Raw genomic sequence first — 57,671 nt, 5'->3', positions numbered from 1 at the left:
AGCGCCGCGGCGCGCACGAACGCATCGACACCGGCATTGACGACGCTCACCGCCGCGCTGCCCGGCATCGGATGCTGCGCGAGCACGCCGCTCGTCAGCGTGACGGAGCCGCCGGGTTTCACGGCCTCGCGCGCGCAGCGCACCACGTTGATCTGCCCCATCAACTTGTTGGCCAGGCTGAAGGCGAAGTCTTCGTCCGCCAGCGCGTCGAACGGTGCGAATTTTGCTGCGCCGGCCACGCAGATCACCGCATCGAGTGCGCCGGCCTGGCGGTACATCGCGGCGATCGAGGCCTTATCGGAAATGTCCACCGTGAGCGCAGGCCCCTTCCGGCTCGCGCCGATGACCTCGTGGTGCGCGGACAAGCACTTCACGATTTCCGCGCCGAGGAGCCCTGTGGCCCCGATTACCAGTATGCGCATCGCCGCCTCCTATACTCGAACGTACCCAGACGTGGATGATGAGTGATTCTGGCCCACTGCCCCGCACCGAGCAATGCTCGCGCCTGCCTGCGTGCACGGGGGCCGCCTTCGAACAAACCCGGCCGTACCGCGAACAGGAGGAAGCGTGCAATGGCGGAATTTCGTTTGGCCACATTGTGGTGCATCGAGGCGCCCTTACAGGCGGTGTGGGACGCGATCCACGATGCGACGACCTGGCCCACCTGGTGGAAGAATGTCGAAGCGGTGCGCGAGTTGCAGGCGGGCGCGACCGACGGTCTGGGCGCGGTGCATCGCTACACGTGGAAGGGTGCGCTGCCTTATCGTGTGATCATAGACGTGCGTGTCACGCGCGTTGCACCGCTCGTGGCGCTGGAAGGAGAGGCCAGCGGCGCGCTGCAGGGCGTGGGACGCTGGCGTTTCACTGCCGACGGCAGCCGCACGTTGGTGCACTACGACTGGCACGTCAGGACTGCCAGCACCTGGATGAACGCGGCTGCGCTCGCGCCGCCCGTGCGGCGCGCATTCCGCTGGAATCACGATGCCATCATGCGCGAAGGTGGCGTCGCGCTCGCGCGCCTGCTCGAAGCCCGTCTTGTCGATTGCGAATAGCGGGCCGGTCGGGCGTGTCCTCTCCGATGGCTCGCGTCGCGCAGGAAAGTCCGCGTCGGGCGACGATCGCGGCTGTCACGGCGGCAAACCGCGATCGGTGCAACAATCGAACTCGCAACCGGAACGGCGATTGAGGAATGGTCGACCCATGATGCTGACGTTCGCCAATGTATCGAAGCACTACGACGGCACCGCGCCGCGCAACGTGCTGCGCGGCGTGAATCTCGAACTGGGCCCGAGCGAATGCGTCGCCATCATGGGCGAATCGGGCGTCGGCAAATCGACGCTGCTCAACCTCGCGGCCGGACTCGACCGGCCGGATGCGGGGCAAATCGTCTTCGACGGACATGATCTCGCCACCCTCGACGACGACGCGGCCACCCTGCAGCGCCGCCGGAAAATGGGTTTCGTGTTCCAGGCGTTCCATGTGCTGCCGAACCTCTCGGCGGCGCAGAACGTCGCGCTGCCGTTGCTCCTGAACGGCATGCTGATGAAAGACGTGCCGGTGCGCGTCTCGCTGGTGCTGCGCGCGGTCGGCCTCGGCGGGCGCGAGCACGCCCTGCCGCGCGAATTGTCGGGCGGCGAGTTGCAGCGCGTGGCGATCGCGCGCGCGCTCGTGCACGAGCCGCACCTCGTGCTGGCCGACGAGCCCACCGGCAATCTCGATCACGACACGGCGATGCGCATCCTGGCGTTGCTGCGCGAGCTGGCGCAAAAGAACGGCGCGGGCGTGCTGCTCGCGACGCACTCGACGGCCGTGGCCGCTGCCGCCGACCGCGTGCTGCGGCTCACGCCCGAAGGGCTCGAGCCGTACGCGCCGGGCGCAGGCGGCGCGTAGGCGATGCGCTGGCTCGGCGCCGTGCGTCCGTCGCGCGAGAGAGCTTCATCGTGCCCATCGTGCTCATGGCGGGGCACGCGCGATCAGATGCCCGCTGGCGGAATCGGCGCAATGCTCATCGGCGGCGAAATACGCGGGCATCCGCTGCGCACGTTGATTGGCATTCTCGCCATCGCCGCCGGTGTCGCGATGGGCTACGCCGTGCAATTGATCAATCGCGCGGCGCTGGGCGAGCTTTCGGCCACCGTCAACTCGCTGATGGGCAACGCCGACCTCGAGCTGCGCGGACCGCGCGCGGGCTTCGATGAAGCGCTGTATCCGCGCATTGCCCGCTTGCCCGAGGTCGCGGCGGCTAGCCCCGTGGTCGAGGTCGATGCGCGCGTGGCGGGCCGCGACGAATCGTTGAAGCTGCTCGGCGTCGATGTGTTTCGCGCGGGCTACGTCACGCCGAATCTCGTGGGACGCGTCGAGCGAGCGGATCACACGAATGGCACCGATGGCACGGATAGCACGGATAGCACGAAGGGCACTACCCTCGATCTGCTCGACCCCGACACCGTGTTCCTCTCGCCCGCCGCGTTGACCTGGCTCGCGCTCAAGCCCGGCGATACGCTCACGGTACAGGTCGGGCTGGCGCCGGTCGCGCTGCGCGTCGCGGGCGTGCTGGGCGCGTCGGGCGATGCGGTGCGTGTCGGCGTGATGGACATCGGCGCCGCCCAATGGCGTTTGCAGCGGCTCGGCACACTTGCGCGCATCGACATCAAGCTCAAGCCGGGCATCGACGCCCAAGCGTTCGCGCAGTCGATCGCGCCACGCCTGCCTGCCGGCGTCGCCGCCGTCACGCCGGGCGACAACGCGCACCGCACGTCGATGCTCTCGCGTGCGTATCGAGCGAATCTCAACGTGCTCGCGCTCGTCGCGCTGTTCACGGGGGCGTTCCTCGTGTTCACGATGCAGGCGCTCGCCGTGCTGCGGCGCCGCGCGCAGTTCGCGCTGTTGCGTGCGATCGGCGTGACCCGGCGTGGCGTGTTGCGGATCGTCGTCTCGGAGGGCGCCATCCTCGGCGTGGTCGGCGCCGCCGCGGGTCTCGTCATTGGGTTTGCGCTCGCGGCCGCCGTGCTCCGCTATGCGGGCGGCGATCTGGGCGGCGGCTATTTCGAAGGGGTGCGGCCGCGCGTCCATTTCGATGCGCTGCCCGCGGCGATATTTTTTGCGCTGGGGGTGTCCGCGTCCGTGCTCGGCAGTCTCGCGCCGGCCCTCGAAGCGGCGAGGGCGCAGCCCGCGCGGGCGCTGAAGGCGGGCGACGAGGAAGCGCCCTCCGCGCGGCTGCGCACGAGGCGCACCGTGACGGCGGCGCTGCTCGCGATCGGCGCCGGAGCGGCAGCGGCGCTCCTGCCGCCCGTGGCCGGCTTGCCGGTGTTCGGCTATCTCGCGATTGCGCTGCTGCTGCTGGGCGGCGTGCTCGCGATGCCGGCCGTCGCGCGCGCCGTATTCGCCGTGCTGCCCCGCTCGGGCCATGCGTTGCCGCAGCTCGTGCTGGCGCAGCTCGCCAATGCCCCCGGGCGCGCCACGATCGGACTGGCGGGCATCGTCACGAGCTTCAGCCTCATGACGGCGATGGCGATCATGGTGTCGAGCTTTCGCGTCGCGGTCGACGACTGGCTGCAGGTGCTATTGCCCGCGCCGCTCTACTTGCGTGCTTCGCCCGGCGGCGACAGCGCATTTCTCTCGCCCGGCGATCAGGCGGCCATCGCGGCCGCGCCCGGCGTCGCGCGCGCCGAGTTTCTCCGCGCGACGCAAATCTCGCTCGACGCGCGCCTGCCGCCCGTCAGCGTGCTCGCGCGGCCCATCGATGCGCGCCATCCCGGCGCTCGCCTGCCGCTGACGACGGCGCCGCTAGTGCCGCAAGCTGGCGATCCGCCGCCCGTGTGGATCAGCGAGGCGGCCGCCGACCTGTATGGGATGCACCCTGGCCAGCGCATCACGCTGGCGCTGGCGGGGCAGCGCCTCCCATTCATCGTGGCCGGCATCTGGCGCGACTATGCACGCCAGTTCGGCGCGATCGTCATCGATGCGAGCGACTATCGCCGGCTCACGCGCGACACGCGCGTGACCGATGCCGCCATATGGCTCGCCTCGGGCATCGCGCCCGCGCAGGCGATCGCAAGCTTGCGCGCGAGCGTTTCCGGCGGCCAGCGTCTCGAGTTCGCACAGCCTGGCGAGATCCGCGCCGCGAGCCTGCGGATCTTCGACCGCAGCTTCGCCGTGACCTATCTGCTGGAAGCGGTGGCGGTGATCATCGGACTGTTCGGCGTCGGCGCGAGCTTTGGCTCGCAAGCGCTCGCACGCACGCGCGAGTTCGGCATGCTGCGGCACATCGGCGTGACGCGTCGCCAGATCGCGACCATGCTCGCGATGGAAGGCGCGCTGGTCGCGCTGCTCGGTGTGCTCGCCGGTCTGACGCTGGGCCTGAGTCTCGCGATGGTGCTCGTGCATGTCGTCAACCCGCAGTCGTTTCATTGGACGATGAGCCTGCACATGCCGTGGGGGTTGCTGGCCGCGCTGGCCTCGGCGGTCGTCGTTGCCGCCGCGCTCACGGCGCTCCTCAGTTCGCGCGCGGCGATGTCGGTCGATGCGGTGCGCGCCGTGCGCGACGACTGGTGACCGTGATGAGACGGCGAACGTTTCTCCTTGGGCCGCTAGTCGCCCTGTCGCAAAGGGCCGCGTGGGCGCGCACGCCGGACTATCCGGCGGTGACGAGCGGACACCCGCTGGTGTTCCCGCGCGACTACGGCGCGCATTCGAGCTATCGCACCGAATGGTGGTACGTGACCGGCTGGCTGCAAACGGAGGCCGACGCCGCTGCCGATGCCGCGCCGGGCGCCGCCACGCCGGGCGCCGCCGCGCACGCATCGCTGGGCTTCGAAGCGACGTTCTTCCGCACGCGCCCCGCACTCGACGAAGCGAACCCGAGCCGCTTCGCGCCGAATCAATTGCTGTTCGCCAATATCGCGCTGAGCGATCCGCGCGCGGGCAGCCTGCAGCACGACCAGCGCGCCGCGCGCCGCGGCTTCGGACTCGCCGACGCCAGCGAGACGGACACGGCAGTCCATATCGACGACTGGTCGCTCGAGCGCGAGTTGCAAGGCCGCTACCGCTTGAACGTCGCCGCGCCGGACTTTTCGTTCTCCTTCATGTTGACGCCGACGCAGCCCGTGCTCCTCAACGGCGCAGGCGGATATAGCGGCAAGGGACCGCTTCCCGGCGAGGCCAGCTATTACTACAGCGAGCCGTGGCTGCGAGTCGACGGCGTGCTCAGGCGCAGCGGGCGGAGTGGTCATGCGCGCGACGACGGCGAGCACGTGCGCGGGCGGGCATGGCTCGATCACGAATGGTCGTCGGCGCCGCTGGCCGACGAGGCGGTCGGCTGGGACTGGATCGGCATCAATTTCGACGACGGCGGCGCGCTGATGGCCTTGCAGATCCGCGACAAGGCAGGCCGCAAGTTCTGGGCGGGGGGCACGCTGCGTGCCGCCGATGGAAGCACGCGTGCGCTGTCGGGCGACAGTGTGAGTTTCACGCCGCTGCGCCGGTGGCGCTCGCCGCATACAGGCGCGCTTTATCCGGTGGCGATGCGCGTCGATGCGCAGGATCTGCATCTGACGCTCGTGCCGCTCATGGACGATCAGGAATTCGACAGCCGCGCGACCACCGGCGCGGTGTATTGGGAGGGCGCGGTGACGGCGTTTCAGGCCGATGCCGCAGCCGGCAACCCGGTTGCGGCGAGCGCGAGCGCGAGCACGGCAAAACCCGCTGCGAAGCCGATTGGACGTGGCTATCTCGAACTCACGGGATATGTTCAGCGGCTCGAACTCTAGAAGCATCCACCCAGGCGCCAATGATGTCACGCCGAACACGCGGTCGATGAGCGATGGTTGCTCCTGCCGCCATGCCGGGGCGCTGAAGCGCTGTCGTTCGGCATACCGAACGCTGTCTGCGCCATCGTGTTCCACGTCCGTTTCCGCCTGCGCTAACGCTGCTGTCCAGCCGCCGCATGGAGAATGCGGTTGCGCACGACGTCAATTGCCTGCTTCAACGCATAGACATCCTTAAGATAGCGTTGCGGAACGCGCATCCGGCTTGTACGCGTGTCGATGCTTTCGATTGCATCGCGCCAATGCACGATTTTCTCGCGGGTAGGGTTCGGGTCGCTCCACAGCTCGTCCTCCAGAGACTTCAGTTCGCGATACGTCGCCATGAGCGGGCGCTTCGCCCGCGCTTCGACGAGACGAGGCAAGGCCTGCACCAACGCCGCCAGCGCGGCCGCGAAAGGGAGCAGGATGAGCAGCCGTCGTTCTATGAAACTGACGAGCCAGAAAGGAAGATAGCGGTGCAGGAAGGGACGGCCGGACTGGAAGTATCGCGTGCTCTCGCTGGAAATCGGAAATTCTTCCGTGTTCAGATTCGGAAAGGTGGCGATTGGCGCGAAATAGTCTTCTCTGCTGTGGACCTCCCTGGCGGCTTCGAGCAGCAGATAGACGATCGCAGGATGCACGGTGTCTTTCGCCACGAGCAGTGCCGTGGCAGCCAGCAAGGTGACATCGGTTTTCGGAAGATCGTCGACGATGCTGGTCGAGGCGCGGGGGAACGTGACCTTGGATAGCGACGGAAATTTTTGCACTAGCGCGTCGGCCTGGGCGAAGCTCATCAGCTTCAGATCGCTGTTCAGAAGCGTTCGCTGCATAGGGGCATCTGGCCGGCCTATGAAGAAAGCAGCGTCCAGCTCTCCCTTTTCCAGGCCCCGATATGCCGAAGCCGCATCCATTTCGAGCAGGGTGGCGTTGTCCCTGGTAATGCCGCTGTAGTCAAGCAGAAGCTGGGAGACGTTTATGAGGCCGCTGCCGGGCACGCCAATCGAGACCCGCTTGCCGCGCAGTTGCGACAACTGATCGACCACTGTGTCCGCGCGATAGAACACCCAGATCGGCTCGTAGGAGACGGCGGCAATCGTCTGCAGGTTATCGGTTTCTTTGGGGCGGACGGTGCCTGACTGAATGAAGCCGACATCGTACTCGCTGTTGGGATTCGCCAACCGCTGATAATTCTCGATTGATCCGGATGAACTGCGGATATCGAGCGTGACTCCGTCGCGCCTCAAGATCGGCGCGTAGCGGTCAGCAAAGCCGCGATAGATACCCTTGTCGGCGCCCGTTGTAATGACGACCCGCGTGTGGAATACAGGCTCGAGCACTTGCATCGTCGCCCAGGCGAGCACGGCGAGCAGCAGTATCGCGCCAATGCCCGCGAGCAGACGTTGGGTGCCGCGTTGGTTGCCATGAAGTACCGGGTTGCGCTTGCGCATCGTCAGACTCCTCCCATCAAGCCAGGTCCGCCGCGGCGGCCTGCACGGGCCTGGCGGCACGACCTGTTAGCGGACAGCGAACAGCCACGGCTGCAACTGACAGCCTGGACAAAGCTTGCGCGGGACGGCCCGAGCGGTCAAAGCTGGAAGGCACGCACCGCGGAACGCAGCGTTTCTGCCTGTGTCCTCAGCGCGCTGGCCGCCTGAACGCCATCTTGCACGAAGGCGGCATTTTGCTGGGTCACGCGATCCATCACCGTGACGGCAGCGTTGACTGATCGATGCCGGCGCTCTGTTCCTGCGAGGCATCCGCGATCGAGTCGACGAACTGGGCAACCCCTCTTACCGGGCCGAGGAGATCAACGATGGTTGCAGCGGCGGCTTCGACGGCGTGATTGCTTTGATCCCGCCCAGTAAGGTGAGCGGGCATGAATCGGGGGATGAAAGTACAGCCGCGACGGCGGCGCGTCCTTTTACGGCCGATTCACTGAAACGTTAAATGAATTTTTTGTGCAATGCCACGCCAGCGAGCCGCTGTGCCGATCCCGTTGCGCGAGCCGCCGCGAGGTGTTACCGCTAGAATTGCCATGGCCGGTGCCACGTTGCGCACCGGCGTTGCGACTCCCTTGCCATTTTCCCATTCGATCCACGCGTGAAGACCGCTACTCTCGAACAACTGCGCGACGGGCGACTTGCCGGTGCGCGACAACTCAAGCTCGCCTGCGGGTTGACTGAATTTCCGCGCGAGATCTTCGACCTCGCCGACACCCTGGAGGTGCTCGACCTGTCGGGCAATGCGCTCACCTCGCTGCCGGACGACCTGGCGAGGCTGCATCGCCTGCGCATTCTGTTCGCCTCGAATAATGCGTTCACCGAGATGCCGGACGTGCTCGGCGAATGCGAATCGCTGAGCATGGTCGGCTTCAAGGCGAACCGCATCCGGCACGTTTCGGGACGCGCGCTGCCGCCGCGATTGCGCTGGCTGATCCTGACCGACAACGCCATCGACGCGCTGCCGCCGGAAATCGGCGAGCGTCCGAATCTGCAGAAGCTGATGCTGGCCGGCAACCGGCTGCGGGCATTGCCCGAGACGATGGCCGCCTGCAGCCGCCTCGAACTGCTGCGCGTTTCGGCGAACCGGCTCGACGCCTTGCCCGACTGGCTGTTGCGCCTGCCGCGGCTTGCGTGGCTCGCCTACGCCGGCAATCCTCTGAACGTCGCGCGCGAGCATTGGGCGCTAGCGGACGCGCCGGTGCCCGATATCGACTGGCATACGCTCGCGCTGGGGCAAACGCTCGGCGAAGGCGCCTCTGGCGTGACGCATCGCGCGACCCGTTTGCTGCGCGACGGGCATCCGGTCGAGGCGGTCGCCGTGAAGCTGTTCAAGGGCGCGGTGACGAGCGACGGTTTGCCCGAACTCGAAATGGCCGCGTGTCTGCAAGCCGGCCAGCACCCGAATCTCATCCCGGTGCTCGGCAAGATCGGGGGGCACCCGCTCGGCGAGCACGGCCTCGTGATGGAACTGATTCATCCGGCGTTCGGCAATCTCGCCGGGCCTCCCAGCCTCGAGTCGTGCACACGCGATGTCTATGCGCCCGATGTACGGTTCGACAGGCCGGTCGCGTTGCAGATCGCACGAGGCATCGCGTCGGCGGCGCGGCATCTGCACGGGCGCGGGATCATGCATGGCGATCTCTATGCGCACAACATCCTGCATGACGGTGGCGGGCGCGCATTGCTCGGCGACTTCGGCGCGGCGTCCTTTCACGACATCGACGATCGCGCGCTGGCGCTCGCGCTCGAACGGATCGAGGTGCGGGCGTTCGGCTGCCTGCTCGAAGAACTCGCGCAACGTCTGACCGGCGAGGCCGATGATCGCGCCGCGGGGTTCGACGCACTCATCGCAGCGTGTCTTTGCGAGCCGGTCGAGTTGCGGCCTTCATTCGATGAGATCGTCGAACGGCTGAGCGCGTTGAGCGGTTGAGCGTATGAGGGTATGTGCGGATCGGTCGGTGGCGGATTTTCCAGACATTGCGTCCTCTTTCACACACTCATTCCTGCGCGGAACAACTACAGTTAAGTTGTTGGGCTGAATCCGCACGTTAGACCCGCCATCGTCTGACCGACGTCCCAAGGTGTGAACGAGATGAAAGACTTCCTCTGCGCGCTACTGTTTGCCTTCGCGCCGTTCGTCGCGTGGGCCGATACGCCATTCCTCTACTCACGTAGCGCAATCGTGTACGACGTCGGGCGCGGCGAGGTCCTGCTGGAAAAGAACGCCGACGCGGCTCAACCGATCGCATCGATCACCAAGCTCATGACGGCGATGGTCGTGCTCGACAGCGCGCAGGCGCTGGGTGAAACGGTGACCGTCGACAACGAAGACATCGACCGCCTCAAGCACTCGGGATCCCGCATTCCGATCGGCGCGTCGCTCGAACGGGGCGAGATGCTGCGCCTCGCGCTCATGTCGTCGGAGAACCGCGCGGCGTCTGCGCTATCGCGGGCGTTTCCCGGCGGCCAGCCGGCGTTCGTCGAGAAGATGAACGAAAAGGCGCGCGCGCTGCATATGGCCAGCACGCACTTCGACGATCCGACCGGGCTTTCGCCAGACAATCTCTCGACGGCGCGCGACCTCGTCAAGCTGGCGGGCGCCGCGGCGCGCTATCCGTTGATCAGCGAGTACACGACGCTGCCCCGTTACGAAGAGGCGATCGGCACGAGGACGAGGTTCTATCACAACACCGACCCGATAATCAGCTCAGACGATTGGGACGTGCGGGTCGCGAAGACGGGCTATATCCGCGAGGCTGGACGCTGCATCGTGGTGGAGGCCAACATGCCGAATGGCCCGGTGATGATCGCGCTGCTCGGCTCGCAAACGGGGTGGGGGCGGGCCGCCGATCTCGTCACGATACGCCGCTGGCTGAACGGCGACGAAACGCCGGTCGTCGAGCCGCGCTATTACGCAAGCGCGGGTCAGCATCATCACCGTGCGATGCTCGCGCATTCGCGGCGGGTCAACGTGAGATTCGCATCGTACCGGACCGCTTCGGCGTCCGGCGCACACCGGCAGACCTTCAAGCACCAAGCCGGCAAGCGGGAACATCATACGGTTGTCGCTTCCGTGGGCTGAACGCGCATCCGCACACTGGATCCCGCAGTATTCCCTTCGCCAAACTTCTGAAGCTTTCAACGCTAACGCAATGATTGCGGTCAAGCGACGTGGCCCTTTCAAATAATAACGGGCGAATAGGACCAAAGGCCGATAGGCTTGCGACTGAAATACGACTTCAATTGTCACATCACGAAAGTGAGGCCACGGGCCCGTGCCAGGGCGCATGCAGAAGGGCAATCCAGATATCGATATGCAATCATTTACGCGGGCGGTTCGCGTTGGTGATTATCTCTGCGTAATCTGAGGCATGCGGACGAAAGAATGAACGGCCAGAGTCCGTGTGCGAGTGTCGAGCGCTGACTGTTTCTTTTTCTTCTGCGGTAAGTGACCGCATTACAAACCCCGCGCGGGCGTGCAAACTGGAGGGCGAGGCGATGTCAAGAAAAAGCATATCTTCTCTGCTGGCGGTGATGTCATTGGTCGCCTGCGGCAATGTCACAACCCAGCAACCGGTTGCCGATGTCCAGAAGACAGCGCGATCAGGATTTCTCACCGATCCTTCCCTGCTGCAACCGGGCAAGGAAGGGGAAGCGGCGCTTCGCTACATCAGGCCAAATGTAGACTGGAATTCCTACACAGGAATCTTCCTCGAGCCGGTGGTGTTCATCAGCGATCCCAGTTCAAAGATCGACGCGACGGAGCAGCAGGTGTTGACGAGCTATTACTACAACGTCTTGAAGACGCACCTCGCAACAGTGCTCCCGATCGTCGACCACCAGGGCCCGCACACTCTGGTAGTCCGTGCCGCCCTGACTGACGTCAAGGGCGATACGCCGGGATTGCGCACCATCTCGGTGGTCGTCCCGCAGGCCCGTTTGCTGAATGCGGCGCAGAGCCTCGCGACGGACACCTATGCCTTCGTCGGTTCGGCGAAGAGCGAAGGCGAGATCACGGATGGCGGAACCGGGCAGATTCTCGCCGAAGGGGTGGACGGCCGCTCGGGTGGAATGAGCATGCAGAATGCAGGTGAAGGGAAATGGGGGGACGCAGAGCACGCGATGGATTATTGGGCGGAGCTGACGGCCAAACGCCTGAGGCAAGTTAAGTCGGGCGGCCCAGCCTCCTGACCCGCCATTATTCTTACCGAGTGGCGCTCGCCGATCAGACGTCGTCGAGTGCCACGCTGAAACGCGATCAGGACTACGAGTCAAGTTACAACGGCATCGACAAAGCGAATATGCACATTTTCAGCATGCCGTTTCGACGACTTTCGCTGGCTCCTCGCGATTACTGCCCGAGCACCGTGAGCGCCTCTCGCATCGGGTCGAGTGAGACCCGCATCAGCCCGTCGAGCGGCGTGTTCATTTCGAGGATCAGGTAAATCGCAATCGACGTCGAGAGCGCACCGAGGAACAACGCGATAGTCACCGTCATATTGGGCGCCGTGAACACACCAAAGGCGCCGAAAATGATGCACAGCCACAGCACGAGGCTTACGAGAAGCGGAATCGGTGTGCTGCCGCTCGCCTGAAGCAAGCCCAGTTCGCGTACCGCAAAGATGCTGTCGGCCATTTCGATTGCGTGCGCTTGCAACCGGCGTTGCGTCTCGTTCTGCGGGGTGAGATCCTGCAGCTTTCGCTGGAAAAATTCGCCGCGCTTGTAGGCGTCGGGGGTGTGCAGGCTGGCGAGCTGGGCAGGATCGTTCGACGACATGATCTGTACGCCCCGCGCGACGCTTTGCTTCAACAGCGCGCGTACGTCGTTCGCCTGCGTTCCATATTGGGCCAGCACGCGATCGAGCAGGATGATGTCGGCGGCGTCGCGTGTGACCTCGCTGCTGACCGTGTCGAACGAACTCTTCGCCGAGGAAATCAGCAAGCCCAGCACGAGCGCGGCCAACGTGGCGACGAGGCCGACTGCCAGCTTGACGACGCCGATCGACTCATCGCTGAGATGGTGGTCCGGAAGCCGGCCGTGCAAATACATGCCCAGGATGGCGCTGCAAAAGATACAGACAAATACGATCAACGAAACGCCCAGATGTTGCATTGTCCGGTTCTCCGTTCGTGAGCGGCAGCACGATTGAATGAACTGATTTCACTATTGCCGCGCGAGCGAGTGGGCAACCGCGCAACCCTTGCGGTTCAGGCTCGTGTTGTCGTGTGTTAGCCGTTCCTCGTATGTGCGTTCAGGAATCGCTTCAAGGCGTCGGCACCACGCGGTAATAGACGCCGTTCGCACCGTATGAAGGTTTGAACCAGGTATTTCCGCACAGGTAATAGGTTCCTCCCTGTACAGAGGGCATGGTGCAGCCCGCAGGCAACGTCGCGTAGATCGCGCCCATCGCATAGTTTGCGCTTGCGGGGACGGTGGCCGGTGCGGCCGCGGCGGCACCCGCCTGGTAGCCGGAGTTGTAAGCGGTCGTAGCGGCTGCCTGCGTGTTTGCCGACGCAATCGCGGCCCCCGCGGCAGCACCGACCGCCACGCCGGCAGCGGCGGCACCCGCGGTGGACCAGCCGCCGCAGTTGTAGCAGCTCGAACCGTAGACGTTGACCGTCGTTGGCGGATGGTAGGACGTGTACGTCGCGCCGTAGTAGTTGCTGTGATACGCGGTGGCCCCCGACGAGTTCGTGTAGGTCGTATAGCCAGAGCCCGCCGCGTGGGTGGCGGTGGCGCCATTGGCCGATGTGGCGGTCGTGCCCTGACCGTAGGTATGCGTTGCGCTGCCGCCTGATGGATTCGTGTAGGTGGTCTGGCCAGAACCCGCCGTGTGGGTAGCGGTGTCGCCGTAGCGGTTCGACGCCGTGGTGCCCTGGCCGTACGTATGCGTGGCGCTGCCACCATACGGGTTGCTGTAACTCGTCTGCCCCGATCCTTGTGTGTGAGTTGCGGTGTCGCCGTAGCGATTGGTCGCGGTGGTGCCCTGGCCGGGCGTGTGGGTCGCGCTGCCGCCATACGCGCCGCTGCGGGTCGTCGGCGCCGTTTCCGCTGGGCGCGCTCCCATCTCACCGCCTCCCTCCGGACGCGACCAGCCGCCCGCATGCTGCCATGCGCCGGCGAGTCCCGAGGCGAGCGCCGTGATGAGGAGGCCCGCAAACTGGAGGACTGTTGTCTTCACGATGTGCCTCCTCAGTGGGGATCCGAATGGGTCACATTGGGTGGAGGGATGAAGCCGCGCGCATTGGACGCATCGGGACGCTCGAACGCTATGCGCGCCGCGCCGGCCAGATTGGGCGGCTGGAATGCTTGCGCGGGCACCGGTGCGTCCAGTGTCCAGTTCGAAAGCGCCAACACATGGCGCAGACGGGCGGGGTCATTGAGGTAGACGGCATAGATCCGGCGCGGCAGCTTGTCCTCGGCGCCGATCCAGGCCTGCACGAATACGTCGCCCACGACGTAGGCGATCATGTCCGTCGTCGTATCGCCGACCACACTCGACTGACCGATATAAAACGCGATCTTCAACCGGCTCGCGATGTCCTTGTAGGGATCCGCGACGACCACGTCCGTGAATGGAAAATAGATCTCGCCTAGGTCGTACGCTTTCTCGAGCGCAGCGTCGATCGTCGGCGGCGCGTCGGCCACGGAGAACAGCTTTTCCGCCGGCGCCAATGCGGTAATCGTCTTGCCGTCGTAGTAGAACTCCGAGCGCGGTCCGTCACCGAGCGTGATCACGCGCAGTTTGTCCGGCCGCTGCATCGTCACCTCCGACTTCGTGGAGTAAATGAGCGGCGGCCCGAGGCGGCTCGGATTTTCGTAGGAGACGATGGCCGTGAAAGTCATCGTCTTCGCGGCGGCAAGCCGTGCGCTTGCGGCCTTCAGAATATCGATCGCACGCGGGTCCAGCCCCGGCTCGAAGTCGGGCGCGCTGGCTTGCTGAGGCCGCGAAGCACTCCTGGCCGGATTTTTCTGCTGCGCGCCACCGCTTGTTGCAACGCAGAGGCACAGCATGGCAAAGATCAGGTACGACGCAAGTTTCCGGCATGTCATCGCGGCCTCCTTGATGCGCGCGGGGCGCTTGCAGCGGGCAGACGGCGCTCAGGGAATCATCCCGCACTCGAACATCTTGTTCGCGACAGGCGCGGCCACCCGGTCGATAAACGCCGCGCGCATCTGAGGCTCGTTACGCATCACCTGTATCGCGTTCTCCTCGGCCTGCGGCCTCGGGTGACCCTGCTTCGCCGCGCGTTCCTGCCACAGCTGCTCGCAGCTCGATGTCTGATACTTCTGCACGACCCGGTTGGCGACGGCGTCCAGCATCGGATATTGCTGGGCGAATGCGCTGCTCGCGAGCAATATCGCCGATGCCATTAAAGGTAATAGCACGCGATTGTTCATGATTGACTCCCGGTTCGTCATCGACAGCGATAAGAAAGATGAAGGTATGCGAGCATCGCGAACGCTAACCGGTGCCCAATTACCCGGTTTATCCCTTGAGTATCCGCCGGGCGATCGCAACCACCGGGAAAGCCTACGGAATTAAAGGCAAAACCGATAGTGGACCTTGGTCCTATATATAGGCTGAAATCGTCGCGCGGTGTGCTCGAAAACGATCTGCTGAAATGAGAGTTGGCGCGACAGGATTTCTGCAGTGCGTGAGGAAATAGATCGTGACGACCCATTTGGCGCGGCGTCGAGCGCGCGCTAACCCGGAAAAGTTTATTCCATGAATTTCGAGAAATTATTGTCTGCGTAACACGTTAGCTAAAATTATTTTGCATACGTATATTCGAAAATCGTGATTTATGTGTGACGAATAAGTTTGCATCGTCAGTAGATTGGCACACCAGAAATGCTGGTCCAGCGAATCGCTGCACTATCGTGCAACCCCATCTGACCACGGCGCACCGGACGGCGCCCCTGTACGGACGGCGCTCGGCAGGCGCCCGACCCGCGAATCGACGGTCGGAATGAGTGCATGAATATCGGACCAAAGTCTCATTGTGCATTCCTTGTTCGGTCGCGACACTTGACCGAAAGCGGCCAAGTGAGCATCCGGCCCCGTATCCCATTCAGAGCTGCCATGTCAGGGGCGCGGTCGACGTTGGAACAACGCGCACTGGATTCGTAAGATGAAATGAAGGGTTGAGTTCCAGCCCGGGCACGGTGATCGGGGTCTGTGGCCAGCAGCCGGTGCAGCGCATTGGCGTCGGGAGCGGACGCAGACCTCGCAGAAAACCGAAGCGTCGCAGCGCGGGTCGCGACGGTCGAGCGAGCCATGACGGATCGCACGAGCGGCACGAGTGTCGAGGTCATGCTGAGGAATAAGACATGAATAGAACGGCGGTAGCCCGATCCAAACTTCGTTCCATGTGCCTCGCGCGCCTCGAAGCCCGCGGGCGCATGTCGCGCCTGGGAACGGCTCACTGCGGGAGGTCCATATGAGCGGCCCGTTTCCTTCCACGCGTCGATCATCGGCGGCATACGCGTTCTGCCGGAGTGCCCTGCCACTGACGCTCATCGCCTTGGCGCTGGCGCTCTCTGCCGGTTGCAAGAAGGCTTCCGATCCGCCGGCGCTCGGCGCGCCGGAAGTCACGGTCATGAAGGTCGTCGCGCGCGACACTCCGGTTGACATCGAGTTCACCGCACAAACGCAAAGTTCGCGCGAAGTCGAAATTCGCGCGCGCGTAGACGGTTTCCTCGATGAAAGAACCTATACCGAAGGCCAGGAGGTGAAGGCCGGCCAGACCTTGTTCAAGATGGACCCGAAGCCATTCGAGGCTGCCTTGCTGACTGCACAGGGTCTGCTGGCACAGCAGCAGGCGAGGCTCACGGTCGCGCAGCAGAATCTCGCACGGGTCAAGCCGCTGGCAGCGCAGCACGCATTGAGCCAGAAGGATCTCGACGACGCGATCGGCAACGAGAAGCAGGCGCAAGCCGCGGTGATCTCGGCGCAAGGTCAGGTCGAGACCGCGAAGCTCAACCTTGGGTATACAACGATCAAGTCGCCGCTGAGGGGTCTGGCGAGCTACGCGCGACAGCAGGACGGAAGCTATCTGATTGCGAACGCGTCCGGCCTCCTGACCTATGTCTATCAACTCGATCCAATGTGGGTGAACTTCAGCATTTCCGAAAATGAAATGCTCCGCTTTCAGGACGAGGTGGCGGCTGGCAAGCTGATCTTTCCGCCAAAGAGCGAATTTGTCGTGACAGTCGATCTTGCCGACGGTTCGGAGTTTCCACAGCACGGCACGATCAGTTTTGCGAATCCCGCATTCAGTACCGAAACCGGGACGTTTCTCGTGCGCGCCGTTCTCGCCAATCCCAAGGGCACACTGCGTCCCGGTCAGTTCGTGCGCGCGCGCGTTTCGGGGGCGGTACGGCCGGGGGCGATCCTCGTGCCGCAGCGCGCGGTGTTGCAGGGAGCGAAGAGCCACTTCGTCTGGGTCATCGACCAGGAGTCGAAGGCGAAGCAACGCGTCGTCGAAGTGGGTGACTGGAACGGCGACAACTGGTTCATCAACGATGGCCTCAGGGCCGGCGAACGCATCGTCGTGGATGGTGCGATCCGTGTCGTGCCGGATGTTCCGCTGAAGGTCGTGGGTACGCTCGCTTCGACGGAGACCGGCGGCAAGAAGGTCGTCGAGAAGGGCGGGGCTTCCGAGCCGCAGGTGAGCGCAGCTGGCGGGGCAATGCCTGCACCCGCGGCGCCTCGCGCGGCCAGCGGCGCGTCGCACTGAGGGCAGGTCTCCATGAATATCTCCCACTTCTGTATCGACCGGCCGATTTTTGCGTCCGTCATTTCAATCGTCATCACGCTTGGCGGCGCGTTGACCCTGTTCTCTCTGCCCATTGCGCAGTACCCGGACATCACGCCGCCGCAGATCACGGTATCGGCCACTTACCCTGGAGCGAGTGCCGAAGTTGTTGCGAACAACGTCGCCGCGCCGATCGAGCAGCAGGTCAACGGCGCGGACAACATGATCTACATGTATTCGTCGAGTTCGTCGACGGGCAACCTGACGCTCAATGTCTTCTTCGAGATCGGCACGAATCCTGAACTCGCGCAGGTCGACGTGCAGAACCGTGTGAACCTCGCATTGCCGCAACTCCCGGAGAGCGTTCAGGCCCAGGGGATCCAGGTCCAGAAGAAGTCGAATGCGTTCATGATGGTGATCGCGATCTACTCGCCGGACGAGCGATTCGATCCGACCTATATCGCGAACTACGCGAACGTCTATGTGCTCGACACGCTCAAGCGCATACCAGGCGCCAACCAGTCATCTATCTTTGGGACACCTGACTACGCGATGCGAATCTGGCTGAAGCCGGATCGCATGGCGCAACTCGGCATTACCGCGGGCGACGTTCAGAACGCCGTGCGCGCCCAGAATCAGGAATTCGCGGTGGGGACGGTCGGCCAGTCACCGACGGGCAGCGCGGTCGAGCAATCGTTCGCGGTGACGACGACGGGGCGCCTCGCAACCCCCGTCGAGTTCGACAATATCATCATCCGCGCAGCGAGCAGCGGAGCGGCTATCGTCAGGCTCAGGGACGTCGGCCGGGCGGAACTCGGACAGAAGAGCTATTCCAATCGCACCACCTTCCAGGGCAAGCCGGCGACCGTTATCGCGGTCTATCAGCAGCCAGGTGCGAACGCGCTCGACGTTTCGAAGCAGGTGCGCGCGACGCTCGCAACGCTGAAGAAGTCGTTCCCTGAGGGGCTCGACTATCAGATCGCAATGGATACGACGGATTTTACGCGCGCATCGATCAGCGACGTGATTCACACGTTCTTCGAGGCGCTCGTGCTGGTGGTGATCGTCGTGTTCGTGTTCCTGCAGAGCTTGCGGGCGACGATCATCCCGGTGATCGCGGTTCCCGTGTCGATCGTCGGCACCGCGATGGGGATGGCTGCGCTGGGATTCTCCATCAACATGCTGACGTTGTTCGGCATGGTGCTCGCGATCGGCATTGTCGTGGACGACGCGATTGTCGTGATCGAGAACGTCGAGCGCAACATGACCGTCCACGGGCTGAGTCCTAAAGATGCGGCCAAGCGCGCGATGGACGAGGTATCGGGACCGGTCGTGGCGATCGTGCTCGTGATGTGTGCCGTGTTCGTCCCGGTCGCATTCCTCGGTGGGATCACGGGACAGTTGTACAAGCAGTTTGCGATCACGATTGCGATTTCCGTGGTGCTCTCCGGAGTCGTGGCGCTGACACTCTCGCCCGCGCTGGCCGCCATCCTGCTCAAGCCCACGCACCAGGAGAAGAAGGGCTTCTTCCGCTGGTTCGAAAACAAGTTCACGCAGATGACGGCGGGCTATGGGCGTGCCGTGCAGTTCATCATCAAGCGTTACGTGATCGGCATCCTCGTCTTCGCGGGCGTTATCGTGCTCGCGGTCCTGATGGCCAGGTCGATTCCGGGTGCCTTCCTGCCGCCCGAGGATCAGGGCTATCTGCTTGGCGCGATCATCATGCCGGACGCGGCCAGCCTCGACCGGACCGCGGCGGTCGGCGACAAGGTCACCGACCATTTCATGAAGCAACCCGCGGTCAGCAGCATCACCGTTGTAAATGGCTACAGCCTGCTTGACAGCCAGAACAAGTACAACGCGGGCACGTTCTTCGTCGGCCTGAAGGGCTTCGATGAGCGATACAAGTTCTCGAATATCAGGGAACAGAACGCGCGGGCGGTCTTGATCAAGGCCTACGAGACCTTATCGAAGGTGCAGGAGGGCATCGTGGTGCCGGTCAATCCGCCGTCCATTCCCGGCCTCGGGACGACGGGCGGCACCGAGATGTGGATCGAAAGCCAGGGCGACGGGTCGATTCAGCAGCTCGCAGGCGTCGTCCAGGATTTCGTGACCAAGGCGAAGGCGCGGCCGGAGTTGACCGGCGTGACCTCGACGTTCAACGCGGCGTCGCAGCAACTGCGCGTGAATGTCGATCGCGATCAGGCAGAGACGCTCGGTGTGCCGGTCGAGGAGGTGTACAGCGCCATGCAAACCATGTTCGGCTCGCTCTACGTGTCGCAGTTCAATAAAGACGCGCGGCTGTGGCAGGTGATCGTGCAGGCCGATCCGCGCTACCGTCTCACGCCGCGCGACCTCGACCAGATCTACGTGCGCAGCCGCACCAACAACATGGTGCCGATCAAGGCGGTCATGACGTACCGGTACGTGACAGGCCCCGACCTCGTCACCCGGTTCAACAACTTCCCTGCCGTGAAAATCACAGTGAACGCGGCACCGGGCTACAGCTCCGGACAGGTGATATCGACCTTGCGGGAGCTTGCCGCGCAGATGCCGCCGGGTTACTCGGTCGGCTGGAGCGGTGAGGCGTTCGAGGAGATCAAGTCGGGCTCGACGGGGAACCTCGTATTCGTGTTCGGCATCATCATGGTGTTCCTGATCCTTGCGGCGCAATACGAAAAGTGGTCGTTGCCGTTCGGCGTGCTGATGGCGGTGCCATTCGCCCTGTTTGGCGCGCTGCTCGCGATTCTGCTGCGTGGGCTCAATAACGACGTGTACTTCCAGATCGGCTTGACGATGCTGGTCGCGCTCGCCGCGAAGAACGCCATCCTGATCTTCGAATTCGCGGTGCTGAACCGGGAGCAGGGCAAGTCGCCGTACGATGCCGCGCTGACCGCGGCCGAGGAGCGCCTGCGTCCGATCGTGATGACCTCGCTCGCCTTTATCCTCGGCTGCGTGCCGCTCGCCATCGCGCTCGGCGCCTCGCAGAACAGCCGTCATTCGATCGGTACGGGTGTGATCGGCGGGATGCTGGGGGCAACCGCCATCGCCGTCTTCTTCATCCCGATGTTCTACTGGGGCATCGAATCGATTGGCTCGCGCAAGACCGGGGGCAAGGAGACGCCTCACACGGGGCCCAGCGCGCCGCCCCCGAATACGGGCGGACCCGGCTCCCAGCATGCCTCGCCTTCGGCGCGGCGCGAGGGAGAGTGAAATGCGTGCCGCCCCATACGCGCGTCTCTCCATGATGCTAGTGCTCGCAGGCTCGCTGTATGGCTGCCTGCTCGGCCCCGACTACGAGCGACCGAAGGTGGCCGTGCCCGCGACATTCCGGTTCGATTATGGAGACGCGGCCGACGTCGTCAACACGGCGTGGTGGGAGCAGTTTCAGGATCCCGTCCTCGATGACTTGATCAAGACTGCGCTGGAGAACAACCTCAACGTCAAGCAGGCGGCCGCGCGCGTCAACGAGTTCCTGGGCCAGTTCGTGAGCACACGTTCTGCACTCTTCCCGCAAGCGAGCGTCGGGTTGAATGCGACGCGCGAGCGCGCAACGCAGAATGGTCCCGTACCGCTACCCACTGGCGCCTCCCCTGTATTCAACGAATTCCAGGCCGGCATATCGGGCTTCTGGACGATCGACCTGTTTGGTCAGGTGAGGCGTGAAACAGAAGCCGCGCGCGCCAATGTGAGCGCTGCCGAGGAGGCGCGCCGCGCGACCATCCTGACGCTCGTTGCGCAGGTCGCCTCCTCGTACATCGTGCTGCGCAGCCTCGACAGCCAGCTCGAAATCGCACAACGCACACTGGGGAGCCGGGCCGATTCCGTGCATGTGTTCACACTGCGTCTGCAGTACGGCCAGACCTCGGAGATGGAGCTTGCGCAGAGTCAGTCCGACTATGAGGCGACGGCGGCAAACATCCCGCTGCTCGAGCAACAGATCGCGCAGCAGGAAGACGCGCTCTCGGTGCTGCTTGGCAGCAATCCCATGCCGATCCTGCGTGGCCGCGCGCTGGGCGCGCTGGCCACGCCCGCGGTGCCTGCGGGGGTGCCGTCGGACCTGCTCAATCGTCGGCCCGACCTGCTACAGGCAGAGCAGAACCTGATCGCACAAAACGCATTGATCGGCGCGGCGCGCGCCTTGTACTTCCCGCAGATCTCGCTGACGGGATTCTTTGGCTCGACCAGCACGCAGTTCTCGAGTCTGTTTACTGGCCCGGCGCGAGTGTGGTCGTTCGCCGGGGCCGTGACCGCGCCGATTTTCACTGCTGGCAACATCTACGGGCAGAACAAACAGGCCGACGCGCGGCAGCAAGAAGCGCTCTTCGCCTACCAGAGCGCCATCCAGGTCGCGTTCCAGCAAGTCGACGACTCCTTGATCGCGGTCCAGAAGTCGCGCGAGCAACTGATAGTCCAGGGCAGGCAGGTCGAGGCGCTGCGCAAGTATCTGCGGCTCGCGAGCGCGCGCTACGAAGGTGGTTATACGAGCTACCTGGAGGTGCTCGACGCCGAGCGCAATTTGTTCAACGCCGAAATTCAGTTCACGCAGACCCAGGCGGCAACCCTGACGAACGTCGTCAACCTCTATATGGCGATGGGCGGAGGCTGGGTTGTTCAAGCAGAGCAGATGACCGTGCCGGCCTCGGCACCCGCACAGTCGCAACCGCCAGCCACATCTGCGCAGCCTGTCGCACAGGTGTCCCAATGACCCGTGGGAAACTTATCGCCTGTCACGAATGCGATCTCCTGCAGCGCGAGGTGGCCGTGCCGGAGGGAGGGGCGTTGCGATGCCGGCGCTGCCGCGCCGAGCTGTACCGGGAACTGCCCGGCAGTCTCGATCGCGCGCTCGCGTTTTCTCTCGCCGCCGTTGTGCTCTTTGCGGTGTCGAACCTCTACCCGATCGTTGGTCTGTCGGTCAACGGCACCGTCGTCGAGACGACGCTGCTGGGCGCCGTGAGCGTGCTGTATCACGACGGAAAATGGCCGATCGCGGGCCTGGTATTCGCGACCACGTTTCTGATGCCGGTCTTGCAGACCGCGAGCATGTTGTGGCTGCTGATACCGCTCAAGTTCGACCGTGCTCCGTGGGGCGGTCCGGCCATATTCCGGCTGTGCCATCTCTGTCAGCCGTGGGGCATGACCGAAGTGCTGATTCTCGGCTTGCTGGTCGCGCTCGTGAAGTTGTCCGCGATCGCTGGCGTGGTGGTGGGTCCCGCGCTCTGGTCGTTCGGTGCCCTGATGTTCGTACTGGCGGCGGCTGGCTCCGCATTCGATACACGTAACCTGTGGTCGCGCGTCGCCGCAATCCAGCACAAGAGCGCTGAAGCGGACGTGGACGAGGCGTCGCTGCAAGGCGCAGCTACCGCAGCGCGATGCGGTCTCGCCCTTTGTCACGATTGCGGACTGCTCGCCAGCGCGCCGCGTCACGCACACGCGTTCGATTGTCCGCGCTGTGGCGCGCCAATGCACCTGCGCAAGCCCGCAAGCCTCTCGCGCACGTGGGCCTTCCTGACCGCGGCGATGGTGATGTACATCCCGGCGAATCTGTTGCCCGTGATGTACACGAACTCGCTGTTCGGCACGGAGAACGACACGATCCTCTCCGGTGTCGTCTATCTGTGGACGTCCGGGTCATGGCCGCTGGCAATCGTCGTGTTCGTCGCGAGTATTGCCGTGCCAATGCTGAAGATCCTCGCGCTCGCTTACCTCGCGATCTCCACGCAACTGCACTCGCGCTGGTACGCCGTGCAACGCACGCGGATCTATCGGGTGGTCGAGTTCGTGGGGCGCTGGTCGATGCTCGATATCTACGTCATCACGATGCTCGTTGCACTGGTGCAGTTCCAGGCGCTGGCGACCATCCAGGCCGGCAACGCGGCGATCGCATTCGGGGCGGTGGTGGTGCTGACGATGTTTGCGGCGATGGCGTTCGATCCTCGCCTGATATGGGACGAAGCGGAGCGCGATCATGCCGGCACCCGACAAAGAGCCTGATTTCCCCAATGCGGATGCGGTGCCGCGATCGCGCTGGCGCCTGCAAATCGTTTGGCTCGTCCCGATCCTCGCGGTCCTGATCGGCGGGTGGCTCGCCGTCAAGGCGGCCATCGACAAGGGGCCGACAATCACGATCAGCTTCTTGACAGCCGAAGGCCTCGAGGCGGGAAAAACGAAAATCAAGTTCAAGGACGTCGACATCGGCATCATCAAGTCCGTCACGCTGACACCCGACCACGAGCGGGTCATTGCGACAGCCCAGATCAACAAGGATGCGACGAACATGCTCGTCGACAACACCCGGTTTTGGGTCGTGCGCCCGCGCATCTCCGGCGGGACGGTCTCCGGGATCAGTACGCTCCTGTCCGGCTCCTACATCGGAATGGATGTCGGAAAATCCAGGACCGAACGCCGCGATTTCGTCGGACTCGAAGTCCCGCCTGTGATTTCGAGCGATGTGCCCGGACGCGAATTCATCCTGAAGAGCACGAATATGGGCTCGCTCGACGTCGGCGAGCCGGTGTACTTCCGAAGGCTGCAGGTCGGACAGGTCTCCGCCTACAAGCTCGATCCAGATGGCCACGGTGTGACGCTGCGGGTATTCATCAACGCGCCGTATGACAGGTTCGTCCTTGCGGACACCCGTTTCTGGCATGCGAGCGGTGTTGACGTGACGGTCGGGTCGAATGGCATCCAGGTGAACACGCAGTCGCTGGTGTCGATCTTGATCGGCGGCATTGCATTCGAATCTCCGCCGGGCGCGCGTGATGACACCGTCGCTGCGAGCGGCTCGACCTTCACGCTGTTTCCCAATCGGGACGACGCGATGAAGGCGCACTATCACATCGTCGTCAAGTACGTTGCCAATTTCGCTGAATCGGTCCGGGGACTGACGGTGGGCGCGCCAGTCGATTTCCGTGGCATCGTGGTGGGCGAAGTTACGGCGATCTATACGCGCTTCGATCCAAAGACTGAGAGATTCACGATACCGGTGGAAATAGACCTTTATCCGGAGCTCTTCACTTCCCACTATCAGAGCAACGCCGGCGGCCGCATAAGCAACGATCCTCACGCGCTCGCGGATCGTCTGGTCGCGAAGGGGCTGCGGCTACAGCTTCGAACGGGCAATCTGCTGACCGGGCAACTTTATCTGGCCGCCGACTTTTTCCCCGACGCGCCAAAAGCCACGGTCAACTGGGAGTCGTCGCCGCCGGAACTGCCGACGATTCCCGGAAACCTCCAGCGGCTGCAGGACAACGTCACGGAACTCGTGGCGAAGCTGAACACGATTCCGTTTGGCGCCATCGGCAAGAATACTCAACAGACACTTGCCAGTGCGAAGACGCTGCTCAACGATCTCGACACCCTTGTCGTCCCGCAGGCGCAGGGCACACTGGCTGCAGCGCAGACGGCGCTCAATACGGCCAACAACGCATTGAAACCCGACTCGCCGCTACAGCAGAACACAGCCGACGCGGTACAAGAGCTTGCACGCACGGCTACCGCATTCCGTTCGCTCGCCGATTATCTCGAGCAGCATCCGGAGGCGTTGATTCGAGGCAAGAAGCAGGAGGCCCACCCGTGACACGCGCCCTCGCACCCCTCTTCATGGCCCTGGTGGCGTCGCTCGGCGGTTGTGGAAACTCGCCGACGTCGACCTATTACCGGCTAAAGCCGGACGCGGCACTGACCAGCATGGGCACTGAGATGCCGCAGTATGTGGTGGTCAATCCTGTCACGATTCCCGAGCTGGTCGACCGGCCGCAGATCGTCGTCAGCGTTGCAGGCAACCAGGTGTGGCCCAACGAGTTCGAGCGCTGGGCCGGGCCGCTGAAGGGCAACATCCAGCGTACGCTGGCCGGGAATCTTTCGATCCTGCTGGGTTCCGAAAACGTGAGCACGTACGGGGCGGACTCGAGTGATTTGCCGACGTGGCGCGTGCGTGTCGACGTCATGCAGTTCGACTCCGTGCCTGGGAATATGGCCACTATCGAGGCGCTGTGGACGATCTGGCCTCCCGGCAAGGCGACGCCGATCGTCGGGCGCACGCTCGCACACGTGCCCGCGCAAGGGCAAGGCTATGACGCGCTTGTCGCCGCGCACGATCACGCGCTGGGCATGGTCAGCCAGGATGTGGCAGCGGCGATTCTTAAAAATCTTCCGCGATGACCGTCGCGCGGCGCCGCATGGCCCGACGAGCGTGTTCAGTTGCAACCGTGACTGGTCGCGGTCTTATAACAGGTCGTTCCGCCCGGCCCCTTGGCGACGCCTTTTCCATTCATTGTCTTCGCTTCGCCGCCATGATTGGTCTGGGTCGTTCGAACGCCATTCTGGTTGACCTGCGATGTCCAGGCCGTGCCCGTATTCCGGTTATAGCCCCCGGCAGTCTGCCCATTGCCACAGACGGTCTCACCACGGGCATTCGTCGCGCATTCCGCGAACGCGTTCGTCGAAATCATCACGCACGTCAGTATGATGAGGGTTTTCATTTCAGCCTCCTGCGGTGATACGCGAGTGGAATGACATACTTCGGGGCAACTCAGGCACGATTGCGAACGAGGTGTGGCTCGTACAAGATTATTTTCACGATACGGCCTGCGTACGAGCGCCGAGTTTTCCGATCAGTGCATTGGCGATGATGTCATCGCCAATGACGACATCGGTCGCTCCGGCGTCCTCCAGCAGCGCTTTTCTCAAGCCGTTTTCGCCGGGCACGCTGATCGGCAGCGACCGGTTCAACGATTTCGCCAGCAGCGTGATGGCCACGTTGGCGTCGCCATCGGGGCTCGTAGCAATGAGCGCCTTTGCGCTGTCGAGGCGGGCGCGGCGCAGTGCGTCGTCGAAGACGTCTGCGGCGCCGAGGATGACGAGGTTGCCGTTCTCCGCAGCCTTGTCTGCGAGCGATGCGTCGACTACCAGCACCAGCACGGTTTCGCCCGCTTCGCGGAGTTGCGCGCTTACGCGCTGCCCCAGCGAGCGGTAGCCCACGACCACGACATGTCCGGCGAGCCGCTCGAGTTGACGTTCCATGGCCCGGTTCTCCCTGTAAGCAATTACGTCGTCTCCGGACAGAATTCCGGTCAGCCTCGATATGGAAAACGCGGCAACGAACATGGTCACGAGCATTGCCGCGAGCATGAAGACCTTCTGGCGCTCGTCGAACTCCGAAAAATCGCCCAGTGTCGTGGTCAGGTTGGCCGCATCCCAGAGCGCGGTGAACAATCGGGTATGAAAAGGAGCGGTCGACTCGTCCAGCAACACGAGCCCGCCAGTCGCGGCGACGAGCACCAGCACGAGCATGGCAACGGCATGTCGGGCACGACGGCGCCATTCGTGCACCCGAACCGCGCCAAGGCGTGGTTCGTCGATGCGGTAGATCCACATATCGCTCTCTTATGGCGCGTTCAGCGCGGCTTTACATACTGTGTGACCGATTTCGAAACCGAGTCGCACCAGTCGTCCATGATCGGCTTGACCGCCTCGAACGTGATGACGGGCATGTTCGAGGCAACGCGCTGCAACCGCTCGCCCGTGTGCGTGCGGACCGACTTGGACAAGACCTCGCCGGAGACACTGTCCGTGGCGATTGCCTCGACCAGCAGCTTCGCTTGCTGCGGTGCGCCCGCTACCGTATTGACAGCCATCGTGGCGACGAAGGCCATGGGTACGACCTGGTACGGCTTGAGCCCCTCTGCCGTGCTGGCGACGCCGGTGACGGCCACGTTCAGTTTCACGACGCCAGGACCCGGCGTATCGACGACGCGCACGCGCGAAGCGATTGCCTGCTTCAGACAAGTCGTGCCGTAACTGCGTATCTGATCGATTGTTGCCTGGCTCAACTGGTCCGTGGGCTCGGCTTTGGGATACATCGTGAGCGGCTCGACAATGACGGCATGGTAGGAAGCCGGATTGAGCCTGGGGCTCACGTAGCGCAAGAACGTTTCTCCTTTCGGGTCCTGGGCCTGCTGGAGATTCGAATAATCTCCGAGGAAGCCTGAGTACTGCGTTTGGGTCGGAACGTTGTTGCTTGCACATCCGGCAACGAGCAGGACGGTGGCCGCCACGGTAATCACACCACGATAGGTCGCATTTCTCATCTTCGCACCTTTGTTCGCCTGTCAAAACGCTGGAAGCCCGTTCCCGGGCACCGAGTGGTCGATTTCCCCCGTGGCATCCCGTTATGAAGTCGCGGAGCCTTTGGGAAGGCTAAGGCGGTGGGCGATGATCAAATTGACTTAGGTCAAGCGGTTGCCGCTCGAGGGCGGCTGCGCAAGGCACTCAGCTGTTCTTTTATCGACGGAAATTCTCCGCTTGTATTCGTATAACTAAGTATCTGGTTACCGTTGGGATTCGCAAGTAACCGGCATACCCGAATGAAGCGGGCCGTTTCGTGAAGTGCTCGTAGAGTTTGCGCGACCGGGAGCGCCGGGCCTGCTTCGACGCGAGGGCCCTGGCCGCCGGGGCGGCCATTGCCGTACGCGTTGCGACAAGCGTCACCGTGCCAGATAGTCGTGGACCACCGTGCCGAGCCCGAGCGTCAGATCGGTCAGGATATGCAAGCCGGAAATCACCTCGAGTACCGGCAGCGCCGCAACGGGCGCAAGCGCGTGATGGAACAATTCGATTGCAGCGGGACCCTCCCAGGCCCCCTTGACGGTAATGTCCTCGCAAAAATATCGAACCAGTTCGCAAATCCGTGGCGTGCCGTCGACGTGTGGAATGATCTTCAGCAGATAGTTTGGCGCGGACAGCGATGCGAGAATCCTGTCGTGCGGCAATGGGCGATACTTGTAACCCATTGTGGCGACCGCGATCGGTACCGGGCCATATCGCAGCACACCGCCGATCGTGTCCTTTTCGACGCGCAACTGGGGCGACGCAAGCTTCTTCGGAAATCCCCAGAGTTCGCGTCCGCCCGTGATAGGCGCCATGTCGTCGAGGTACATGGCGTGCACGTAGCTACCCGGCTGGCCCTGGAAACGTACCGGTATCACCTGTCCGCTCTCGGTGTAGTCGCCGAAGCCGGTAGAGTTCGGCATCCGGATGAATTCGAACTTGACGATTGGCTCGGTCATCTCCAGCGGCGCGGGGATCACCTCGGCGAGTATGTCAGGGTCGGTGCGGTAGGTGACGATGAGAAATTCGCGGTCCACGAAACGGTACGGACCCGGGGGAAACGCGGGGCTGGTGAGCGGCATCGCGAATGCGCGCTCGATCACTTCGGATTCTTTCATCGTGGTGACTCCTTTTCGGACTTCGTTGTGAGGTCGCAGACGTAAATGCCTTGGGCCATCTCTATCGCGTCGCGCCATGCCTCGGTGGCGATTGCGTGGCGAACATCACCGAGGCCGCCTTCCCATAAGTCCTGCACGGTCGCGCGAGAAAACTCGTAGTCCTTGAAGTCGGACGAGTGCGTGTCGTGGCGGTTGGTCAAGCGCACGAGCAGGACCTCACCACGCGTACTGATCGCGGCGAGCCGTTGGACATCGGGGTCGGACTGCGCGTGCTCGGGCAGCATTGCCAGCACCCGCCGCAGCGACGCGCGCAGCTCCTCCTGCTGATTGATGCGCGCCGCGTTAAAGCGGGTCTTGCTGGCGTACTGCAGGTCTTTCATGCGCTCCTGTACCTGATTGATGTTCTCCGGGAACGCGCCCGCGCCGCTGAACACGTCGACTTGCAGCACGAGGCCGCTTTCGCGGTAGGCTTCGTCAACCACATACCACAGCGGCGTGTTCGACGAGATGCCACCGTCCCAGTACCATTCGCCGTCAACGTGCACGGGTGGGAAACCCGGCGGTAGCGCCCCGCTCGCCATGATGTGCTCCGGCCCGATCTGTATTTTCGTGTTATCGAAATAGACGGACTCCCCGGTGCATATGTTGACTGCGCCGAGCGACAGGCGCACTGCCTTGCTGTTGATGAGGTCGAAGTCGACAAGCTCGTTGAGCGTGTTACGCAGAGGCTCGGTATCGTAGAAGCTCAATGCGCCAATCGAACCCTTTGGAGCGATAAGGGGTGACATTAGACGGGGTGAGAAAAAGCCTGGGATGCCAAACGATACCGCCGAAGCGGCGCTACAAAAATTCAGGAAAGGGCGAATCGAATCGATCGACGAAGGCAGTGTAAAAGGCGACCACGCCGACGCGCGCTCCCAGAATTCACGCAGCCTCTCGACGCGGCGCTCGGGCGGATTGCCGGTAATCAGGGCAGCGTTGATTGCACCGATCGACACGCCCGCGACCCAGTTCGGAACGATGGCCGTTTCGGCAAGCCCCGCGAAAACCCCCGCCTGATAGGCGCCGAGCGCGCCGCCACCTTGCAGGACGAGGATCGTGTTATCAAACCTGCCGACGGGCAGTGAGTGGGTGGACGATTCGGCTTTCTGTGGACGGGCCATGGTTGTCCCCGGCTGCGGGTGATCCCGCCTGCGCGGCACGCGTGCGCAGTGGGGAACCACTGCGATCAGGAGGGTAACCGAAGCGTACGTCGTTCCCTCCGCGCGAACAACCGGACCTTGGTCCTATTCGGCGCGGGTCTGGGCCTGGCGAAGCGCGAGCGGCCAGCAAGGCACCCCAAATACGCAATCGATTGTCTGCCACACGGCCGTGCTATGGTCGTACGGTTTCCGGCCGGTCTGGTTGCCGCGCCATGAAGCGATGAACAACGACCCGCCCGACCCGCAATGATCCGTTCGAGCCTCTTTCCGCAAAAGCGGCGCCGCGCGTGGCCGCTGACGGTGCTGTCCATCGTCGTCATCGTCGTGGCCGCCGCGGTGCTGGCGGCCTGGTTGACATTGCGCGCCAGCCTGCCGCAACTCGACGGCGCGCACGCGGCGCCGCTCTTCGCGACCGTGACGATCGCGCGCGACGCGCTCGGCGTGCCGACGGTGCAGGGCCGCACGCGTGACGACGTCGCGTACGCGAGCGGCTTTATCCACGCGCAGGACCGCTTCTTTCAGATGGATTTGCTGCGCCGGGTGGCGGCCGGCGAGATGGCGGCGCTCATCGGACCGGCGGCGCTCCCGCTCGATCGGCGTGGCCGGCCCTTGCGTTTTCGCGAACACGCGCAGGCGGCGCTCGCCGCGTTGCCCGCGAACGAGCGGCAAGTCATCGAGCGCTATACGGCAGGTGTCAACGACGGCTTGCGCTCGCTTCGCGCGCGGCCGTTCGAATACTGGGTGCTGCGTGCGCAACCGGCCCCGTGGCGCGCGGAGGACACACTGCTCGCAGTCTATGCGATGTACTTCGACCTTCAGTACGAGCAGGTGACGCGCGCGCTGTCGCGCGCCGCGTTGCGCGAGCGCGCCCCGGCCGGGCTGCTCGCGTTCCTGCTGCCCGCGACGAGCCATTGGGATGCGCCGCTCGACGCGCCGGGCGCAACGGCGGCGCCGTCCGGCGCGCTGCCCGCGATACCGCCGCCGTGGCTGCACACCATGCGATCCTCCGCCGCCGATGCCGAGCCGGAAGGCAGCGGGCTCCTGAGCAGTGTGTCCGGTTTCGTCGACGCTGGGGGCACGGTCAACTCGACGGTCGGCAGCAACGGCTTCGCGGTCGACGGCGCACATGGTGCGCAGGGCGGCGCGCTGGTGGCGAGCGACATGCACCTCGGGCTGTCGTTGCCGAACATCTGGTACCGGCTGTCGCTGGTCTATCCCGCGCCAGATGGCCGCGAGCGGCGTATTACGGGAGTCAGTTTGCCGGGTACGCCGCTTGTCGTGGCCGGCAGCAACGGCCATATCGCCTGGGCGTTCACGAACAGCTATGGCCGCTTCGTCGATCTGGTCGAACTGCAACGCGATCCGGCAGATCCGCTGCGTTATCGTGTTCCCGGCGGCGGATGGGAGAAGGCGCAAGTGATCCACGAACGCCTCGACGTGAACGGCGGCGCGACTGTCGATCTGCCGGTCGTGCAAACGCGCTGGGGACCACAGCTTGTCGTCGGTCCGCATGCGTATGCCTTGCATTGGGTCGCGCAGGATCCGCAGGCAGTCAACATGAACCTCATGCGGCTCGAAGGCGCCACCAACGTTGCCGACGCGTTGCACGCCGCGCAGACCTTCGGCGTGCCGACGCAGAACTTCACGGTGGCCGACGCGCAAGGCCATATCGGCTGGACGCTTGCCGGGCCGCTGCCGCGCTTCCTGGATGCCGACGTGAACGCGGCGGCGCTCACCGGTTTTCCGTTCGGCTCGAGCACGTATGCCGGTTGGCAAGGGTATCTGCCACCCGAGGCGTATCCGGTTCGCGTCGATCCGCCGGCCGGCCGCATCTGGACCGCGAACAACCGGACACTGCCACTAGACGAGGCGGCACGCATTGGCGACGCGGGCACCGATCTCGGCGCACGCGCGACGCAGATCCGCGACGATCTGCTGGCGCTGCCGCATGCGAGCGAGCGCGACATGCTCGCGGTGCAGACCGACGACCGCGCCCTCTGGATCGAATACTGGCGACGCATCGCGCTCGACTCGCTCGATGCGCGCGCGCTCAGCGGGCATCCCGAGCGAGCGGAGTTCAGGCGGCTCGTTCAAACGTGGGATGGACGCGCGGATGCCGACGCGGTTGGCTACCGGCTGGTGCGCGCGTTCTACTACTCGCTTTACGACGCATGGTTCGGCGCGCTGGACACGCAGATGAGCGAGGTTGCGCCGCTAGTCAGCTATCGCGCGGCGAACACGCGTTGCGAAGCGACGATGGAGACGCTCGCCGACCATCACGCGTGGATACCGGAAGGCCTGGCGGACTGGCGCGCGTTCGTGCTGGACAGGATCGATCGCGCGATTGCGCAGTTGCCGAAGGGCACGAAACTCGAAGATGCGCGCTGGGGCGAGCGCAATCGCTCGGCGATCGCGCATCCGTTCGTGCGGATGCTGCCGGCGTGGCTACCTTGGGTGCGCGAATGGCTCGGCACGCCGCGCGATCCGCTGCCTGGCGACACGAACATGCCGCGCGTGCAGTCACCGGCGTTCGGCGCGTCCGAGCGTTTTGCCGTCTCGCCGGGGCGGGAGAAGGACGGCATCTTCGAGATGCCGGGGGGGCAGTCGGGAAACCCCATGTCGCCGTATTTCATCGCGGGGCATGAAGCGTGGGTGCATGGGGACGCCGCGCCGTTCGTGCCGGGCGCGGCCGTTCATACGCTGACGCTCACCGCGTCTGGCGCGCGCTAGGCCGCGGGTGAGCGACGCGTGCGCGCTCAGTCCGCACGCGCCTTGACGTAACGCCCGGGTGCAGGCTCGATCGGCTGGAACTGCCTGCTTCCCAGCTTCGCGCGCGCCTTGACCTTTCCGCCTGCGTGCGGTTGCAGCCACGCGATCCAGTGATTCCACCAGGTTCCAGGCGCGCGCTGCGCTGAGGCGAACCATTCATCGGCATCGCGTTCATGATCGCCGGTAGCAGCGCCCTCGGCCCCGCCGTCGATCTCGCCGTCGATCCAATAGCACCGCTTGTTCTTCGTCGCCGGATTGATGACGCCGGCGATGTGTCCGCTTGCCCCGAGCACGAACTGAACGTCGCCGCCAAGCAGTTGTGTGCTGCGCCACGCCGATTGCCACGGAACGATGTGATCGTCCTGGGTCGCGAGCACATAGGCCGGCATATCGACGCGGCCCAGGTCGACCGGAACGCCGCACATCGTGAGCTTTCCGGGCACGCGCAGGTTGTTCTCGAGGTACATGTTGCGCAGATACCAGGCGTACATCGGGCCGGGCAGATTGGTGCTGTCCGAATTCCAGTAGAGCAGGTCGAACGCAGCGGGACTTTTGCCCTTCAAATAGTTGTTGATGACGTAAGGCCAGATCAGATCGTTGGCGCGCAGCATCTGGAACACGAAGCCCAGTTCGCGGCCCGGATAGATTCCGCCGCTTCCTAACGATAGTTCGCGCTGCACCACGGTCTGCTCGTCGATGAACACGCCCAGATCGCCTGGGTCGGTGAAGTCGAGCATGGTCGTCAGCAGCGTCAGGCTCGCGACCTTGTCTTCTTCGCGCGCGCGGATCACGGCAAGCGCCGAGGAGAGGATCGTGCCGCCGACACACCAGCCAATGGTATTGACCTTGTCCGCACCGGTGATGGCAAGCGTGGTATCGATCGCCTCCGTCACGCCGGTTTCCAGATAGTCATCCCAGGTGGTCTGTGCCGTCTCGGCGTCGGCGTTGCGCCACGACATCATGAACACCGTTTGTCCCTGCTCGACGGCGAAGCGGACAAAGGAGTTGTCCGGCTGAAGGTCGAGAATGTAGAACTTGTTGATGCAAGGCGGCACGATCAGCAAGGGGCGCTTCGCCACGTGCGTGGTCAGCGGGGTGTACTGGATCAGCTGGAACAGGTCGTTCTCGAAGACGACCGCGCCTTCGGATGCAGCAACGTTATGACCGACCTCGAAGGCGGCCTCGTCGGTGATCGTAATCGTTCCGCGCGCGAGGTCCCCGAGCAGGTTGCTCATGCCGGTGCGAAGGCTCTCGCCGTTCGACTCGATGGCTGCCCGTATCGCTTCCGGATTCGTCGCGGCGCAATTCGTGGGGCTGGCCGCATCGATGAACTGGCGCATGAAAAAGCGCAGCCGGTGCTTGTCGCTCTCTCCGTACGCGGTCGCGCCGACCAGCTCCTCGAGCAAATCGGCATTGGCAACATAGCTCTGCCTGAGCAGGCTGTACCAGCGGTTGCTGCTCCACTCGTCGGCCCGGAACCGTTGATCGCGGCTCGCCTGGCCTTCGACGGTCTGCGCGTCCGAAGAACCGTTCAGCATGCTCGTCCACAAGTTCCACTGCTGCCCCCAGTAGCGCGTGCCGGCCTGGTGCAGGATTGCCGGCGCGACGGCCGTGGCCTTGGGGACGCCGGCCAACGCGCTCATGAAATCTTTCGCCGAGCGGGAGAATCCGTGGATGACCTCGTCTGGCATGTTGAAGTGATTGCTCATTGGCCCTCCAGATCCGCCGTCGCGAGTTCGCTTGCTGAATGTTCGCTAATGTTGCGATCTGCGCGTGACGTCGGCATGACGAGCGCGTCGCCTTCGATGACGACCTTGCCGCGCACCGTGCAGACGGTGTCCAGCACGACGCGGCGCTTGCCGGGAATCAGTTCCCGCACCGTCACGGTTGCCGTAACGGTATCGCCCGGCCTCACCGGCGCCTTGAAGCGCAGGCTCTGTCCGAGATAAATCGTGCCGGGGCCGGGCAGTCGGCCGGCGATTGCCGCGGAAATGAAACTCGCCGTCAGCATGCCGTGCGCGATGCGCCCCTTGAAAGGCGTATTGCGCGAAAACTCATCGTCGATGTGCACCGCGTTGTTGTCTCCCGATGCGCCGGCAAACAGCACGATGTCCGCATCGGTAATCGTCTTTGCGAAGCTCGCACTCATGCCCGGTGCCAGGTCTTCGAAGTCGTATCCTGCAATGTCATTCATAAGAGATCCTAAGGATATGATGAAAATAATTTCGCCTGGTGATCCGTGCGTGGCGGGCAAGCGCCTCATGCAACGGCTATCCGGCCAGAAATCAGTTTGTGCTGGCCGAAGGCTCTGGCGTGCAGGCGTGGCCACGATGACTGGGCAGATACGGCTCGTTACCGACGCATCATGCTTGCTTCATCCCGCGTAGCGCGGCAAAGAACCCTGTCTCGGCCCGACGTCCATGCCGTGGATTGTTCACACGACATATCGTCAGTACAGGATTGATGGCTTCGAATAGCACAATACGGCAAACGCGAACTGCGCATTTAGGATTGTGCGCCACGATTTTGGTAATTCATGCCTTCGCGCGCCATGCTACGATCGACCCGATTCCACTTCAATCTTTGCGAACCATGGCGACCTTGTATGACCTGCTGGGCGTGCGCGACGACGCGAGCGACGAGGAAATCAAGCGGGCCTACCGCAGGGCCGCGATGAAAGCGCATCCCGACCGCAATATGGGACGCGAAGCCGCCGCACATGCGCAATTCCAGGAGATCAAGGAGGCATACGCGATTCTCTCGGACCCGCCGCAGCGCCGTGTCTACGACGCCGTCTATGCCGAGGAAATGGGGCGCCTCGTCCGTGAGCGCGAAGAAGCGGCGCGCGAGGAGGAGGCAGCACGCCAGGCGGAGTACGCGCGCCATGTCAGCCTGGCAATGCGCTTCGCCGAGCAGGGCTACAACCGTGACGTCGTATTCGGTGTGCTGCTCGGCGGCGACTGCGAGTCCGAACTGGCTGCGCGCATTGCCGATGGCGCGGTCGAATTGCATTTGTCGCGCCAGACCGGGTCGCTACAGACCGGGTCGCGCAAGACCGCGGCGTCCCAACCGGCGGACAGCGCCACGGCGCGCAATGGCGCGGAGCCAGGCGCACATTCGAAACCCGGAGATGCGGGCAACGACGAGTCCGCGAAATCCGGCGATCGCCCGCAAGCGAACCTCTTCAGCGCGATCTGGCACAGTATGTTTGGATTGCACCACTGAGTTGGCCGTGCCACTCCCGGCCACATATCGCAGGAGCAGGGGTACGATAAGGGGTAAAACCGCAACCAGCGTGGCGACCTATGACTGCGAACTCACGTGAAGCCCTCGATGTCGACGCGGAAGCGTTGGCAACCTTGTCGGAGTACCTCGAACTTGCGCTGGACAAGGGCGGCAGCCTGATCTTCGTGCGCGCGAAGAACGGGAGAAGCGAGGTCCATCTGGGCGACCCCGCCGAGTCCCAGGAAGACTGGGCGCACCTCGGGGCAGTTCCGGAATCCGTCGTACGGGCGATACTCGAGAGCACCCGGTCGGGCCTCAACGAAATGACGATACAGGCGCAGACCTATCGATTCGTCCGACTGTTCAGTCAGGTGGGCGAAGTCGGGGCGGTGATTTTTGTCGTAGCCTGAAACCGGCGTTGGGCGGATGTGCGCCGGTTCGCACTTCGAGCGCGCCGATATCGTTCGACGCGCTCGCCCCATTCACCTGGCGAAGATCCGCGCGTCAGGCAGCAAGCTTCAGCGCTTGCGAGAAGTCCTCGAGCAGGTCGTCGATTTCCTCGATGCCGACGGACAGCCGCAGCATCCCGTCGGATATGCCCATCGCCTTGCGTGTTTCTGCACCGGCTTCGAAAAAGATCGTCGGCGCGACGGGAATGATGAGCGTGCGTGTGTCGCCGAGCCCCGTCGCCTTGATCGGCAGCTTGAGCGCGTTGACGACATCGATCATGCGCTGAGCGTTGCGCAATTCGAACGACAGCAGCCATGACGCGCCTTTGAACAGCGCCTGCGCGACTTCGTATTGCGGATGGCTTTTCAGGCCCGGATAGAACACCTTGCCGATCGCGTCGTGCCCTTCGAGAAACTGCGCGAGTGCGAGCGCATTGTCGCTGCTTTGCTTCACGCGCAAGGCGAGGGTTTCCGCGCCCATCGCGATCGAGTGCGCCTGCTCGGACGACAGCGACGCCCCCATGTCCCGCAGGCCTTTCTTGCGAATCTGCATGAGCCCCTGATCCTTTGCCGCCGTTTGCCGATAGGCATCGGCGATGTTCGGATACGCGCTCCAGTCGAACAGGCCCGTATCGGTCACCGCGCCGCCGAGTGCGGCGCCGTGGCCCGCGATGGTCTTCGTCAACGAGTTGATGACGAGGCTCGCGCCGACCGCCTTCGGCTTGAACAACGCGGGCGATGTGATCGTGTTGTCGACGACGTACGCAATGCCGCGCTCACGACAGGCGTTGCCGATGCCCTGCAGGTCGGGAATCTGCGTGCCCGGATTCGCGATGGTTTCGACGAACACCATGCGCGTATTCGGCCGGATCGCGTTCTTCACGTTTTCGGCGTCGCTCGCATCAACGGTCGTGACCTCGATGCCAAGCGTGCGCAGCGTGCCGAACAGGCTGTTGGTGTTGCCGAACACATAACGGCTCGATACGAGATGATCGCCCGCGCGCAGCAGCGTGAGGAACGTCGCCGTGATAGCCGCCATGCCCGTGCTGAAGCAGATGGTTCCGGTGCCTTCTTCCAGGGCGGTGATCTTGCGCTCGAGCGCGGCCGTCGTGGGGGTGCCCTGGCGCGCGTAGTTGAAGCCGCCTTTCTTCGTGCCTTGAAACACGCCGATCAGATCCTCGACGCGCTCGAAACCATACTGTACGGACGTATGAATCGGCTGCCGGAGGCTGCCGTGCTCCGCGCCCGCGATTCTGTCGCTGTGGACGATACCGGTGGTGAATCCTTGCTTTGCCATGCGTTCTCCGTTCCTCAGGTCGATCTCATGCGGCACATTATCCCCTGTAACGCGCGATCCGCGGCGCCGCTTGCTGATTTGCCGACGCGCCGGATGCTTTCCACGCGCGACTAGCGGAGGCTTCGGCCAACCAGAAAGGAGCACCTGGACGGTGGTTTGCACAGATTCAACGCAAACGGGCACGTTCGGCGGCGGTCGCCGAACGTGCCCGTTCAACCCGAAGCAGGTCGATCGTCAACCCGCCTTAACGCATGCCTCCGCTCGCGACGATACGTTCGCCCGTGAGCCATCTCGCATCGTCCGATGCGAGGAAAACCACGGCCGACGCGATATCGTCCGGCTGCCCCACGCGGCCGAGCGGCGTCTGGCTGATTGCATGGGTCTCGAAGTCCGAACCGATGACCCCGACACTTTGCGCACCCTCGGTCACGATCACGCCGGGATTGATCGCGTTCACGCGGATTTTCCTCGGCCCCAGCTCGCGTGCGAGCACACCGGTGATCGCATCCACCGCGCCCTTCGTGCCGCTATACACAGCGGTAGTCGGCGGGGTGATCGTCGTCACGACCGAGCTGACGTTGATGATGCTCGCGCCCTCGCCGAGATGCTTGACCGCCGCCTGCGTGGTGAGCAGGACGCCAAGCACGTTCGTGTCGAACTGCCTGCGGTATTGCGCCTCCGTGAACTCCTCGATCGGCGCGAACTCGTAGACGCCGGAGTTGTTCACCAGGATGTCGAGGCGACCGTAAGTTTCGATCGCCGTGTCGACGATGCCTTGCGCGTCGGCGGCCTTCGACACGTCGCCGCCTACGGAAACCGCCTTGCCGCCGGCCGCGGTGATCGCGGACACGACCGCATCGGCGCCTGCCTTGCTGCTCGCGTAGTTCACGACCACCGAAGCCCCTTCTGCCGCGAGCGCCTTCGCAATGCCGGCGCCGATGCCTTTCGACGCGCCCGTGACAACGGCCACCTTTCCTGAAAGCTTGCCCATTCTGTTCACCTCAACGTAAGTTGCATCATCGATTGAAACCGGCGTCTGGACTTGCACGAGGCAATCGGCCGGCGTTGAGTGTGAATGTAGAGGTCCGCGCCGGCCGGATAAAGCGGCCTGGCGCGAATTGACTGGCAAGATCAGCCGAACAATCGGAGGGATATGAACAGGCGGCCGGCCGGCATTTCCAAGCTATCGATCGCGATGACAACCGCTGCGCCCATCGTCGCCGGGTGCGGCTCAGGCGCCCCGCAAGCCGTCGATCGCGGCGCGCAACGCGGCGACCACGGCCGCCCAGTCGCCTTGCGCCGGCTGCCGGAATAGCCGCGCCTGCGCATACCAGGGACTATCGCTTCGCTCCAGTTGCCACCGCCAGTCCGGCATGAACGGCAAGGCAATCCATACTGGCTTCCCGAGCGCCCCAGCCAGATGCGCGACAGCCGTATCGACGCTGATGACGAGGTCGAGGCGCGCGATCAGCGCAGCGGTCTCGGCGAACGTGGTGAGCCGCGCCGAAACATCGCGCAGCACCCCGCGCTGATCGAGCTGCGCGAGGGCCGCGCGATCCCTTTCGCGGACATCCGGTTGCAGCGCGAAGCAATCCGCGTTGGCATCGAGCAACGGCATCAGTTGATCGAGCGCCATCGACCGTTTGCGATCGTTCAGATGCGTCCGGCTGCCCGACCAGACGATCCCGATCCTGGGCCGCCTGCCAACGCCCGCTAACACATCGTCCCACTGCGACGCGAGCGCCGCATCGGCGTGCAGATAAGCACCTGGCACCCCGAGGTCGGTTGCCCGAGCCTTGAGCGCAAACGGCAGGCTCAGCAGTGGGATGTGGTAGTCGAAACGCGGCACCTCCGCGCGCTCGCCAATGACTTCGGCCGCACCAGGATAATCCTCGAGAAGCGGCAGCAGCACATCCTGAACGCGCAGCACGACGCGAGCGCCGGCCGCACCGAGTCGATCCACGAAGCGCACGAATTGCAGCGTGTCACCGAGCCCTTGCTCGTGATGAACGAAAATCGTCTTGCCGGCTACCGGTTGAGCGCCAGTCCATTGCGTACCCGGCGGAAAACCGTGGGTTTGCGTCCCGTCGCGCCAACGCCATTCGTATTCGCGCCAGCCGTGTTCGAATTCCCCCAGCAGCAGATTGGTCTGGGCACGATTGGTGCGCGCGCCGGCATCGTTCGGATCGAGCGCGAGCGCTTTCTTGAATTGAAGCAGCGCCTCGTCGAAGCGCCCCAGATCGCGCAGCGCGACCCCGAGATTGACGTACGCGCGCACGAAACGCGGATTGATTGCGATTGCCCGGCGATAGGCATCCATTTCGTCCTGGTGGCGCTCCATCGTCCCGAGCAGCGTGCCCAGGTTGTATTGCGCCTCGGCCGATTGCGGCTGGATCTTGCACAGTCGCACCAGCAGCTCGCGTGCGCGCTCGTGTTCACCGAGTTGTATCAGCGACATCGCGGCGCCGTGCATCGAGGCTACATGGCCAGGGGATCCGGCGAGACAGCGCTCGAATAGCGCTATGGCGTCTTCGTGGCGCTGCGCCGCCTGGCAGACCTTGGCGGCGAAGTGCATCTGCTCGGCGGACATGGACAGGTGCGCCGCTGCCCGTATCAGATAGTCGGCCGCGCGGGCATGATCGCCCTGTCCGGCGGCGATGTAACCGAGGCCCTCGAGCGCTTCGCCGTGATCCGGAACGTTCGCCAGAATCGTGTGCAGCAGTGTCGATGCATCGTCGAATCGCCCGGCCGCGCAGTGCTGTTGGGCAGTCGCGAGAGCATGTTCGATGTTGAGGTTCATGGCGATGTGGCGCGGCGCGAAGATGCGGGCTGTCGACGGAGGGAGGGCGATTATTGTACGGGATCGCGCAGGCAGGGGATTGGCCATGCTGGCGCTCGACGGACGCATTCCGGCTGGTCTGGCCAGTGAGACAGCGGAGCCCTGATGACGCGAGCGCTGACGGCAGCGCCGCGCCCGACTTAATGGGTTTCTGACGCGGCTTGCGCAACCGACGCGATGGTGATGCGGCCTCGACGATCCGGCGACGTCGTTTCCAGCGAGTGCCCGGCTATTCAACGGGCTCCGGCGGAGCACCGTCTTGCGGTAGGCGCTCGACGGGCGATTGCAGCGCCGGCCCGACGTCGTCCTCTTCCATCATCGGTTCGACGCTCTGCACGGCCGCCGGCTGGGCGTCCCTGGTCACAACGGACGGTTCCGAGCTTCGCACGGGCGCGTTGGGTTGAGCCGTGTGGGCGCCGCTGCTCACGCCGGTGCCGACGTTCGTGCTCGTGGTGTTCGCGCTCTTGAGCAGGCCGCGTGAATCGAACAGAAACACGGCCGCGGACGAGTGCGTGTCGGCGCCGCCGACAAGCGCTCCGATGAACGGCAGATAGTTTTCCGGGTGGGGGCGCGACGTCACGTAGGTGTAGACGAGCAGCGTCGAGCCGTCGTCCAGCGCAGTTTCCACCGACGCCGGGCCGAGCGCGGCAATGACGTCCTGCAGGCGCGTCACGCCGTGCTTGAAGTCCGCCATCTGTTCGGGCCTCACTTCGACACCCGCCGATACGCAACCGGCAAGGATGGCGCCGCACAGTAGCCCGAAGACGCGTCCGCGATTCATGATGCACCTCTGAGTTCATTCTAGGACGAACGAGTCAGAACCGGCGACGTGGAGCATGCGCTGCCGCCCCAAATACGGCCGCCGATATCGGGAGACGGTCACCGAACGCGTGACGGCATCCGACGGTGACACTCGCCCCCCGCGGTGCAGAGGGAAGTCGATTGTTGGCTAGGCTCCAATGGAGGGCCGGGTTGCGGCCCGCGCTGATCGAATGCGACGCAGACTCAGTGCCAGCTTCAGGCCGGAAGCACCTTATCGGGATTCAGAATATTGTGCGGATCGAGTGCAGCCTTGATCGCGCGCATTGCCGCAATCTCCGCCACGCTGCGCGTATGACCGAGTACATCGCGCTTTTTGGAGCCAATTCCGTGTTCGGCGGAGACCGAGCCACGATAGTCGCGCACGATCCCGTAGACGAGATTTTCGACGGCATCGACCGTTGCCGCATCGGCTCCGGGAACCTGCACGATAAGGTGCAGATTCCCGTCGCCGAGGTGCCCGTAGGTCAGCACGGTGCTGGTGGGCCAGGTATTGCGGAGGGCCGCGTCGCATTCCTGTGCCGCCCTGCCAATGTCGGCAATCGAAAAGCTGACGTCGAATGCGATCAGGTCTGGCATCAGGACGGGAAATTCCGCCGTCGAATCCCGGATCCGCCAGAACTCGGCTGCATCGCCCTTTGACTGCGCAAGCGCGGCATTTTCGATCAACCCTTCCTCGAGCGCTTCCTCGAGGAAACACTGGAAGACTTCCTGGTGCTCGGGTTCAGTCGTGCCAACCGACTCCATCAGCACATGAAAGTTGTGCCGCTCGTCGAGCGGATTGCGAATGTCAGGAACATGTGTCGTCATATAGTCAACGAAGCTCGGCCACATCACCTCAAACGCCGACACGCCGGTCGGGAGCCGCCGCTGGGCAAGCGATAACAACCCCGTCACTGACTCGTAGGTTCCCACGCCGCACCATGCCGTCGCCACCGCGCTGGCCGGTGGCCGCAAGCGCAAGACGACGCGCGTGATGATGCCGAGCGTGCCCTCGCTACCGATCATCAGGTTGCGCAGATCGTAACCGGTATTGTTCTTGACCATCTTGTGCGTACTGTCGATCACGTCGCCGTTTGCCAGCACCGCTTCCAGCCCGAGCACCTGGTCGCGTGCCATGCCGTACTTGATGACACGATTGCCACCCGCATTGGTCGCGAGGTTCCCGCCGATCGTGCAACTACCGCGCGCACCAAGGTCGAACGGAAACGTCAATCCCGCCTCGGCCGCGGCATTCTGCACGGATTCGAGCGTCGCCCCCGCTTCGGCCGTGAGCGTCGCCGATACCGGATCGACTTCGCAGATGCGGGTCATGCGCTCCAGGCTTATCGCAACATCGCTGGCGCGTGTACACGCCCCTCCTGCGAGGCCCGTCAGCCCTCCCTGTACAACGACCGGCTGGCAGTAGAGCGTGCAGATCGACATCGCTTCGCTCAACTGGGCGGTGGAACGTGGGCGCAGCAGAGCAAGCGGTATATCAGCGGGCTCTCCGCTCCAGTCCGCCCAGCGACGCCCCGCGATCGTTTCGCGCAGACTGACCACATCTGCGCCGAGGGCCTCGATGAGCGCGATGACGATGGGTGGGTAAGCCATTTCAGTCTCCTTGGTCGAGTGAGTCCGTGCGTGACTTCATTTCGCACCTGGGGTTTTGTTTCCGCACGGAATCGCAAGCAAAATCACCCCGACAAGGGACGCTGCTGCGAACATGTACATTGCCGAGTCCATACGACCCGTGACCGTCTTTATCCAGCCGACGATAGAGGGAGAAAAGAGGCCCGGCAGATTGCCGATGGAGGTGATGATGGCGATCGCTATCGCGCTCGCGCCGCCTTGCCAGACGGCGATCGGGAGATTCCAGAACACCGGCAGCGATGCCATCAAGCCGAACATCGCCAGACTGAGCACGGCCAGCGAAAGCGGGACACTGCCCGATACGGCCGGGCTTGCTACCCAGCCGATGGCTGCGAGAAGCGAAAGCACGATGAGCGCCGGCCGTGGGTTCTGGCGGCGGTCCACCCAGGCCGCGACCATGAACATGGCGATGACGGCGACAGCCCAGGGAATGGCTGACAGCAGCCCGATCGAAAGTGGGTCCTTGACTCCCGACGACTTGATGATGGTCGGCAGCCAGAAGACGAAGCCGAAAAAAGACATCCCGTAGCTCGCGTACAGCGCGGAAAAAATCCATAGACGAGGGGAGAGAAGTAGCGACCGCACCGGCACATCATCGACAGTCGTTCGCTCTTCGGCAATTCGCGCCGCCAGAAGCTGCTTTTCGCCCTGACTGAGGAACGTTGCGCGGGCCGGTGAAGGCGGAAGCCAGAATAACGTCACCACGCCGAGAACCACGGAGGGCACGCCCTCCAGCAGGAATAACCATTGCCACCCCGCAATGCCACCGTGCCCCCCCATGGAATGCAGGATAGCCCCTGAGATTGGCCCGACAATCACGCCGGAGACCGCGATCGCCGTCATGAGGATGGCGGTGATCCGTGCGCGGTACTCACGGGTAAACCAGTCGGTCAGGTAATAAATGACCCCGGGGAAAAAGCCGGCTTCGGCAACACCGAGCAGAAATCGCATGACATAGAACTGAAGGGGTGTCTGGACGAACATCATGCACGCAGATACCGCGCCCCACGAAATCATGATGCGCGCGATCCATCGGTGAGCGCCATAGCGCCGAAGCAACAGGTTGCTTGGAACCTCAAACAGGAAGTAGCCGATAAAGAAAACCCCCGCCCCAACGCCGTACACGGCTTCGGAGAAACCCAGGTTGTCCAGCATTTCCAGTTTGGCGAACGCGACATTCATCCTGTCGATCTGCGCCACCAGGTAGCAGGCGAACAGAAAGGGCATCAAACGCCATGCGATCTTCGAAAAGAGTAATCGGCCAGGATCCGCGCCTGCGGCCGAAAACGAACTCGATGTGCTTTGGGTGGAACTCATGCGTAGGTCTCCTCATGTCTTTGTCTGGATTTCGTCGATGCGACGTTGGCACCCCACGTCGATGAGCGCCAAGGCGCTTGCCAGGTGTTGCGTAGCCGATTGAAGCGGGTGCCTTCGTACCGGGCTATTTCAGTGCGGCATCATGTGCGACACGGAAGCCTTGCTTGATCAGGTCGATGTCGTTGGCCGCTACAGCCATGCGATACCCTTGCGCAAAGGCTTCGCGTGTCGCCTCTGCGTCGCGGGTATAAATTCCGCAAGGCAACCCGTGTGCCCTGGCGGCAGCCCGCACACGATCGCAGTCGCGTCCGATCGTGTGCGGGTCCGCTGTGCCGCGCGAAAGCGACAGATCGCCCGTGCCGATGAACAGGTAATCGATGCCGGGTACGGCCGCGATGGCATCCGCGTTTTCGATGCCAGTCACCGTTTCGATCAGGACTCCTACTGCTACCTGCAATCCTGACTCGATCATCGTCTCCATGCCGTGAAGCAAGGGACGGACTCCACCAGCCGAGCGTTTTCCCAGCGGAGGATACCGGGCGTACTCGACCGCGCGACGAGCATCGTCGGCAGTCTCGACGAGCGGAACCAGTATGGATGCGGCGCCCGCATCGAGCGCCTGAGCAATTTCGTGCGCACCGTTAGCGGCGCAACGCGCGATGACGGGCACCTGCTTGCCGATCACCGCGATGGCCGACTCCATGGAAGCGCGATCCCAAAGGCCGTGCTGAAGATCGAGTACGACTGCGCCCGGCCGGGCGTGTGCCGCGAATTCCGCCATGGCGACGCTCCCGAGCGCAAGCCAGATCAGGTCGACGGAATTCGGGGAATCCAGGCGCGACTTCAGAGAAGTGAACAGCATTGGGTAGTCCTCGTTGATTTCCAACATTCTGAATTCTGTTTGAAACACAACGATAGGTAAACTTTAGATGTCAATCAATACCAAACACGCCGATCTCGGGTTAACGCGTACAAGATCCCACTGTTGCCGCGCAATATCTCGCTGAACGGTGCCGCGCGATGGAATTGCGCTTGACTTCGAAATGGCGATCCCATAGTCTTCGTTCTAAATTCAGAATTCAGTTTTTCGAGATGGTTACCCACAGACCGGCGAGCCCTGGCGCTGGTCAAGACAGGACGCGGAGCGATGGTGCTTTCTCTTTTCCTGACGTACAGGCTTTCGTCCGACGCGGGTCCGCTGTTACCCGGCGACTTCGCATCGTGTGTCGCAGCAGTGCCCGGGTTGTCCGATGCCGTGCTCCATGTGCCAACAGCGGCCTCCGACCCGTATCTGAAGGATGACGGTCCTCCATCACTTGTTTTGCAGTGCTACTTCGATGGGCTGGATTCGCTGGAATCGGCTTCGCGTCGCAGCGGCGCACTGCAAGCATTGCTTGATCCCCTTGCCTTCACGTGGCTCGCCGGTGCCGACGTTACCCAGCAGGCAATGGTGGTTCGAAGCCATCCAGTCAAGCGCAATGGTGCCGTGCCTCCCCGGCATTGTGCGTACCTGGTCGGCTACGAGGGCGCGCCCGAAAGCTACGATACCTGGCTTGGTCACTATCTGGACCACCATCTACCGTTGATGTTTCGGCTTCCAGATATCCGGCTGGTGGAAATCTATACGCGGCTGGACTGGATGACCTCGCTTTCCGCCCGGCGGGAAACGTTTGTACAACGAAACAAGGTCGTCTTCGAGGGTCCGGAGGCACTGACGCAGGCTCTGCATTCGCCTGTCAGGACCGAAATGCGACGTGACTACGAAGCGTCGCCGCCCTTCGATGGCCGCAATGTGCACTACCCAATGACCGGTACCATGGTTTCGCATGTAGTACCCGCCTGCTACAGAAAGGAGACACGATGAGCACGCTCGTTACCAACCCGATGCGCAGTTCCGCCCCATTCAAGATCGGCGTCTTTTCGGCGAATGCCGACGGTGGACTATCGTTCACCACAGTGCCGGAAAGATGGACTGCACAGTGGGACGACATACAGCGCGCGGCCATCATCGCCGATCGCGGCGGCATCGACTTCTTTCTGCCCATTGCCCGGTGGAAGGGGTTTGGTGGTGCAACGCGGGCGCGCGAGTGGTCATTTGAAACCTTTACGTTTGCGGCTGGCCTCGCGGCGGTGACGCAGCGTATCGCCCTGTTCATGACCGTGCACGTGCCGCTCGTGCACCCCCTGTATGCCGCGAAGGCGCTTGCCACGGTGGACCATATCAGTCACGGCCGCGCCGGCTTGAACATCGTGTGCGGGTGGAACCCGGAAGAATTCGCGATGTTTGGTGCCACCCTTACCGACACCCCCTATGCCCAGGCGGGGGAATGGGCCGAGATCATCACGCGCCTTTACACCGAATCGGCACCGTTTGACTATTCTGGCGACTTCTATCACCTCAAGCAGGCGGTTACCCGACCGGCGGCGCTCCAAAGCCCGCGCCCGATAACCATGAATGCCGCGTTCGGGCCTCCCGGCCGTGAGTTTGCTGCCCGGCATTGCGACTATCTTTTTACGACGTTTACAGACCTGGAGGCCGGGCGCCAGCACGTTGCCGAGATGCGCGAGCGAGGTCGCAACGCAGGACGTGATATCGGCGTCTACACGGTTGCCCACGTGGTGTGCCGCGAGACGGAAAAGGAAGCTCGCGAATACTATGATCATTACTCGGTTCGCCATGTGGACGAACCTGCGGTCGAGGACCACATGAGCCGGAAAAAGGAGTTCTCCAACAGCCACGATGACGAGGCGTACCGCCGATACCGGCAGCGATTTGCTGCAGGCGCCGGAAGCTACCCGCTGGTTGGTACTCCTGAGCAGATTGTCGCCGAAATGGTACGCATGCATGAAGCCGGCTTCGGTGGTGCTGCGCTCACGTTTGTCAACTATGCGGACGAGTTGCCGTATTTTTGCGAGCGTGTAATCCCCCTAATGCGCGCCGCCGGACTGCGTACCGAATGAGGGCGACAGCCATGCAACCCAACCTGCAACTGCAGCAAGTGCATCATACGATGACGCCCGCCGATACACTTTCATTCAAGCAGGCCATGCGCCATCTCGCGGGAGGCGTAACGGTATTGGTCGCGCTCCAGCCTGATGGTACGCCCGCTGGAATTGCCGCTACGGCGGTATGTTCTGTTTCGGCGGAGCCCGCGTCGTTACTCGCCTGTATCAATCAGTCCAGTTCGGTTGGAAAACTGGTGGCGACCGGAATACCTTTCACGGTCAATGTGCTGTCAGTGCATCACGAAGCGCTCGCGCGGGCGTTTGGTGGCATGAGCGGGCACGACCAGACTTCCCGGTTCGGGTTTGGCCAGTGGCATCTTTCACCCGAGGGCGTACCGGTGCTCGATGACTCACTTGTCGCCTTTGCCTGCCGCGTAGAGAAGACAGTGGCTCATGGCAGTCATCTGGTCGTGATTGGCAGGGTCGAGCATGTTGCCCTCCCCGCAGATCAGGCCGATACTGCGCCAAATCTGGTCTATCACAACGGTACCTTTGGACGATTTATCTCTGGGGTGTAGGTCGCAGCGAAGAGCCTGTGCTGGACTTCGGTGACAGGCTGCCCTGCGACGCCGGGGCGTCCCCAGAGACGCAATCAATTTTCACGGTTCAGCGACATGAAGTAGCGGTGTTCGGCGCCGGTAATGAAATCGAGCATCGCGGAACGGATTCGTGCGGGATCACGGTCGTTAAAACCGTCAAGGATGGCTTTCATGCCATCGACGACTATCTTTTGCGTTGCGTGATCCCTCAGCGTGTGAAGTCGCACCTGCTGAGCATGATCTGCAAAACGGCGGATCGCATCCTGGAGACGCGAATTGCGAACTGCGCCGAGCCATGCATCGCGAAACGCCACATTGGCTTCGATCATTGAATCGCCGTCTTTTTTTGTACAGGCCTTGCGTGCCTGCTGGTAGGCACGCTTCATTGCATCAACGCAATTCTCGTCAATCGTGGCCGCCGCGCTAGCCGCGGCGCTCGGCTCAAGCAGTCGACGCACTTCAAAAATCTCGCGAACGTCGTCAGGCATAAGCGTCGGCACAATAAAGCCCCGGAAAGTACCGGCCAGATACCCCTCGTTGACGAGTCGCAACAAAGCCTGGCGCACGGGCATACGCGTGCAGTTGAATTCGTCAGCGATCTCGTAGTCCAGAATGCGGTCATCGATGCCGATTGTGCCGCGCTGCAGACGTGTGCGGATTTCCGAGTAAATCGTTTCGCTTAAGGTAGTCTGGCGCAGGGCGGTGCGCCGGGGTGCCTTCGGGGCCTTGGCCGGAGTATTGCTCATAGGGGGATGTCAAGAGGTGCATTCTGAATTCATCTTATGGGGCACCTGCGGCATTGTCAATGCGGGGACACGTTCGATGTTTTTCAATCTCCGGAAATTCACTTTTCGAACGGTCGATATTGGGCTGATTGCGGCGGGCGAGATCCCCGGCTTGCTCAGCCATCCTGGCGCGGGCCGTCGGTCGCGACACCGAGCCCCGCTTCGAACGCGAACCGGAACAGATCGGCGTCGCGCTCGATACCGAGTTTGCGCATCGCGCGCGTTTTCTGGGCGCTGATTGTCTGCTTCGTGCGATGCAGCTGGTCGGCGATTTCATTCACCGACATTCCCGACACGAAAAGCCGGATCACTTCCGTCTCACGCGTGCTCAGCGTCAGCGCGCGCGGGTTCCTCGCAAGGGCGAGATCGGGAGCGGCGTCTTCGGTTTCGCGAGGCGACGCACGAAAATAGGTGGCGCCGGCATGCACGGCGTGAACCGCCGAGATCAGGTGGCTCGTGTCGTGGGCCTTGCTCAGCACCGACTGCACGCCCAGTTTCGCGATTTCGCGCGTGATGGCGGGGTTTTCGATCATCGTGAAGACCACGATCTTGAGCGCCGGCCAGGTGCGCCGCAGGTAGGAGAGGAGCGTCAGGCCGTCGCCGTACTCGCCACCGGGCATTGCGTAATCGGTAATCAGGACATCGCAGGGTTTGCTCTGCAGGATCTTGACGAGCTCGCCCGAGTCGGCTGCCTCGCCTACGATTTCTAGCGTCGGCACGCCGGCCAGATCGTGCTTGATGCCCGAAAGCAGCGCGGGATGATCGTCGGCAAGCACAAGACGGATTTTCATTCTGCTCATGCCAATCTCCGCGTAGACACGATGCACTGACAGGCGACGTCCGACTTAATGTACCCGAAACCGACCGAAAGATCCGGCAACCTGGCCGGACCTCGGCTCGAAGTCGTCCGTTCACGTCTGACTAGTCTGATATAGGGGCGAATTTCCGACGTATCTGTCTGATTTATAAGGTGTTCTTGTCCTGAGGCGCGGGCGCGTCGCGATAATCGATCCGGTCGGTGCGCCCACGCGGGTGAGATGCATGAAGCGCGCTGTTGATCCATGAAAATCAACCGGTGTCGCCATGTCTTCCCGTCCCCAAAACGAGGTTTTAGGTCAGTTGCATCGTTACAAGCAATGGCTCATTTTCGGCGGCGGCGTGGTCATTTCGCTGATGATCCTGTTCGCTTTCGGGGTCGTGATCTGGTCGACGGTCGCTGAACATCTCGCCGACGAGCGGCAGGCTTTCCTCGTCGGCCGCAACCTCGTCATGGACGAAATCAAGTCGAGCGAATCGCTGTTCCGCTCGACCCTCGTCGCGGGCGAGCTGGCATGGCGCGAGGAGGATCACATCGACCCCGCGCTCGTCGAGCGTTTCGGCACGAACGGCTATGCATTCGTGCTTCAACCGCCGTCCGCTTCGCTTTCACCCATATTGTCAGGAATCCATGGCAAATTGCCGCAGGACGAACTGCTGCGTCGTTACGTCGGTCTCACCGCACGAATGGGACGCGTGAGCGCAGTCAACGCGCGGCTGCGCGGGAAGGAGGCGAACCGCTATTTCATTGCCAAAGAGCGCAATCTTGCAGGGATCCTCACTGCGCCGCAGTCCAGTCGGGCGCTGATGACCGGTGCCGGTGGCGGGCGCGAGCGCCTGATCGAGGCCTTGGGCAGTGGGCTCGATGAGCTGAGCGTGCTGCGTCCCGAAGAACAGGCTGACGCGCGCCGACCCATCACATGGATGGCGCCGACCATCAGCCCACTGACCGGAAAGATGGCGATTCGTCTTGCCGCCCCGGTTCTCGACGAGGGGGCGCAAGTCGCGACGCTCGTCACCGAGTATGCCCCGGAGGTTCTCACTTCGCCGCTGAGTGTCGATACGCTCGACGGGATCTATATGGTCATCGGCCAAAACGGGGCAATCGTCGCGAGCACGGCCGGGGAGGCCGTCGATCCCGCGCTGGTCCAACGCATGCAGGTGGCGGCCATGGTGACGTCGATCGGCCACCGCAAAATAGAAATCGCGCACGACGGCGTATTCACGATCTCCGATCGTCTTGGCGATACGGGCTGGGTTCTCGTCTACGCGATCACATGGCGCGACGTTCTCGCGAGCATTGGCCGCGAGGCAACTGTCGGTGCGGCGGCGACGATCGCGACGTTGTCGGTGATGTGGATCTTTCTGATTTATTTCAAGCTTCGCATGTACCGGCCCGTGCTCGAGCGCTCGCGGCGTGTGTTCGAAAGCGAACATCTGAGCCGTACGCTGATCGAGACGGTGCCTGTCGGACTCGCGCTCATCGCCGTTGAGAGCGGCGAGCCGCTTTTGCGTAGTCCCGCGATGATCGACGCCGCCGCGCGCCTGGCCATGCCGGAAGAGACGCTGACGGCGGAGCTGGTGCGGCGCTATCGGCAGCGTGAGGGCACGCCGGGCGCGAACAGCCTTGTGCATGAGGACTGGTCGTTGCCCGCGCACGACGGCGCGACGATGGACTTCTCGGTAAGCGCCGCGCCGGCACGCTACCAGGGGCAGGATGTGCTCGTCACGGCGTTCACCGACGTGACGGCGCAAAGGCAGATCGAGCGTCGGCTGCGCGAGGCGAAGCTGGCGGCCGACTCGGCCAATGCGGCGAAGTCGGCGTTCCTCGCGGCGATGAGCCATGAGATCCGCACGCCGCTGAATGCGATCATCGGGAATCTGGAATTGCTGTCCTGCTCGCCGCTCGCTGCGTTGCAGCGCGATCGTCTGAAGACGGTTCGGCAGTCATCGCAAGGACTCCTTGCTATCGTCAGCGACGTGCTCGACTTCTCGAAGATCGAGGCCGGCGAGATGACGCTTGAGCACCTCGCCTTCGACGCGCATGAGGTGGCCACGCGGGCGCTCGCGATGTTCGGACCGGTGGCGCGCGCGAAAGGCCTGACGTTGTCGGGAGCATTCGGTCCCGCGCTCACACAGCCGATGCAAGGCGATCCGACGCGGCTCGGACAAGTGATGAACAATCTGCTGTCGAACGCGATCAAGTTCACCGAACGCGGTGAGGTCACGTTGCGCATGTCCGTCGAGGCGGGTGATTCCGTTCGGGGCGGTCAGCTCGTGATCGAGGTCGAAGACAGCGGCGTCGGTATGTCGCTGGAACAGCAAGCGCTGCTCTTCCGGGCATTCAGCCAAGCAGATGCGACGATCAACCGCCGCTTTGGGGGCACGGGGCTCGGTTTGGCGCTGTGCGCACGGTTGATCGATGCGATGGGCGGCTCGATTGCTGTACGGAGCGCACCGGGCGAAGGCAGCGTGTTTACTGTGCGCTTGCCGCTCGGGGGGGCACGCATGGGACGCGGCGCCGGACATGCCGCGTTTCGCGGGTGAGCGCGTGCTGTTTCTCGCCCGCGCCGACGTATGGCACACCTACGCGGTGGCGGCGCTCGAGGCATGGGGCTTGAGCGTGCAGGCGTGCCACGATCCGGCGCAGATCGATCAGGCGATGCTGGAGGAAGCACAGACGCTGATCATCTGCGGCGAGCACGACACCTGGCACACGGATGACGAGCGCCGCCTCGCCGAGGAGGCGGCGTGGATCATCGATTGCGGTGTCGACGGGCCAGCCTGCCCGGTTGCGGCCGGCGGCCAGGTCAAGGTCTCCTGCTACGGCCTGAAGGGATTGGCGGCGGCATTACGGTACACGCTGGAGGGCGAGCCGCTCGCGGCCGGCGAGGACGTGCAGCGCGTGTTTTCGCGCAGACTCAAGGTGCTGGTGGCAGAGGATAACGCGGTAAACCGGCGGCTTTTCGAGGAGCAGTTCAGCCTGCTGGGCTGCGAGACGCATCTGGCTGAGGACGGCCAGGGTGCGCTCGAATGTCTCCAGCGCGAGCGCTTCGACGTGCTGGTGACGGATCTGGCGCTGCCGGTGCTGGACGGCTATGCGCTGGCGAGCGAGGCGAGCTTGCGCTGGCCGGAGATGCCGGTCGTCGCGGCGACCGCCAACGCGACGCCTGAGGAGCGCGCGCGTTGCGAGGCCGCCGGCGTCGCGCGGGTGGTGATCAAGCCATTGCAGCTCGCCGATCTGGCGGCGACGTTGTCGGCGGTGACTGGCGTGCCGGGCGTGGTCGCGGGAGCTGGCGCGAGCGGGGTTGCGCGTGCTGGCATGCTGGGTGGCCGGCCATTGCCCGCGCAGATGCTGAAGGCGCTCCTGGCGTCGCGCGAAACTTCGCGGATGGAAATCGAGGCCGCCTACGATGCCGGTGACGCGGCAGCGGTGCTGGCGCAGCTGCATTCGATGCGTGGTGCGCTGAGCGTGCTCGGATACGGTGAGCTCGCCGCGAGGCATGCCGAACTGGATGCGCGAATCAGGCGCGATGGCCTCGGCGCGGTCGGGAAGAGCGAGTTTGACGCGATGGGTCGCGGCGTCGAGGAAGTCGAGACGTGACGCGGTGAGGAATGGCGCTGTCCTGCCGCAGGTCATCCAGCGTTCGCCGTTTCGCCGCGCGGTGGATAATCGGGCGGCAACCTGCTGATCAAGCCACTTCAAGGCGAGGCACCCGGCGCAAGCGTCGGCACCTCCGGAACCTATGACACGATCCGGGCAAGGCAATCTGCTGGACCGCTTTCGCCGCTATCAGCATCTGTTGATGTTTGGCGGCGGGGCAGTGATCACGGTGGTCGTGCTGGCCGCGTTCGCCATCGAGGTCGCATCCGTCGTGCGCGCCTATATCGCACTTCAGCGTCAGGAAGTCCTGCTCAATGAGAACCGGGTTTCCGGTCTGTATATGAGCCAGGTTGCGCTGGTGCAAAACTCCGTCCGGTACATCGAACTTGCATGGCGCGCGGGTGAGCGAGCCTCGCCGGCCCTTGTCGAGCAATTCAACGCAAACGGCCAGAGGCTTCGTTTGCAACAGTCCCCCGATCAGGTGCCTGTGACGATTGTCGGCACGTCGGCTGCCTCGTCTGGCGCGGCAGTCGGGCGGTATATCCAGTTTGCGGATCAGATGAGCCGTGCGCTGACGGCAACCGCTGAGCGAAACGGCGGCGCCCTGCGTGCATGGTTGTACAGCCCTGACCATGGGGTCGTGCTCGTGGCGGCGACGCCGTGGCCCGGCGATGCCCGAATGGAGCCGCTTTTTTCCGGGCATGCCGGGCTGTTGGCCGCATTGTTTGGCCCCCACGGCGATCTTCTCGCGCCGGAAGGCGCGCCTTCGCATGATCCCCGCACGGGTGGGAGGGCGCTTCGCTGGTTGCCCAGCTACGAAAGCCCTCTGAGCGGCGATCCGGCAATTCGAGTCGCAGCGACCGTATTCGACGACAACCAGAAGCCGTTCGGTGTGGCGGTTTATGAATTGCCTGTCTCCACTGTCACGGCTGCGCTCGGAAGAATCGGCTTTGATGGTTCGTTGCTGCTTTTCGGGCACGATGGAAAGGTGATCACATCGGCCGCAGGGCGCGCGGTTGACATGGAGTCCCTAACTATCGCCCGAACGCTGGGCTCGCAAAGCATCGCCGCGACGACGGGGACCGTCTATCGCGATGGCCACGTGATGTTTGTCTGGCCAATCGGCGCGACGGGCGCGACGCTCGTTTTTATCGAGTCGTGGCGTGCCATTGCAAGAGGCGTGAGCGGTCCGGTTGGCGCCTCGGCAGCCACCTCGGGCGTCATCCTCCTCGTGGTGTGGACGCTCATTCTGTTATTCAATCGACGCGTTTTCCAGCCCGTTCTGACCCAATCCCAGCGGGTGTTCGAGAGCGAGCAATTGAGCCGTACTCTGGTCGAGACGGCGCCTGTCGGGCTGGAACTGATCGCCGTGGACAGCGGGCGCGCGCTGTTGAGCAGCCCGACAATGATCAACACGGCCAGGCAGATGGTCACGCCAGAGCCAGTTCTTGCTGCGGAACTGGTTCGACGTCACCGGGCGCGCGGCGGGGCCAGCGGGGCGAAAGCCGTCACCCATGAAGACCTGACGCTGCCCACGCGTGAAGGCGGGCAGATGGATCTCTCGGTGAGTATCGTGCCGGCTCGTTATCAGGCGCAGGATGTGCTGGTGGCGGCGTTCACGGACGTGACGGCGGAAAGGAATCTCGCGCGCCAGCTGCGGGAGGCGAAACAGGCGGCTGACTCGGCGAACGCGGCGAAATCGGCGTTCCTCGCGGCGATGAGCCACGAGATCCGCACGCCACTCAATGCGATCCTCGGCAATCTGGAGCTGCTGTCGCACTCGCAGCTCGACGCATTGCAGCGCGACCGGCTGATGACCATCCGCAGTTCATCGGACGGCTTGCTTGCGATCGTGAGCAACGTGCTCGATTTCTCGAAGATCGAAGCGGGCGAGATGGCGCTGGAGCACATCGTGTTCGATGCGCAGGACGTGGCCTCGCGGGCGCTGACGATTTTCGGGCCGCTGGCGCGGGCGAAGGGCTTGACGCTGTCGGGGGTATTCGGCACCGCTGCGACGCAGCCCATGCAGGGCGATCCGACGCGGCTCGACCAGGTGATCAACAACCTGTTGTCGAATGCCATCAAATTCACGGAGCAGGGCGAGGTGACGCTGCGGTTGTCGGAGCAGATCGACACCAGCGATCACCCCACCCGCGATGGCCGCCAGGGCGTGCTGGTGATCGAGGTGGAAGACAGCGGCATCGGAATATCGCGCGAGCAGCAGGCGAACCTGTTCCAGGCGTTCACCCAGGTCGATGCGACGATCAGCCGCCGATATGGCGGCACGGGATTGGGGCTGGCATTGTGCGCGCGGCTAGCGAGTGCGATGGGCGGGACGATCACGGTGAGCAGCGAGCCCGGCAAGGGCAGCACGTTTACGGTGCGCTTGCCGATGGGCGACTGCGCGGCATTGCCGGCACCGGACCTGCCGCGGTTCGCGCACGAGCTGGTGCTGTTCGTGGCGGATGCCGACGCCTGGCACGCCTATGCGGTCGCGGCGCTTCAGGCGTGGGGACTCGAGGTGCAGACCTACCGGCATCCGGCGCAACTCGATCCAGAGACGCTCGCGTTGGCGGACACGCTGATTCTTTGCGGCGGGCGGGCCACCTGGCACGCGGACGATGAGCGCGAGCTGCTCGCAGAATCGTCCTGGATGATCGATTGCAGTCCTGAGGGCCCCGTCTATCCTGTCGCCACCGGACAGGTGGTGAAGGTGTCGAGCTACGGCCTGAAGGGACTGGCGGCGGCGTTGCGGTATACGTTGCAGGATCAACCGCTGGAGGTCGCCATGGAGACGCAAAGCGTGCTGTCGCGTCGCCTGAAGGTGCTGGTTGCGGAAGACAACGCCGTGAACCGGCAGTTATTCGAAGAGCAGTTGCAACTGCTCGGTTGCGAGCCGCATGTGGCGGAAGACGGACAGGCCGCGCTGGAATGTCTGTCGCGGGAGCGTTTCGACGTGCTCTTGACGGATCTGGCGATGCCCGTGCTGGACGGCTATGGGCTCGCGCGCGAGGCCCAGGCGCGCTGGCCGGAGATGCCGATCGTGGCCGCGACGGCGAGCGCGACGCTGGAGGAGCGCGCGCGATGTGAGGCGGCTGGAATCACACGGTTGGTGATCAAGCCGTTGCGGCTCGATCAGTTGTCGGAAACATTATCGGAGGCCACCGGCGTAGCCCGTATGCCGATGCCGGCGGATGGCCGCGAGGGCTCGCGTGATGGCGTGCTGGGCGGGCGGGCTATTCCGGATCAGGTGCGCTCGACGTTCCTGAGGTCGTGCGAAACGTCACTGACAGCGCTCCATGCAGCGTACGACGATGGCGATGCGGGCCGGATGCTCGCGGAGCTGCATTCGCTAAAAGGTGCGCTCAACGTATTTGGCTATGACGCGCTCGCGCAGCAGTGCGCTCAAATGGAGAGCACGATATCGAAGGACGGACTCGCGGCGGCGCATGCCATGCTCGAAGCGTTCGACGGCCGATTGCGCGCCGGTGTCCTGTCAGACGCGGCCGGGTTGCGCGAAATCCTCACGCAGATCCTCGCGCTTGCGGAGCGGCCCGAGCGCGCGGACGCACTTCTCGAAATCGTTCGCCTCGTGCGTATGGCCTTGCGACCGGCCGTTCTGCAAGACGCATAGGTTCCTGGTCAGCGCCGAAGCCTGGAAACGCAATCATGACGGGTTATAAGGATTGCAAACAAACTGTCGTTCGTATGAATAAAACGTGCGCTTCGACCATGAAAGCCCCGTGACCATGTACTTTTGGCGCGCCCTTGAGCAGTTCTGTCGCAGATGGCAGCACAAAATACCGATCGATAAAAAACTTGCTAGTCTTTGCTCGTGCATGACGGTCGCTTGGGCCGATGTTCGAAAACAAAGCGCGAGATGCTGTTCGGCTGACTGAAGCGGGTGTGGCTGGATTACCGATACTCGTTGCATAGGCAACGTTATGCCGCGTGCTATCGCGGCATTGCGTGAACTGGCCGGTCATTCGCGAGGCAGTGTAGTTCTGGTACTCCGGTTGTCGTCGTTCCCGGATGAACACGGGAAGCCTGTCCACGGATACGGGGGAATACATCAGTGTTTGCCATACAAGCAACGGGGCGATCGGTATCCCTGGCTTTGACCTTGACGCTGGGCGTCCTGGCGGCAAGTGCGCTGTTGACGGGCTGCCGCAAGAACGAAGAGGCGCCGGTGGCCGAAGTGCGTCCGGTGCGCGTCATCACGATAGAGAAGCAGGACGCGGGAAGCACCATCACCCTCACCGGCCGGCTGCAGGCACAGGCCGAGATCAACCAGTCGTTCCGTATCGACGGACGGATGATCGCCCGCAACGTCGATGTCGGGGATCGCGTGAGGCCCGGCCAGGTGCTCGCGCGGCTCGACCGGATGAACGAGGAAAGCAGCCTGCAGTCCGCCCGCGCGCAGCTGGCCGCCGCCCAGGCCCAGGCGCTCGAAGCGCGCACGATGTTTACCCGCATGCGCGATCTGCTCGCCGAGCACGCCGTCTCGCGCGCTTCCTTTGAGCAGTCCGAAGCAATGGCGAAGATTACCCAGTCGCAGGTCGATTCGGCGCAGTCGCTGGTGAGCATCGCGCAGAACCGCCTGAGCTATACCGATCTCGTTTCCGATGTCGCGGGCGTGGTCACGGCGCGCGGCGCCGAGCCGGGCGAGGTGGTGCCGGCCGGCCGCATGATCGTCCAGATCGCCCGCGAAGGCGCAGTGGATGCGGTATTCGACGTGCCCGCCGCCATCAAGGACGTCGCCCCGCAAAACCCCGACATCGTCGTGGCGCTGGCCAGCAACCCGCAGGTGACGGCAATCGGTAAGGTGCGCGAAGTATCGCCGCGCGCCGATCCAGTGACCGGCACCTTCGCGATCAGGGTGCGCCTGGTCGATCCACCGGCGGCCATGCGCCTGGGCAGTACGGTCACCGGCCACATGAAGGTCGAGCGGCCGCCCGCCATCGAAATTCCTTCGAGCGCGCTGATCCAGCCCGCAGGCAAGCCGGCGGTGTGGGTGGTCGATACGAAGACGGACACGGTGTCGGTGCGCGAGGTGCAGCTTCAGGCGTATGGCGA

At 63.5% G+C, this 57,671-nt stretch carries 45 protein-coding genes (1 of these 45 running past the window's edge); 23 read left to right on the top strand and 22 right to left on the bottom strand.

Annotation, left to right across the window (positions count from 1 at the left end):
* Window positions 1-422, bottom strand: the 5' portion of a protein-coding gene (locus tag BMI01S_RS19425; protein ID WP_028231407.1) for a short chain dehydrogenase. Its footprint begins 184 nt before the window's first position; the window shows 422 of its 606 coding nt (coding positions 1-422); its start codon is at window positions 420-422; its stop codon lies off the left edge, out of view.
* A 150-nt stretch (window positions 423-572) separates the two neighbouring features.
* On the opposite strand from BMI01S_RS19425, the gene BMI01S_RS19420 reads away from it, so the two are divergent.
* The 4 genes from BMI01S_RS19420 to BMI01S_RS19405 all read left to right on the top strand — a co-directional run bounded on the left by BMI01S_RS19420 (window position 573) and on the right by BMI01S_RS19405 (window position 5,768).
* Window positions 573-1,052, top strand: a complete 480-nt coding sequence (locus BMI01S_RS19420; protein WP_028231408.1) for an SRPBCC family protein — start codon at window positions 573-575, stop codon at window positions 1,050-1,052.
* Between the two features lie 151 nt (window positions 1,053-1,203).
* Complete coding sequence (locus BMI01S_RS19415; RefSeq protein WP_028231409.1) at window positions 1,204-1,890, top strand: ABC transporter ATP-binding protein; 687 nt, start codon at window positions 1,204-1,206, stop codon at window positions 1,888-1,890.
* 87 nt (window positions 1,891-1,977) lie between these two features.
* Complete coding sequence (locus tag BMI01S_RS19410; RefSeq protein ID WP_028231410.1) at window positions 1,978-4,554, top strand: FtsX-like permease family protein; 2,577 nt, start codon at window positions 1,978-1,980, stop codon at window positions 4,552-4,554.
* Between the two features lie 5 nt (window positions 4,555-4,559).
* Window positions 4,560-5,768 carry a lipocalin-like domain-containing protein gene (locus BMI01S_RS19405; RefSeq protein WP_028231411.1) on the top strand — a complete coding sequence of 403 codons (1,209 nt, stop codon included), beginning with the start codon at window positions 4,560-4,562 and terminating at the stop codon, window positions 5,766-5,768.
* Window positions 5,769-5,920: 152 nt separating this feature from the next.
* Here BMI01S_RS19405 and BMI01S_RS19400 read toward each other — a convergent pair whose 3' ends face one another.
* Entirely contained in the window at window positions 5,921-7,252 is a 1,332-nt protein-coding gene (locus tag BMI01S_RS19400) for a TAXI family TRAP transporter solute-binding subunit (RefSeq protein ID WP_028231412.1), read from the bottom strand.
* A 652-nt stretch (window positions 7,253-7,904) separates the two neighbouring features.
* Between BMI01S_RS19400 and BMI01S_RS19395 the strand changes: the two genes are divergently transcribed.
* The 3 genes from BMI01S_RS19395 (at window position 7,905) to BMI01S_RS19385 (ending at window position 11,497) form a co-directional block, all read left to right on the top strand.
* A complete protein-coding gene (locus tag BMI01S_RS19395) occupies window positions 7,905-9,236 on the top strand; it encodes a leucine-rich repeat-containing protein kinase family protein (RefSeq protein WP_238327928.1) in 1,332 nt (443 codons plus the stop codon).
* Between the two features lie 162 nt (window positions 9,237-9,398).
* Entirely contained in the window at window positions 9,399-10,388 is a 990-nt protein-coding gene (locus BMI01S_RS19390) for a D-alanyl-D-alanine carboxypeptidase family protein (RefSeq protein ID WP_081723454.1), read from the top strand.
* 416 nt (window positions 10,389-10,804) lie between these two features.
* A complete protein-coding gene (locus BMI01S_RS19385; RefSeq protein WP_042290207.1) occupies window positions 10,805-11,497 on the top strand; it encodes a DUF3313 domain-containing protein in 693 nt (230 codons plus the stop codon).
* 160 nt (window positions 11,498-11,657) lie between these two features.
* Here the strand turns inward: BMI01S_RS19385 and BMI01S_RS19380 are convergent, their stop codons facing one another.
* The 4 genes from BMI01S_RS19380 to BMI01S_RS19365 all read right to left on the bottom strand — a co-directional run bounded on the left by BMI01S_RS19380 (window position 11,658) and on the right by BMI01S_RS19365 (window position 14,708).
* A complete protein-coding gene (locus tag BMI01S_RS19380) occupies window positions 11,658-12,419 on the bottom strand; it encodes a bestrophin-like domain (protein ID WP_028212827.1) in 762 nt (253 codons plus the stop codon).
* Between the two features lie 151 nt (window positions 12,420-12,570).
* Window positions 12,571-13,488: a hypothetical protein gene (locus tag BMI01S_RS19375; RefSeq protein ID WP_028212826.1), complete on the bottom strand. Its 918-nt coding sequence runs from the start codon at window positions 13,486-13,488 to the stop codon at window positions 12,571-12,573.
* Between the two features lie 11 nt (window positions 13,489-13,499).
* Entirely contained in the window at window positions 13,500-14,360 is an 861-nt protein-coding gene (locus tag BMI01S_RS19370) for a DUF2092 domain-containing protein (RefSeq protein WP_028212825.1), read from the bottom strand.
* Between the two features lie 48 nt (window positions 14,361-14,408).
* Window positions 14,409-14,708, bottom strand: a complete 300-nt coding sequence (locus BMI01S_RS19365) for a hypothetical protein (protein ID WP_028212824.1) — start codon at window positions 14,706-14,708, stop codon at window positions 14,409-14,411.
* Window positions 14,709-15,751: 1,043 nt separating this feature from the next.
* Here BMI01S_RS19365 and BMI01S_RS19360 point away from each other — a divergent pair.
* From BMI01S_RS19360 to BMI01S_RS19335, 6 genes are read left to right on the top strand one after another with little or no spacing between them, the layout of a single operon-like run.
* Window positions 15,752-17,050 (top strand): efflux RND transporter periplasmic adaptor subunit, encoded by a 1,299-nt coding sequence (locus tag BMI01S_RS19360; protein ID WP_081723455.1) that lies wholly within the window; start codon window positions 15,752-15,754, stop codon window positions 17,048-17,050.
* Between the two features lie 12 nt (window positions 17,051-17,062).
* Complete coding sequence (locus BMI01S_RS19355) at window positions 17,063-20,281, top strand: efflux RND transporter permease subunit (protein WP_028231413.1); 3,219 nt, start codon at window positions 17,063-17,065, stop codon at window positions 20,279-20,281.
* Between the two features lies 1 nt (window position 20,282).
* Entirely contained in the window at window positions 20,283-21,776 is a 1,494-nt protein-coding gene (locus tag BMI01S_RS19350; protein WP_036019502.1) for an efflux transporter outer membrane subunit, read from the top strand.
* Window positions 21,773-23,062: a paraquat-inducible protein A gene (locus tag BMI01S_RS19345; RefSeq protein WP_036045334.1), complete on the top strand. Its 1,290-nt coding sequence runs from the start codon at window positions 21,773-21,775 to the stop codon at window positions 23,060-23,062. The genes BMI01S_RS19350 and BMI01S_RS19345 overlap by 4 nt, the downstream gene beginning before the upstream one ends.
* Window positions 23,037-24,647, top strand: coding sequence for a PqiB family protein (locus BMI01S_RS19340; RefSeq protein ID WP_028212820.1), 1,611 nt, complete (start codon window positions 23,037-23,039; stop codon window positions 24,645-24,647). Before BMI01S_RS19345 ends, BMI01S_RS19340 begins: the two co-directional genes overlap by 26 nt.
* On the top strand, window positions 24,644-25,231 hold the full coding sequence (locus BMI01S_RS19335; RefSeq protein WP_028212819.1) for a PqiC family protein: 588 nt from the start codon (window positions 24,644-24,646) through the stop codon (window positions 25,229-25,231). The genes BMI01S_RS19340 and BMI01S_RS19335 overlap by 4 nt, the downstream gene beginning before the upstream one ends.
* Window positions 25,232-25,266: 35 nt before the next feature.
* Here BMI01S_RS19335 and BMI01S_RS19330 read toward each other — a convergent pair whose 3' ends face one another.
* From BMI01S_RS19330 to BMI01S_RS19310, 5 genes are all read right to left on the bottom strand, one after another.
* Entirely contained in the window at window positions 25,267-25,551 is a 285-nt protein-coding gene (locus BMI01S_RS19330; protein WP_028212818.1) for a hypothetical protein, read from the bottom strand.
* A 94-nt stretch (window positions 25,552-25,645) separates the two neighbouring features.
* Window positions 25,646-26,446: an NAD-binding protein gene (locus BMI01S_RS19325; RefSeq protein ID WP_028212817.1), complete on the bottom strand. Its 801-nt coding sequence runs from the start codon at window positions 26,444-26,446 to the stop codon at window positions 25,646-25,648.
* Between the two features lie 20 nt (window positions 26,447-26,466).
* A complete protein-coding gene (locus BMI01S_RS19320; protein WP_028212816.1) occupies window positions 26,467-27,159 on the bottom strand; it encodes a DUF3313 domain-containing protein in 693 nt (230 codons plus the stop codon).
* Between the two features lie 396 nt (window positions 27,160-27,555).
* Complete coding sequence (locus tag BMI01S_RS19315) at window positions 27,556-28,296, bottom strand: acetoacetate decarboxylase (RefSeq protein ID WP_028212815.1); 741 nt, start codon at window positions 28,294-28,296, stop codon at window positions 27,556-27,558.
* A complete protein-coding gene (locus BMI01S_RS19310; RefSeq protein ID WP_028212814.1) occupies window positions 28,293-29,459 on the bottom strand; it encodes a patatin-like phospholipase family protein in 1,167 nt (388 codons plus the stop codon). Before BMI01S_RS19310 ends, BMI01S_RS19315 begins: the two co-directional genes overlap by 4 nt.
* Window positions 29,460-29,744: 285 nt before the next feature.
* Here BMI01S_RS19310 and BMI01S_RS19305 point away from each other — a divergent pair, with 285 nt between their 5' ends.
* The gene (locus tag BMI01S_RS19305) at window positions 29,745-32,228 is read left to right on the top strand and encodes a penicillin acylase family protein (RefSeq protein WP_036045337.1); all 2,484 of its coding nucleotides are present in this window, start codon (window positions 29,745-29,747) and stop codon (window positions 32,226-32,228) included.
* Between the two features lie 26 nt (window positions 32,229-32,254).
* Here BMI01S_RS19305 and phaC read toward each other — a convergent pair whose 3' ends face one another.
* Both phaC and BMI01S_RS19295 read right to left on the bottom strand, forming a co-directional pair.
* Window positions 32,255-33,976 (bottom strand): class I poly(R)-hydroxyalkanoic acid synthase, encoded by a 1,722-nt coding sequence (phaC, locus tag BMI01S_RS19300; protein ID WP_028231415.1) that lies wholly within the window; start codon window positions 33,974-33,976, stop codon window positions 32,255-32,257.
* On the bottom strand, window positions 33,973-34,461 hold the full coding sequence (locus BMI01S_RS19295; protein ID WP_028212812.1) for a MaoC family dehydratase: 489 nt from the start codon (window positions 34,459-34,461) through the stop codon (window positions 33,973-33,975). The genes phaC and BMI01S_RS19295 overlap by 4 nt, the downstream gene beginning before the upstream one ends.
* A 398-nt stretch (window positions 34,462-34,859) precedes the next feature.
* On the opposite strand from BMI01S_RS19295, the gene BMI01S_RS19290 reads away from it, so the two are divergent.
* On the top strand, window positions 34,860-35,492 hold the full coding sequence (locus BMI01S_RS19290) for a J domain-containing protein (RefSeq protein ID WP_036045339.1): 633 nt from the start codon (window positions 34,860-34,862) through the stop codon (window positions 35,490-35,492).
* 80 nt (window positions 35,493-35,572) lie between these two features.
* On the top strand, window positions 35,573-35,902 hold the full coding sequence (locus BMI01S_RS19285; RefSeq protein WP_028231417.1) for a hypothetical protein: 330 nt from the start codon (window positions 35,573-35,575) through the stop codon (window positions 35,900-35,902).
* Between the two features lie 94 nt (window positions 35,903-35,996).
* Here BMI01S_RS19285 and BMI01S_RS19280 read toward each other — a convergent pair whose 3' ends face one another.
* The 7 genes from BMI01S_RS19280 to BMI01S_RS19250 all read right to left on the bottom strand — a co-directional run bounded on the left by BMI01S_RS19280 (window position 35,997) and on the right by BMI01S_RS19250 (window position 44,734).
* On the bottom strand, window positions 35,997-37,238 hold the full coding sequence (locus BMI01S_RS19280; RefSeq protein WP_028212809.1) for a cystathionine gamma-synthase family protein: 1,242 nt from the start codon (window positions 37,236-37,238) through the stop codon (window positions 35,997-35,999).
* A gap of 244 nt (window positions 37,239-37,482) precedes the next feature.
* Window positions 37,483-38,229 (bottom strand): SDR family NAD(P)-dependent oxidoreductase, encoded by a 747-nt coding sequence (locus BMI01S_RS19275; RefSeq protein WP_028231418.1) that lies wholly within the window; start codon window positions 38,227-38,229, stop codon window positions 37,483-37,485.
* 240 nt (window positions 38,230-38,469) lie between these two features.
* Window positions 38,470-40,038, bottom strand: a complete 1,569-nt coding sequence (locus tag BMI01S_RS19270; RefSeq protein WP_028231419.1) for a tetratricopeptide repeat protein — start codon at window positions 40,036-40,038, stop codon at window positions 38,470-38,472.
* Window positions 40,039-40,306: 268 nt separating this feature from the next.
* Window positions 40,307-40,858, bottom strand: coding sequence for a hypothetical protein (locus BMI01S_RS19265; protein WP_028231420.1), 552 nt, complete (start codon window positions 40,856-40,858; stop codon window positions 40,307-40,309).
* 236 nt (window positions 40,859-41,094) lie between these two features.
* On the bottom strand, window positions 41,095-42,438 hold the full coding sequence (locus tag BMI01S_RS19260; RefSeq protein WP_407669037.1) for an FAD-binding oxidoreductase: 1,344 nt from the start codon (window positions 42,436-42,438) through the stop codon (window positions 41,095-41,097).
* An 87-nt stretch (window positions 42,439-42,525) separates the two neighbouring features.
* Window positions 42,526-43,845: an MFS transporter gene (locus BMI01S_RS19255; protein ID WP_028231422.1), complete on the bottom strand. Its 1,320-nt coding sequence runs from the start codon at window positions 43,843-43,845 to the stop codon at window positions 42,526-42,528.
* A 124-nt stretch (window positions 43,846-43,969) separates the two neighbouring features.
* A complete protein-coding gene (locus BMI01S_RS19250; protein ID WP_081716067.1) occupies window positions 43,970-44,734 on the bottom strand; it encodes an HpcH/HpaI aldolase family protein in 765 nt (254 codons plus the stop codon).
* Window positions 44,735-44,992: 258 nt separating this feature from the next.
* On the opposite strand from BMI01S_RS19250, the gene BMI01S_RS19245 reads away from it, so the two are divergent.
* Genes BMI01S_RS19245 through BMI01S_RS19235 form a run of 3 tightly spaced genes read left to right on the top strand, consistent with a single transcriptional unit; the run spans window position 44,993 to window position 47,369 of the window.
* A complete protein-coding gene (locus BMI01S_RS19245) occupies window positions 44,993-45,709 on the top strand; it encodes a hypothetical protein (protein ID WP_051381443.1) in 717 nt (238 codons plus the stop codon).
* Window positions 45,706-46,806 (top strand): LLM class flavin-dependent oxidoreductase, encoded by a 1,101-nt coding sequence (locus BMI01S_RS19240; protein WP_042290200.1) that lies wholly within the window; start codon window positions 45,706-45,708, stop codon window positions 46,804-46,806. Before BMI01S_RS19245 ends, BMI01S_RS19240 begins: the two co-directional genes overlap by 4 nt.
* 11 nt (window positions 46,807-46,817) lie before the next feature.
* Entirely contained in the window at window positions 46,818-47,369 is a 552-nt protein-coding gene (locus tag BMI01S_RS19235) for a flavin reductase family protein (RefSeq protein ID WP_161635536.1), read from the top strand.
* Between the two features lie 74 nt (window positions 47,370-47,443).
* On the opposite strand, the gene BMI01S_RS19230 is transcribed toward BMI01S_RS19235, so the two are convergent.
* A complete protein-coding gene (locus BMI01S_RS19230) occupies window positions 47,444-48,136 on the bottom strand; it encodes a GntR family transcriptional regulator (RefSeq protein ID WP_042290198.1) in 693 nt (230 codons plus the stop codon).
* A 155-nt stretch (window positions 48,137-48,291) separates the two neighbouring features.
* Window positions 48,292-48,975 (bottom strand): response regulator transcription factor, encoded by a 684-nt coding sequence (locus BMI01S_RS19225; protein WP_028212803.1) that lies wholly within the window; start codon window positions 48,973-48,975, stop codon window positions 48,292-48,294.
* A 283-nt stretch (window positions 48,976-49,258) separates the two neighbouring features.
* On the opposite strand from BMI01S_RS19225, the gene BMI01S_RS38165 reads away from it, so the two are divergent.
* From BMI01S_RS38165 to BMI01S_RS19205, 4 genes are all read left to right on the top strand, one after another.
* A complete protein-coding gene (locus BMI01S_RS38165) occupies window positions 49,259-51,538 on the top strand; it encodes a hybrid sensor histidine kinase/response regulator (RefSeq protein ID WP_081723457.1) in 2,280 nt (759 codons plus the stop codon).
* Entirely contained in the window at window positions 51,519-52,595 is a 1,077-nt protein-coding gene (locus BMI01S_RS19215) for a response regulator (protein WP_028231425.1), read from the top strand. Before BMI01S_RS38165 ends, BMI01S_RS19215 begins: the two co-directional genes overlap by 20 nt.
* Before the next feature lie 142 nt (window positions 52,596-52,737).
* Entirely contained in the window at window positions 52,738-56,229 is a 3,492-nt protein-coding gene (locus tag BMI01S_RS19210; protein ID WP_051381444.1) for an ATP-binding protein, read from the top strand.
* A 573-nt stretch (window positions 56,230-56,802) separates the two neighbouring features.
* The coding region (locus tag BMI01S_RS19205; protein ID WP_156123878.1) for an efflux RND transporter periplasmic adaptor subunit at window positions 56,803-57,671 on the top strand (869 nt) is incomplete at its 3' end.

This window comes from Paraburkholderia mimosarum LMG 23256 = NBRC 106338 (assembly GCF_000739815.1).
Taxonomy (GTDB): Bacteria; Pseudomonadota; Gammaproteobacteria; order Burkholderiales; family Burkholderiaceae; genus Paraburkholderia; species Paraburkholderia mimosarum.
This window is presented reverse-complemented; position numbering and strand designations above follow the sequence as displayed.

What these genes read in the sequence shown, in the direction of transcription:
- BMI01S_RS19345 (WP_036045334.1), top strand. Translation starts at nt 21,773, where the DNA reads ATGACCCGTGGGAAACTTATCGCCTGTCACGAATGCGATCTCCTGCAG.
- BMI01S_RS19370 (WP_028212825.1), bottom strand. Translation starts at nt 14,360, where the DNA reads ATGACATGCCGGAAACTTGCGTCGTACCTGATCTTTGCCATGCTGTGC.
- BMI01S_RS19415 (WP_028231409.1), top strand. Translation starts at nt 1,204, where the DNA reads ATGCTGACGTTCGCCAATGTATCGAAGCACTACGACGGCACCGCGCCG.
- BMI01S_RS19380 (WP_028212827.1), bottom strand. Translation starts at nt 12,419, where the DNA reads ATGCAACATCTGGGCGTTTCGTTGATCGTATTTGTCTGTATCTTTTGC.
- BMI01S_RS19355 (WP_028231413.1), top strand. Translation starts at nt 17,063, where the DNA reads ATGAATATCTCCCACTTCTGTATCGACCGGCCGATTTTTGCGTCCGTC.
- BMI01S_RS19210 (WP_051381444.1), top strand. Translation starts at nt 52,738, where the DNA reads ATGACACGATCCGGGCAAGGCAATCTGCTGGACCGCTTTCGCCGCTAT.
- BMI01S_RS19420 (WP_028231408.1), top strand. Translation starts at nt 573, where the DNA reads ATGGCGGAATTTCGTTTGGCCACATTGTGGTGCATCGAGGCGCCCTTA.
- BMI01S_RS19390 (WP_081723454.1), top strand. Translation starts at nt 9,399, where the DNA reads ATGAAAGACTTCCTCTGCGCGCTACTGTTTGCCTTCGCGCCGTTCGTC.
- BMI01S_RS19325 (WP_028212817.1), bottom strand. Translation starts at nt 26,446, where the DNA reads ATGTGGATCTACCGCATCGACGAACCACGCCTTGGCGCGGTTCGGGTG.
- BMI01S_RS19340 (WP_028212820.1), top strand. Translation starts at nt 23,037, where the DNA reads ATGCCGGCACCCGACAAAGAGCCTGATTTCCCCAATGCGGATGCGGTG.
- BMI01S_RS19215 (WP_028231425.1), top strand. Translation starts at nt 51,519, where the DNA reads ATGCCGCGTTTCGCGGGTGAGCGCGTGCTGTTTCTCGCCCGCGCCGAC.
- BMI01S_RS19250 (WP_081716067.1), bottom strand. Translation starts at nt 44,734, where the DNA reads ATGTTGGAAATCAACGAGGACTACCCAATGCTGTTCACTTCTCTGAAG.
- BMI01S_RS19245 (WP_051381443.1), top strand. Translation starts at nt 44,993, where the DNA reads ATGGTGCTTTCTCTTTTCCTGACGTACAGGCTTTCGTCCGACGCGGGT.
- BMI01S_RS19385 (WP_042290207.1), top strand. Translation starts at nt 10,805, where the DNA reads ATGTCAAGAAAAAGCATATCTTCTCTGCTGGCGGTGATGTCATTGGTC.
- BMI01S_RS19320 (WP_028212816.1), bottom strand. Translation starts at nt 27,159, where the DNA reads ATGAGAAATGCGACCTATCGTGGTGTGATTACCGTGGCGGCCACCGTC.
- BMI01S_RS19265 (WP_028231420.1), bottom strand. Translation starts at nt 40,858, where the DNA reads ATGAATCGCGGACGCGTCTTCGGGCTACTGTGCGGCGCCATCCTTGCC.
- BMI01S_RS19255 (WP_028231422.1), bottom strand. Translation starts at nt 43,845, where the DNA reads ATGAGTTCCACCCAAAGCACATCGAGTTCGTTTTCGGCCGCAGGCGCG.
- phaC (WP_028231415.1), bottom strand. Translation starts at nt 33,976, where the DNA reads ATGAGCAATCACTTCAACATGCCAGACGAGGTCATCCACGGATTCTCC.
- BMI01S_RS19230 (WP_042290198.1), bottom strand. Translation starts at nt 48,136, where the DNA reads ATGAGCAATACTCCGGCCAAGGCCCCGAAGGCACCCCGGCGCACCGCC.
- BMI01S_RS19310 (WP_028212814.1), bottom strand. Translation starts at nt 29,459, where the DNA reads ATGGCCCGTCCACAGAAAGCCGAATCGTCCACCCACTCACTGCCCGTC.
- BMI01S_RS19410 (WP_028231410.1), top strand. Translation starts at nt 1,978, where the DNA reads ATGCCCGCTGGCGGAATCGGCGCAATGCTCATCGGCGGCGAAATACGC.
- BMI01S_RS19285 (WP_028231417.1), top strand. Translation starts at nt 35,573, where the DNA reads ATGACTGCGAACTCACGTGAAGCCCTCGATGTCGACGCGGAAGCGTTG.
- BMI01S_RS19350 (WP_036019502.1), top strand. Translation starts at nt 20,283, where the DNA reads ATGCGTGCCGCCCCATACGCGCGTCTCTCCATGATGCTAGTGCTCGCA.
- BMI01S_RS19225 (WP_028212803.1), bottom strand. Translation starts at nt 48,975, where the DNA reads ATGAGCAGAATGAAAATCCGTCTTGTGCTTGCCGACGATCATCCCGCG.
- BMI01S_RS19290 (WP_036045339.1), top strand. Translation starts at nt 34,860, where the DNA reads ATGGCGACCTTGTATGACCTGCTGGGCGTGCGCGACGACGCGAGCGAC.
- BMI01S_RS19295 (WP_028212812.1), bottom strand. Translation starts at nt 34,461, where the DNA reads ATGAATGACATTGCAGGATACGACTTCGAAGACCTGGCACCGGGCATG.
- BMI01S_RS19235 (WP_161635536.1), top strand. Translation starts at nt 46,818, where the DNA reads ATGCAACCCAACCTGCAACTGCAGCAAGTGCATCATACGATGACGCCC.
- BMI01S_RS19270 (WP_028231419.1), bottom strand. Translation starts at nt 40,038, where the DNA reads ATGAACCTCAACATCGAACATGCTCTCGCGACTGCCCAACAGCACTGC.
- BMI01S_RS19360 (WP_081723455.1), top strand. Translation starts at nt 15,752, where the DNA reads ATGAGCGGCCCGTTTCCTTCCACGCGTCGATCATCGGCGGCATACGCG.
- BMI01S_RS19405 (WP_028231411.1), top strand. Translation starts at nt 4,560, where the DNA reads ATGAGACGGCGAACGTTTCTCCTTGGGCCGCTAGTCGCCCTGTCGCAA.
- BMI01S_RS19365 (WP_028212824.1), bottom strand. Translation starts at nt 14,708, where the DNA reads ATGAACAATCGCGTGCTATTACCTTTAATGGCATCGGCGATATTGCTC.
- BMI01S_RS38165 (WP_081723457.1), top strand. Translation starts at nt 49,259, where the DNA reads ATGTCTTCCCGTCCCCAAAACGAGGTTTTAGGTCAGTTGCATCGTTAC.
- BMI01S_RS19330 (WP_028212818.1), bottom strand. Translation starts at nt 25,551, where the DNA reads ATGAAAACCCTCATCATACTGACGTGCGTGATGATTTCGACGAACGCG.
- BMI01S_RS19315 (WP_028212815.1), bottom strand. Translation starts at nt 28,296, where the DNA reads ATGAAAGAATCCGAAGTGATCGAGCGCGCATTCGCGATGCCGCTCACC.
- BMI01S_RS19305 (WP_036045337.1), top strand. Translation starts at nt 29,745, where the DNA reads ATGATCCGTTCGAGCCTCTTTCCGCAAAAGCGGCGCCGCGCGTGGCCG.
- BMI01S_RS19400 (WP_028231412.1), bottom strand. Translation starts at nt 7,252, where the DNA reads ATGCGCAAGCGCAACCCGGTACTTCATGGCAACCAACGCGGCACCCAA.
- BMI01S_RS19280 (WP_028212809.1), bottom strand. Translation starts at nt 37,238, where the DNA reads ATGGCAAAGCAAGGATTCACCACCGGTATCGTCCACAGCGACAGAATC.
- BMI01S_RS19275 (WP_028231418.1), bottom strand. Translation starts at nt 38,229, where the DNA reads ATGGGCAAGCTTTCAGGAAAGGTGGCCGTTGTCACGGGCGCGTCGAAA.
- BMI01S_RS19240 (WP_042290200.1), top strand. Translation starts at nt 45,706, where the DNA reads ATGAGCACGCTCGTTACCAACCCGATGCGCAGTTCCGCCCCATTCAAG.